The sequence below is a fragment of the Psychrobacter sp. TB20-MNA-CIBAN-0197 genome, from assembly GCF_040309765.1.
Taxonomy (GTDB): Bacteria; Pseudomonadota; Gammaproteobacteria; order Pseudomonadales; family Moraxellaceae; genus Psychrobacter; species Psychrobacter submarinus.
In genome coordinates this window covers 1-57,671 of sequence record NZ_JBEOPC010000017.1, presented here as the reverse complement: position 1 = coordinate 57,671, position 57,671 = coordinate 1, and the positions used below count along the sequence as shown (strand labels likewise).

Annotated in this window: 53 protein-coding genes and 3 tRNA genes (1 of these 56 running past the window's edge); 29 read left to right on the top strand and 27 right to left on the bottom strand. The window is 45.2% G+C overall.

Features of this window, described 5'->3' with window-relative positions; translation table 11 throughout:
- From lysA to AAEY83_RS07130, 3 genes are all read left to right on the top strand, one after another.
- Positions 1 to 352, top strand: the 3' portion of a protein-coding gene (lysA, locus tag AAEY83_RS07140) for a diaminopimelate decarboxylase (RefSeq protein ID WP_025644999.1). Its footprint begins 1,022 nt before the window's first position; 352 of the gene's 1,374 nt are visible here — the last part of the coding sequence; its start codon lies off the left edge, out of view; its stop codon occupies positions 350 to 352.
- A 239-nt stretch (positions 353 to 591) separates the two neighbouring features.
- On the top strand, positions 592 to 1,479 hold the full coding sequence (gene dapF / locus AAEY83_RS07135; RefSeq protein ID WP_025645001.1) for a diaminopimelate epimerase: 888 nt from the start codon (positions 592 to 594) through the stop codon (positions 1,477 to 1,479).
- A gap of 60 nt (positions 1,480 to 1,539) precedes the next feature.
- Positions 1,540 to 2,520 carry a tyrosine recombinase XerC gene (locus tag AAEY83_RS07130; protein ID WP_025645003.1) on the top strand — a complete coding sequence of 327 codons (981 nt, stop codon included), beginning with the start codon at positions 1,540 to 1,542 and terminating at the stop codon, positions 2,518 to 2,520.
- A gap of 173 nt (positions 2,521 to 2,693) precedes the next feature.
- On the opposite strand, the gene AAEY83_RS07125 is transcribed toward AAEY83_RS07130, so the two are convergent.
- Positions 2,694 to 3,569 (bottom strand): carbon-nitrogen hydrolase family protein, encoded by an 876-nt coding sequence (locus AAEY83_RS07125; RefSeq protein WP_025645005.1) that lies wholly within the window; start codon positions 3,567 to 3,569, stop codon positions 2,694 to 2,696.
- Positions 3,570 to 3,768: 199 nt separating this feature from the next.
- Here AAEY83_RS07125 and rpoN point away from each other — a divergent pair, with 199 nt between their 5' ends.
- Positions 3,769 to 5,439: an RNA polymerase factor sigma-54 gene (gene rpoN / locus AAEY83_RS07120; RefSeq protein WP_413771571.1), complete on the top strand. Its 1,671-nt coding sequence runs from the start codon at positions 3,769 to 3,771 to the stop codon at positions 5,437 to 5,439.
- Between the two features lie 471 nt (positions 5,440 to 5,910).
- Positions 5,911 to 6,291 (top strand): ribosome hibernation-promoting factor, HPF/YfiA family, encoded by a 381-nt coding sequence (gene hpf, locus AAEY83_RS07115; protein ID WP_025645009.1) that lies wholly within the window; start codon positions 5,911 to 5,913, stop codon positions 6,289 to 6,291.
- A 364-nt stretch (positions 6,292 to 6,655) separates the two neighbouring features.
- On the opposite strand, the gene thiS is transcribed toward hpf, so the two are convergent.
- The 4 genes from thiS to AAEY83_RS07095 form a co-directional block, all read right to left on the bottom strand.
- On the bottom strand, positions 6,656 to 6,856 hold the full coding sequence (gene thiS / locus AAEY83_RS07110; RefSeq protein WP_025645011.1) for a sulfur carrier protein ThiS: 201 nt from the start codon (positions 6,854 to 6,856) through the stop codon (positions 6,656 to 6,658).
- 56 nt (positions 6,857 to 6,912) lie between these two features.
- Positions 6,913 to 7,284 carry a DUF423 domain-containing protein gene (locus AAEY83_RS07105; RefSeq protein ID WP_025645013.1) on the bottom strand — a complete coding sequence of 124 codons (372 nt, stop codon included), beginning with the start codon at positions 7,282 to 7,284 and terminating at the stop codon, positions 6,913 to 6,915.
- Positions 7,285 to 7,513: 229 nt separating this feature from the next.
- A complete protein-coding gene (rpoH, locus tag AAEY83_RS07100; RefSeq protein ID WP_037058941.1) occupies positions 7,514 to 8,377 on the bottom strand; it encodes an RNA polymerase sigma factor RpoH in 864 nt (287 codons plus the stop codon).
- A gap of 274 nt (positions 8,378 to 8,651) precedes the next feature.
- Positions 8,652 to 9,152: a sulfurtransferase TusA family protein gene (locus AAEY83_RS07095; protein ID WP_025645017.1), complete on the bottom strand. Its 501-nt coding sequence runs from the start codon at positions 9,150 to 9,152 to the stop codon at positions 8,652 to 8,654.
- Positions 9,153 to 9,568: 416 nt separating this feature from the next.
- Here AAEY83_RS07095 and AAEY83_RS07090 point away from each other — a divergent pair, with 416 nt between their 5' ends.
- Positions 9,569 to 11,158, top strand: a complete 1,590-nt coding sequence (locus tag AAEY83_RS07090) for a M48 family metalloprotease (RefSeq protein ID WP_037058912.1) — start codon at positions 9,569 to 9,571, stop codon at positions 11,156 to 11,158.
- Between the two features lie 55 nt (positions 11,159 to 11,213).
- Here AAEY83_RS07090 and AAEY83_RS07085 read toward each other — a convergent pair whose 3' ends face one another.
- Together AAEY83_RS07085 and rpsU are read right to left on the bottom strand one after the other, a co-directional pair.
- On the bottom strand, positions 11,214 to 11,663 hold the full coding sequence (locus AAEY83_RS07085) for a GatB/YqeY domain-containing protein (protein ID WP_025645019.1): 450 nt from the start codon (positions 11,661 to 11,663) through the stop codon (positions 11,214 to 11,216).
- Between the two features lie 170 nt (positions 11,664 to 11,833).
- Positions 11,834 to 12,049 (bottom strand): 30S ribosomal protein S21, encoded by a 216-nt coding sequence (gene rpsU, locus AAEY83_RS07080; protein ID WP_025645021.1) that lies wholly within the window; start codon positions 12,047 to 12,049, stop codon positions 11,834 to 11,836.
- A 452-nt stretch (positions 12,050 to 12,501) separates the two neighbouring features.
- Between rpsU and AAEY83_RS07075 the strand changes: the two genes are divergently transcribed.
- The 8 genes from AAEY83_RS07075 to AAEY83_RS07040 all read left to right on the top strand — a co-directional run bounded on the left by AAEY83_RS07075 (position 12,502) and on the right by AAEY83_RS07040 (position 20,658).
- Positions 12,502 to 13,026 (top strand): c-type cytochrome, encoded by a 525-nt coding sequence (locus tag AAEY83_RS07075; protein ID WP_025645023.1) that lies wholly within the window; start codon positions 12,502 to 12,504, stop codon positions 13,024 to 13,026.
- A gap of 159 nt (positions 13,027 to 13,185) precedes the next feature.
- Positions 13,186 to 14,256, top strand: coding sequence for a tRNA (adenosine(37)-N6)-threonylcarbamoyltransferase complex transferase subunit TsaD (gene tsaD / locus AAEY83_RS07070; RefSeq protein WP_025645025.1), 1,071 nt, complete (start codon positions 13,186 to 13,188; stop codon positions 14,254 to 14,256).
- A 32-nt stretch (positions 14,257 to 14,288) separates the two neighbouring features.
- Entirely contained in the window at positions 14,289 to 14,660 is a 372-nt protein-coding gene (locus AAEY83_RS07065) for a CrcB family protein (RefSeq protein ID WP_025645034.1), read from the top strand.
- Between the two features lie 506 nt (positions 14,661 to 15,166).
- Positions 15,167 to 16,837 (top strand): phosphoethanolamine transferase, encoded by a 1,671-nt coding sequence (locus AAEY83_RS07060; RefSeq protein WP_037058915.1) that lies wholly within the window; start codon positions 15,167 to 15,169, stop codon positions 16,835 to 16,837.
- A 45-nt stretch (positions 16,838 to 16,882) separates the two neighbouring features.
- Positions 16,883 to 17,569: a response regulator transcription factor gene (locus AAEY83_RS07055; protein ID WP_025645038.1), complete on the top strand. Its 687-nt coding sequence runs from the start codon at positions 16,883 to 16,885 to the stop codon at positions 17,567 to 17,569.
- 100 nt (positions 17,570 to 17,669) lie between these two features.
- A complete protein-coding gene (locus AAEY83_RS07050) occupies positions 17,670 to 19,016 on the top strand; it encodes a sensor histidine kinase (protein WP_025645040.1) in 1,347 nt (448 codons plus the stop codon).
- Between the two features lie 364 nt (positions 19,017 to 19,380).
- On the top strand, positions 19,381 to 19,851 hold the full coding sequence (locus AAEY83_RS07045; protein ID WP_025645042.1) for a diacylglycerol kinase: 471 nt from the start codon (positions 19,381 to 19,383) through the stop codon (positions 19,849 to 19,851).
- Between the two features lie 48 nt (positions 19,852 to 19,899).
- Positions 19,900 to 20,658: a PAP2 family lipid A phosphatase gene (locus AAEY83_RS07040; RefSeq protein ID WP_037058916.1), complete on the top strand. Its 759-nt coding sequence runs from the start codon at positions 19,900 to 19,902 to the stop codon at positions 20,656 to 20,658.
- A gap of 118 nt (positions 20,659 to 20,776) precedes the next feature.
- Here the strand turns inward: AAEY83_RS07040 and AAEY83_RS07035 are convergent, their stop codons facing one another.
- The 8 genes from AAEY83_RS07035 to AAEY83_RS07000 all read right to left on the bottom strand — a co-directional run bounded on the left by AAEY83_RS07035 (position 20,777) and on the right by AAEY83_RS07000 (position 27,269).
- Positions 20,777 to 21,478 (bottom strand): VIT1/CCC1 transporter family protein, encoded by a 702-nt coding sequence (locus AAEY83_RS07035; RefSeq protein ID WP_011959977.1) that lies wholly within the window; start codon positions 21,476 to 21,478, stop codon positions 20,777 to 20,779.
- Positions 21,479 to 21,559: 81 nt separating this feature from the next.
- Complete coding sequence (locus AAEY83_RS07030) at positions 21,560 to 22,243, bottom strand: DUF8596 domain-containing protein (protein ID WP_011959976.1); 684 nt, start codon at positions 22,241 to 22,243, stop codon at positions 21,560 to 21,562.
- A gap of 63 nt (positions 22,244 to 22,306) precedes the next feature.
- Positions 22,307 to 23,377, bottom strand: coding sequence for an FAD:protein FMN transferase (locus AAEY83_RS07025; RefSeq protein WP_227501911.1), 1,071 nt, complete (start codon positions 23,375 to 23,377; stop codon positions 22,307 to 22,309).
- Positions 23,378 to 23,444: 67 nt separating this feature from the next.
- Positions 23,445 to 23,759: a hypothetical protein gene (locus AAEY83_RS07020; RefSeq protein WP_020444569.1), complete on the bottom strand. Its 315-nt coding sequence runs from the start codon at positions 23,757 to 23,759 to the stop codon at positions 23,445 to 23,447.
- Entirely contained in the window at positions 23,752 to 24,342 is a 591-nt protein-coding gene (locus AAEY83_RS07015) for a PepSY domain-containing protein (protein ID WP_011959973.1), read from the bottom strand. Before AAEY83_RS07015 ends, AAEY83_RS07020 begins: the two co-directional genes overlap by 8 nt.
- Positions 24,343 to 24,441: 99 nt before the next feature.
- Entirely contained in the window at positions 24,442 to 25,905 is a 1,464-nt protein-coding gene (locus tag AAEY83_RS07010; RefSeq protein WP_011959972.1) for an ATP-binding protein, read from the bottom strand.
- 64 nt (positions 25,906 to 25,969) lie between these two features.
- The gene (locus AAEY83_RS07005; RefSeq protein WP_020444568.1) at positions 25,970 to 26,644 is read right to left on the bottom strand and encodes a response regulator; all 675 of its coding nucleotides are present in this window, start codon (positions 26,642 to 26,644) and stop codon (positions 25,970 to 25,972) included.
- Between the two features lie 19 nt (positions 26,645 to 26,663).
- Positions 26,664 to 27,269 carry a cytochrome b/b6 domain-containing protein gene (locus AAEY83_RS07000; RefSeq protein WP_020444589.1) on the bottom strand — a complete coding sequence of 202 codons (606 nt, stop codon included), beginning with the start codon at positions 27,267 to 27,269 and terminating at the stop codon, positions 26,664 to 26,666.
- A gap of 320 nt (positions 27,270 to 27,589) precedes the next feature.
- On the opposite strand from AAEY83_RS07000, the gene AAEY83_RS06995 reads away from it, so the two are divergent.
- Positions 27,590 to 28,849 (top strand): ferredoxin reductase family protein, encoded by a 1,260-nt coding sequence (locus AAEY83_RS06995; RefSeq protein ID WP_020444588.1) that lies wholly within the window; start codon positions 27,590 to 27,592, stop codon positions 28,847 to 28,849.
- A 406-nt stretch (positions 28,850 to 29,255) separates the two neighbouring features.
- On the opposite strand, the gene AAEY83_RS06990 is transcribed toward AAEY83_RS06995, so the two are convergent.
- The 5 genes from AAEY83_RS06990 to potA all read right to left on the bottom strand — a co-directional run bounded on the left by AAEY83_RS06990 (position 29,256) and on the right by potA (position 34,285).
- The gene (locus AAEY83_RS06990) at positions 29,256 to 29,747 is read right to left on the bottom strand and encodes a hypothetical protein (protein WP_025645055.1); all 492 of its coding nucleotides are present in this window, start codon (positions 29,745 to 29,747) and stop codon (positions 29,256 to 29,258) included.
- 286 nt (positions 29,748 to 30,033) lie between these two features.
- A complete protein-coding gene (locus AAEY83_RS06985; protein WP_025645057.1) occupies positions 30,034 to 30,924 on the bottom strand; it encodes a LysR family transcriptional regulator in 891 nt (296 codons plus the stop codon).
- A gap of 306 nt (positions 30,925 to 31,230) precedes the next feature.
- Complete coding sequence (gene potC, locus AAEY83_RS06980; RefSeq protein WP_025645059.1) at positions 31,231 to 32,064, bottom strand: spermidine/putrescine ABC transporter permease PotC; 834 nt, start codon at positions 32,062 to 32,064, stop codon at positions 31,231 to 31,233.
- On the bottom strand, positions 32,064 to 32,942 hold the full coding sequence (gene potB / locus AAEY83_RS06975) for a spermidine/putrescine ABC transporter permease PotB (RefSeq protein ID WP_025645061.1): 879 nt from the start codon (positions 32,940 to 32,942) through the stop codon (positions 32,064 to 32,066). The genes potC and potB overlap by 1 nt, the downstream gene beginning before the upstream one ends.
- Entirely contained in the window at positions 32,942 to 34,285 is a 1,344-nt protein-coding gene (gene potA, locus AAEY83_RS06970; protein WP_025645063.1) for a spermidine/putrescine ABC transporter ATP-binding protein PotA, read from the bottom strand. The genes potB and potA overlap by 1 nt, the downstream gene beginning before the upstream one ends.
- A gap of 336 nt (positions 34,286 to 34,621) precedes the next feature.
- On the opposite strand from potA, the gene AAEY83_RS06965 reads away from it, so the two are divergent.
- The 3 genes from AAEY83_RS06965 (at position 34,622) to AAEY83_RS06955 (ending at position 37,030) form a co-directional block, all read left to right on the top strand.
- On the top strand, positions 34,622 to 35,260 hold the full coding sequence (locus tag AAEY83_RS06965; protein WP_025645065.1) for a carbonic anhydrase: 639 nt from the start codon (positions 34,622 to 34,624) through the stop codon (positions 35,258 to 35,260).
- 154 nt (positions 35,261 to 35,414) lie between these two features.
- Complete coding sequence (gene gloA, locus AAEY83_RS06960; protein ID WP_025645067.1) at positions 35,415 to 35,978, top strand: lactoylglutathione lyase; 564 nt, start codon at positions 35,415 to 35,417, stop codon at positions 35,976 to 35,978.
- A gap of 77 nt (positions 35,979 to 36,055) precedes the next feature.
- A complete protein-coding gene (locus AAEY83_RS06955) occupies positions 36,056 to 37,030 on the top strand; it encodes a mechanosensitive ion channel family protein (RefSeq protein ID WP_025645069.1) in 975 nt (324 codons plus the stop codon).
- 129 nt (positions 37,031 to 37,159) lie between these two features.
- Here the strand turns inward: AAEY83_RS06955 and AAEY83_RS06950 are convergent, their stop codons facing one another.
- From AAEY83_RS06950 to ribA, 3 genes are all read right to left on the bottom strand, one after another.
- Positions 37,160 to 37,630: a c-type cytochrome gene (locus AAEY83_RS06950; RefSeq protein WP_025645071.1), complete on the bottom strand. Its 471-nt coding sequence runs from the start codon at positions 37,628 to 37,630 to the stop codon at positions 37,160 to 37,162.
- Positions 37,631 to 38,038: 408 nt separating this feature from the next.
- On the bottom strand, positions 38,039 to 39,028 hold the full coding sequence (hemF, locus tag AAEY83_RS06945) for an oxygen-dependent coproporphyrinogen oxidase (RefSeq protein WP_025645073.1): 990 nt from the start codon (positions 39,026 to 39,028) through the stop codon (positions 38,039 to 38,041).
- Positions 39,029 to 39,090: 62 nt separating this feature from the next.
- Positions 39,091 to 39,738, bottom strand: a complete 648-nt coding sequence (ribA, locus tag AAEY83_RS06940; protein WP_025645075.1) for a GTP cyclohydrolase II — start codon at positions 39,736 to 39,738, stop codon at positions 39,091 to 39,093.
- 675 nt (positions 39,739 to 40,413) lie between these two features.
- Here ribA and dxs point away from each other — a divergent pair.
- Positions 40,414 to 42,531 (top strand): 1-deoxy-D-xylulose-5-phosphate synthase, encoded by a 2,118-nt coding sequence (gene dxs / locus AAEY83_RS06935; protein WP_025645077.1) that lies wholly within the window; start codon positions 40,414 to 40,416, stop codon positions 42,529 to 42,531.
- A gap of 82 nt (positions 42,532 to 42,613) precedes the next feature.
- Positions 42,614 to 43,444, top strand: a complete 831-nt coding sequence (locus AAEY83_RS06930) for an inositol monophosphatase family protein (RefSeq protein WP_025645079.1) — start codon at positions 42,614 to 42,616, stop codon at positions 43,442 to 43,444.
- A gap of 164 nt (positions 43,445 to 43,608) precedes the next feature.
- Here AAEY83_RS06930 and AAEY83_RS06925 read toward each other — a convergent pair whose 3' ends face one another.
- Complete coding sequence (locus AAEY83_RS06925; protein WP_025645081.1) at positions 43,609 to 45,003, bottom strand: WS/DGAT/MGAT family O-acyltransferase; 1,395 nt, start codon at positions 45,001 to 45,003, stop codon at positions 43,609 to 43,611.
- 408 nt (positions 45,004 to 45,411) lie between these two features.
- Entirely contained in the window at positions 45,412 to 46,245 is an 834-nt protein-coding gene (locus AAEY83_RS06920; RefSeq protein WP_025645083.1) for a thiazole synthase, read from the bottom strand.
- 353 nt (positions 46,246 to 46,598) lie between these two features.
- Here AAEY83_RS06920 and gspE point away from each other — a divergent pair, with 353 nt between their 5' ends.
- A complete protein-coding gene (gspE, locus tag AAEY83_RS06915) occupies positions 46,599 to 48,113 on the top strand; it encodes a type II secretion system ATPase GspE (protein WP_037058926.1) in 1,515 nt (504 codons plus the stop codon).
- Positions 48,114 to 48,142: 29 nt separating this feature from the next.
- Here the strand turns inward: gspE and AAEY83_RS06910 are convergent, their stop codons facing one another.
- Positions 48,143 to 48,628, bottom strand: a complete 486-nt coding sequence (locus AAEY83_RS06910) for a RidA family protein (RefSeq protein WP_025645087.1) — start codon at positions 48,626 to 48,628, stop codon at positions 48,143 to 48,145.
- A 131-nt stretch (positions 48,629 to 48,759) separates the two neighbouring features.
- Positions 48,760 to 49,551 carry a DUF4442 domain-containing protein gene (locus AAEY83_RS06905; RefSeq protein WP_025645089.1) on the bottom strand — a complete coding sequence of 264 codons (792 nt, stop codon included), beginning with the start codon at positions 49,549 to 49,551 and terminating at the stop codon, positions 48,760 to 48,762.
- Between the two features lie 150 nt (positions 49,552 to 49,701).
- On the opposite strand from AAEY83_RS06905, the gene AAEY83_RS06900 reads away from it, so the two are divergent.
- The 8 genes from AAEY83_RS06900 (at position 49,702) to gspF (ending at position 57,383) form a co-directional block, all read left to right on the top strand.
- Positions 49,702 to 51,120 (top strand): McrB family protein, encoded by a 1,419-nt coding sequence (locus AAEY83_RS06900; RefSeq protein WP_025645091.1) that lies wholly within the window; start codon positions 49,702 to 49,704, stop codon positions 51,118 to 51,120.
- A gap of 33 nt (positions 51,121 to 51,153) precedes the next feature.
- On the top strand, positions 51,154 to 52,710 hold the full coding sequence (locus AAEY83_RS06895) for an McrC family protein (RefSeq protein WP_025645093.1): 1,557 nt from the start codon (positions 51,154 to 51,156) through the stop codon (positions 52,708 to 52,710).
- A 195-nt stretch (positions 52,711 to 52,905) separates the two neighbouring features.
- Positions 52,906 to 52,982: transfer RNA gene (locus AAEY83_RS06890), tRNA-Pro, on the top strand.
- Positions 52,983 to 53,080: 98 nt separating this feature from the next.
- Positions 53,081 to 53,157: transfer RNA gene (locus AAEY83_RS06885), tRNA-Arg, on the top strand.
- Positions 53,158 to 53,196: 39 nt separating this feature from the next.
- A tRNA-His gene (locus tag AAEY83_RS06880) sits at positions 53,197 to 53,272 on the top strand.
- Positions 53,273 to 53,693: 421 nt separating this feature from the next.
- Positions 53,694 to 54,629, top strand: coding sequence for an AraC family transcriptional regulator (locus tag AAEY83_RS06875; protein ID WP_025645094.1), 936 nt, complete (start codon positions 53,694 to 53,696; stop codon positions 54,627 to 54,629).
- 370 nt (positions 54,630 to 54,999) lie between these two features.
- A complete protein-coding gene (locus AAEY83_RS06870) occupies positions 55,000 to 56,019 on the top strand; it encodes a hypothetical protein (protein ID WP_025645096.1) in 1,020 nt (339 codons plus the stop codon).
- A 161-nt stretch (positions 56,020 to 56,180) separates the two neighbouring features.
- On the top strand, positions 56,181 to 57,383 hold the full coding sequence (gene gspF, locus AAEY83_RS06865) for a type II secretion system inner membrane protein GspF (RefSeq protein ID WP_025645099.1): 1,203 nt from the start codon (positions 56,181 to 56,183) through the stop codon (positions 57,381 to 57,383).
- Positions 57,384 to 57,671 lie beyond the last annotated feature (288 nt).

Here is a 57,671-nt window from a genome sequence, read left to right as displayed (position 1 = left end):
GGCGATGAATGATTTGATCCGCCCAGCGCTGTATCAAGCAGAGATGGCAGTGATTCCTCAGCAGTTACCTAACGGTGGTATGCAAGCTGACGATACAAAGGCTTGGGATATTGTTGGCGCTATTTGTGAGACAGGTGATTTTTTGGCTAAGGATCGTGTATTGGCGCTTGCCGAAGGCGATATCTTGGCTATCACTGGTGCTGGCGCTTACGGCTTTACTATGAGTAGTAATTACAATTCGCGTCCGCGTGCTAGCGAGGTTATGGTGGCACAGAGTCAGCAGCAGTTGATTCGTAAGCGTGAGACGATCGAAGACTTATACCGCGATGAGATGCGTTGGCAAGATCAATAGCGAAATGACTAGCCGGCCCCTATGTCCATGGTAAAAGTCTGAGCTAAAAAGCTCCTAGTGATTTAGTAAATTTATTTTAAAAGCCCATTGTCATGATGACAGTGGGTTTTTTATGGTGACTATTTTATGACGAGTATTTCATGACGGTCTCTACCATTCATCACGCGCTGATAGTTATCATTGTGCAGGGTAGCGTGCTAATATAACCGACATATAAAAACAGAATAGGACACAAGGATATGTTGATAGAGTTTACAAAGATGCATGGGCTAGGTAACGATTTTATGGTTATCGATTTGGTGACTCAGCGCTTAGATTTGACCAAAGAGTTGGTAGAGTTATTGGGCGATCGGCACTTAGGTATAGGCTTTGATCAGCTGCTAGTCGTTGAGCCGCCAATGCGCCCGGATGTTGATTTTAGCTATCGCATCTTCAATACCGATGGCACTGAAGTTGAGCAATGCGGCAATGGCGCGCGCTGTTTCGCGCGTTTTGTGCAAGCACGTAAGCTGTCATTTAAGCAGCGCTTGCGGGTTGAGACGGCGAGCGGCGTCATCTCTTTGACCACTGATCGTTATGGTTGGGTCGAGGTCGATATGGGTAAGCCTAAATTTGAGCCGGATGAGATTCCGTTTACCCCAAAAGCCACCACCAAAATCCAAAACGCCTATCATCTCGATGTCGCCGGTACACCAGTACAGCTTTATGTTGCTAATATGGGCAATCCGCATGCAGTTATCAAGGTCGACGATGTGCTAGATGCGGAAGTGGCCACTTTAGGCAAAGCCATTGAGTCGCACCGAGCGTTTCCGGATCGGGTCAATGTCGGCTTTATGCAAGTGATGAATCAGCGTCATATCCGTCTGCGGGTGTATGAGCGCGGAGTGGGCGAGACGCAAGCTTGCGGCACTGGCGCTTGTGCGGCAGTCGCTATCGGTATCCGTGAAGGCTGGCTCGATGAAGGCGAGGATATCCGCGCGCAGCTCTACGGCGGTAGTATGATTGTCAAATGGCAGCCAGGCTATTCGGTAATGATGACCGGTCCTACTGCCTTTGTATATGAAGGGGTATTCAGTCCCGATGGTATTATGGCGCAAGCGGGTCTCAAGCCTAATTCGCCAAGCTAAATACGGCTAGCTAAGAGAGTATTTAAGATACCAACTAAGAGAGCAATCAAGAGAAAAGCTATGAGCGTCAAAGATTATGTCAATCCGGCAACGGATATAGAGACCGATGCGGTGTTACGTGAGCTATTGACGCCAGTGCATCGTTGGCTAAATACCTTGTCAGTACGCAATCACTCTGAGCATACTTTGACAGCTTATCTCGCTGGCGTTCAGCAGTTAGCGTTGTATCTGCGCGGTAAGCGTCTGAGTTGGACGCGCTGTGATAAGCGCCAATTAGCTCAGCATATCTCTCAGCGTCTTGATGAAGATAAGCTTGCGCTAGCCAGCGTGCAGCAAGAGCTCTCGGCGATCCGTCATTTTTATAGTTGGCTTATCGAAGAGGACATAGCGCGTATCAACCCGACGACTGGCTATCAGCTCAAGCGCAGTCCGCGGCCGTTGCCTTCGATTGCTGATGTTGATCTGCTCACTCAGCTTTTAGAGCAAGAACTGCCTGATACGCCAGAGCAGGCGAGATTGTGGCTGCGAGATAAAGCAATGTTTGAGCTGCTCTACAGCAGTGGCTTACGGGTAGGCGAGCTGGTGGCGCTCGATATGATAGATATCGATTTGTCTGATTTGCGCGTTCGAGTGACCGGTAAAGGCAACAAAACGCGTTTAGTGCCAATTGGTAATAAGGCAGCTGAAGCGATTAAGCGCTACTTACCGCATCGTAACCTTTGGGTAGAGGGGCAAGACAGCGCTTTATTTATTAGTGAAAAGCTCGGTACGCGGCTCTCTACTCGCGCCGTACAGCAGCGTTTAAAAGTAGCAGCCAAACGCGCCGGTATCGCACAAAACCTCTACCCGCACCTGCTGCGTCACTGCTTTGCCTCGCATATGCTCTCCGGCAGTGGTGATTTGCGCGCGGTACAAGAGATGCTCGGTCATAGCGATATTAGCACCACTCAGATCTATACCCATGTAGACTTTGCTAAGCTTACCCAAGTCTATGATCGCGCCCATCCGCGCGCCTCTCTTACTCAAAACGATAGTGAGTGATAGTCAGATTAAAAATGAACTGCGTTTAATATATAAGTTATGATCGTGGGACTAGTATAAATTTTACTGGCGTGCTGTTATCGTTCGATGCTGCATAAAATTCATCCCAGTTTCACGTGATAATATGACGTTTTTATTTCAATTAAATTTACACCCAATTCTTATAAATACTATTAAGCCAAGCGATGACACTGAAAAATAGGCATCTTCTCGCGCCCTTGCTGCTGCGTTGACTTATCAAAACTAGCGAAAACTAAAGCGTAATCCTTGTGCTTATCCTCAGTTTTCATCTCGCTGCTCTCGTAGCTGTCGACTATCGTGCCATCAAAGGCGGTAATGGCACTATGTCCCCAAGTCTGGCGCGCCTGCCCGTCCTTATAATGATGCTCGCCGCCTTGTGCCGCGCCTATGACTAAGCACTGACTATCTAGCGCTCGCGCGCGTAGCAGTAGCTCCCAATGCGCTTGTCCGGTCAGATAAGTAAAGGCAGACGGCGCGCTTAGCAGCTCAGCACCGGCTTGACGCAAACGTTGAGCAAGCGCGGGGAAGCGCAAATCAAAGCACACCATCATTCCTAGCTGATAGCTCTCACCTGCGACTTCGATAGGGGTGACGACAGTTTGCGTGCCCGGCTCAAACGTTGCCGCTTCGTTATAGCTGCCTTGCTTATCGGCGACTGTGGCGGTGAATAGATGAATTTTGTCATAGCGAGCAAGCCGGCTACCATCGGGCGCAAACAGTTGACTGACTTGACGTAGACGACCATCAGGAACTAGCGCGCCATCCGGACGAAACGGGCAAGGTAGCGAGCCGGCTAACAGGTGCACGTTGTGCTCGCGCGCGTAGCTAGCAAGCGTCGCTGATAGCGACTCGAAACGCTCGGCAGTGGCAAACTGACGACCCATGCTACAACAGTTCTCAGGCAAAACGATCAGCTGCGCGCCTTGAGTGCTCGCTTCCTCAATACCAGCCTTAATAGTGCTAAGATTGGCTTCGATATCTTGCTGACTGTTCATTTGTAGCGCCGCGACGTTTAATACTTTATTCATAGAGCTTCTCGTTTAATAGTAATAGATATTATTTTTAGCGATAAAAAGGACTATAACGCTATATATGTTATAAATTATCATAGCAATAGGACTATGAAAAATGCTATCGTCATGACCCATTAGAGTGATAAGTCGCTATCAACCGTGATTATGAATCAAAACCACATCAGTACTGGAGTGCAATAAACTGCTCATGAGTATGTCATTTGGCTTAGGCGCTACGCTAAATACCTCACAAAAGCTTACCCCGCAGATGCAGCAAGCTATCAAGCTCTTGCAGCTCTCAAGCCTTGAGTTAGCACAAGAGGTGCAAGCCAAGCTTGAGAGTAACCCACTACTTGAGCGTATTGAGGATGAAGAAGAGCGCTATGACGAAGATAGCAGCGATCTAGAAATGGCTGAAGATCCGTTAACGCTTGAGATGTGGAACAGTGGCACTAACGATAATGATGATAGCTATGACGGTTATGACAGTTACGATAGTCAAGACAGTGTAGACAGCTTCGATAAATTGCAGCAAGCCCATATCGACGGTAGCGCGATGGATATCGATAATGAGACGATGGCTGACCCTACTTATGATAGCGCCTACGCTGACCAGCATACTGTTGAGACGACGAGTTTTACGGCAACGCCCTCAGATCAAGCTGCCTCTAGCCCTATCGATTTTGATGATTTAGAGCGCTATCAAGGCACAACCAACGCCAGTATTCAAGACTATATACGTTGGCAGCTCAATTTTAAACGCTTATCAGACACCGACACTATGATCGCCGATTATCTCATCGATGCGATGGATGAGATGGGCTTTATCCGCTTAGATATCGATGACTTGCTGCAGAGTTTTGCCACTATGGCAAGCTTTTATCAGTGGCCAGAGCCAATAGAGTACGATGAAATAACCGTCATGCTTAGAGTCATTCAGTCTTGTGACCCCTTAGGGGTAGGGGCGCGTAATCTGAGTGAATGCTTGGCCATTCAGCTTAGCAAACTTGATCGCAATACAGAGCATTTGGCCGAAGCGCAAGCTCTGCTATCTGCCAGCGAGCATTTAGTGAGCAACAATATTAAAGCGCTAACTCAGGCGACTGGCCTAAAAGCCGCACAGATCACCCCAGCGCTAAGTTTACTGCGTCAGCTCAATCCTGCGCCGGGTCTGGCCTTTCAAAGTAGCCAGTCCAGTTATGAGCAGGCTCCTGAGAGTTATGATATTCCAGATGTCTTAGTTACTCCCATTCGTCGTCATCGTTCAGCGGCGCTCGAAGCAGATAGAGCAGTCAGCGATGAGCGCTGGCAGGTCAGTCTTAATCCAGAGACACTACCGAAACTGCGTATAAATGAAGACTACGCCAATCTAGTCAAACGCGGTGATGATAGCTCAGACAATCAATATCTACGTGAAAACCTCAGCGATGCCAAGCTGTTTATTCGCAGTATTGAGGAGCGTAACCAAAACCTGTTAAAGGTGGCGACGAGTATTGTCAGACGTCAGCAAGAGTTTTTACGTCATGGCGCTTCTGCTATGCAGCCTTTGATCTTAAAGGATATCGCTGAAGAGGTAGAACTACATGAGTCTACAGTCTCCCGTTTAACCACCAGTAAATCCATCTTGACCCCGCAAGGTCTATTTTCACTCAAGTACTTTTTCTCATCGCATGTGAGTAGCCGTGAAGGCGATGTCTCATCGACCGCTATTAGCGCTATGATCAAACAGCTCATCGCCAATGAAGCACCAAAAAAACCGCTCTCCGATAGTCGCCTGCAGCAGCACTTGCATGCAGAAGGTATCGACATCGCTAGACGTACGGTAGCTAAGTATCGCGAAGCTATGGGGATCGGTTCTTCCACTCAGCGCAAACAAAAATACTGATTTCAGTGGTGCTAGGCGCGTCAATGAATAGTCGCTTAAAAGGTATGATAGTTGCTAGGAATAAAAATAAAATTTTTTGATTATATAGATTTTAGCAATATATAGCAGTTAACTTTACATTTTATTACAGTATAGCGTCTTGCTACTCTTAGGTATTCGTGACAAATTAGAAGGGCATCAACAGCAAAAACTGAAGGACATTTAGCTTTTAAAGATCGAAGATTTGGAGCTGTTTAAAAGACGAATTCAAAGGCATTCTAAGGTGTCAGTAGATACCGATAATGAGTTTTGACAAAAGGAGATTTGAAAAAGCGACACTTTATATAGAATGCACTATTGGTTATATCGTCATTGCTCTTTAAGATTAGCTTTTAACATCAGTTTTTGACAGTTCGATGGCTCCAGCTGATACCGGTTAGTTTACCGTACTATCAGTTCACTATAAGTGGTAATAAATATAAGGACAAGTATATGAACGTATCTATTAGTGGTCACCATATCAGTGTTACCGATGCCATGAATACCGCAGTCCGCGAAAAATTAGAAAAAATTGAGCGTCATTTCGATCAGATTCAGAGCATTCAGGTGATTTTGTCTTTAGACAATAGCGGCGCTAGTGATGGCGGCAAAAAGAGCCACAAAGCCGAAGCTATCATGCGAGTCTCAGGTCAAGAGATGTTCGTACAGGCGCAAGATGACGACATGTATAAAGCCATCAACGAGATGTCAGATAAGCTTGAGCGGCAAGTACGTAAATATAAGACCCGCCAACAAGACAAAAAGACTCGCGCGACTGGACGTGACAACAGCTATAACAATAGCGAAGCTGCTGATGCTGCCTCAGCGATGTAGCCATGAGCTTACCTATTGAGATAGGTTTATAGTACAAGCATAAACGCTTTGACTGGTTTGGTGGTACGCATAGCTGATAATAAACATAATACCAAAACTTAGCTATGCCTATACCGAGCCAGTCAATCAGCTGTATTTAGCGTGACAACATTCACAATGTTAACAATATTGACAATAAGGAAAGCCAATAAGAAGAATAGAGAGAAGATGATAATTCACTAAATTTGTAGCGCAAAATCAGTAGCGCTAATCAACGTAAAACCCAAAAAAGACCTCAACCGATGAAACGATTGAGGTCTTTTAGGTTTAAAAATTACCAGTTTGATTTATAGGCATTTAGCTCTATCTATGGACATAAAGAATTTTAGCCACCACCGACCGCTTGTACCACTTCGATAGTCATTCCTTCCACCACGCGCATTTGTGCCAACTCGCTTTTAGGCACTAGGTCTCCATCGACTTCTACCGCATAGCGCCCTTGACTTAAGCCAAGCTCATTCACTACTAACTGCACGGTTTGATGCGTAGTCTGTAAGGTCTTACCGTTGACAGTGATGGTACTCATAAAGTGGGCTCCCTAGTTATCTAACGTATCCATTTTATTTAATATCGAATCTATGATTAAAGTGGTTTGCCGAGACGAAAAGCTGTTATGGCAAGCCACAACCAACCTGCTATCATCAGCACTCCGCCGATCGGGGTAATAGCGCCAAACCAACGCGGTGCGCCTAAGGTCATAGCGTAGAGACTACCAGCAAATACTATTACTCCGAGCTGTAACAACCACGCCGTCGCTTGAGTGGCATAATTAAGGCGCAGTAATATGCCAACCAATAGCAGTCCGAGCGCATGAATAAACAAATAAAGTGTCGCGGTATGCCACCAAGCAAGCTGCTGCTCATCAACCAAGTTTTTGAGTCCATGAGCGCCAAACGCGCCTAGAGCAACCGCGATAGCCATATTAACGGCAGCAATACCTATCCAATTGATCATTTATAAACTCTTAATTTTTATAAAAATAGCTGTACCTATAGTCAGTTCTAAATAAAACCGATACGCTAATATATTCGTGCAGTTGATATAAATTTTCCTGACGTGCTGTGTCGTTGCGGACAGAGGCTGCAAAAAATTCATCCCAACCGCACTGTATCGTTTTTAACGTGGATTAACTATATAATAAAATCAAGCCACTCGTACAATCATCACTGTATAAACACAATCATTATTGAATATCGTCAGGCAAAATCACACTCTCAATAGTCATGGCCTCACGGATTTTGTCCATCGCGTTCTTTTCGATCTGACGCACACGCTCAGCCGATATAGAGTAGACCGCCGCCAATTCGTGCAAGGTGGATTTTTGCTCAGTAAGCCAGCGCTGCTCAACGATATCACGAGAGCGATCATCTAGCGTCCCCATTGCTTCAATCAACGCGGATGAATTATTGGCTTCCCAATCAGACTCTTCTACCATCTCAGCTGGATCTATACCGTCCTCTAAGAACAGCTGCGGCGCGTAACGCCCGTCGTCATCATCGCTCGATTGGGTCTCAAAAGAGGCGTCATAAGAGGTCAGGCGCGACTCCATCTCTAGCACTTGCTTGCGAGTGACGTTGAGATCGTTCGCAATCGCATCTGCCTCTTCTAAAGTCAGCTGATTGTTGGTCTTTTTTAGGCTACGTAGGTTAAAAAATAACTTACGATGCGCTTTGGTGGTCGCCACTTTGACAATGCGCCAGTTACGAATCACAAACTCGTGAATCTCAGCTTTGATCCAATGCACGGCAAAAGAGACTAAGCGCACGCCCTTATTCGGATCGAAGCGCTTGACCGCTTTCATCAAGCCCAGATTGCCTTCTTGAATCAGATCCGCTTGCGGCAAACCATAGCCTGAGTAGCTACGCGCGATATGTATCACAAAGCGCAGATGCGACATCACGAGTAACCGCGCGGCTTCGACATCACCTTCATCATAGTAGCGGTGTGCAAGCTCTTGTTCTTGCGTTGGGGTCAAAATAGGAATTTGGTGCACAGTATTAATATAAGCGCCTAGGTTTACCCCAGGAGCCGTCAAGTGAGTCGGCATGGCCGGTACTAAATCGCGAGTGCTGGTTTTTTCTAAGGCACTAGCGTCGTACGGCGGTCGTTTTGCTGCCGCTTCTAACGCTGCTGTGCGAGCAGCATTTTGCTCAGTAGTCACTTTATCATTACTGCGAGGTTTTTTTGGTGGTGACGATTTTTTTGTCGCAGAATCAGTGGAAGAAGTAGTCATATCTTTGACCTTAATCAAGTAAATAGGCAAATAAATAAACAAGTATGCAAAGTAGAATAATTATAGTAATTGTAAAGGATAGCTGTCGTTAGTTGCTATCGGTTTTGGTAATGATGAAGTGAAATATTGTATCGGCTTGCTGCGCGGCTTTGTTATGCCTAGCTTCATCAGTAGCAGTAACCGCTTCATCATTGCGGCTATCGGTTACCGTATTAACTAACAGCTGGAGCGTCTCTGTATTAGCCGTTTGCGATTGCCGACAAAAGGCAGTGATGTCTGCTTGCGAGTTGGGATCAGTGGCAACAACATATAAAGACTCACCGATAGCGACATCACGCAAAGCCACTTTTGTCTTTAATAATGGCATCGGACAAGCCAAACCGCGACCATCAACGTAACCTTTTATGAGAAGGGCAGAGTCCGCTTCTATTCTCGTTTTATTATCCAAGTGTGACCTTATCTCGCTGATATAAGAAGCCGGTAATAGCGCTAACAAATCAGCGATAACTTGCTGCTCATTGGCAGACAAGCTCGATGAGAGCGTTATAAAATAAGGGGCAGATACCGTAGTTTTAGACGCAGCTGACATAAATCAAACCTTGAACGATAAATGCTTATTATAACAAACTGCTAGGCTAGAAGAGCAGTTGAATATTATCATCACAGTGTTTGATGTTTTAGCATGGCACAATAATGTTACTTAACCGTGACGCTTGCTGAGATATTAGTAGTCAGTCTGAGCCAACAATTGACGTTATACCCTCAAGCTTATATAGTCAAAACAGCCAAGAACCCTACTATAGTCAGTGCGAAATAAAGTCGATACGCTAAATATTAACGTGCAACTGGTATTCATTTTCCTTGCGTGCTGTGTCTACGCTGTTTCGATGTTGCGCAGCTCTCATTGACAAGATGAATCCCAGCTGCACTGCATCGGTTTTAAAGTGATTCAACTATATCAGCGTTCGGTATTTGCCTGTGTTGCTTAAATAATAGGATACTCATTTGAAGTTTATTTATCGACCATCAACGCCAAGTGTACTCGTGCTGGCACTGCTGCTCAGTAGTGTCAGTTATGGGGCGAGCGTAACGCTAAGTCGCCTTGAGCCGCTTGCCACGCCAACAGTGTCCACCTCAGCTTTTAGCCCTTGGCAGCAGCCGTCCGATGAGCTTGATTTGCCCAATTTGCAAGGGCAGGCGCTGAGCTTTGCTGATCAATATCAAAATAAGCGCATTGGTGAATGGTCGCTACAAAACATCAATGGCCAGGCCAAGATGGAGCACGACCCTTGGATTCAAGAGACGATGAAGGCGATGACTTGGCGACTCAACGCTCAAGCTCGTCAGCAAGCGCCGTTGGCTTTAGTGATTATTGATAACCCAAGTATCAATGCCTTTGCCGCACCCGGCGGGGTTATCGGTATTAATACCGGTACTATACTCGCGGCGGATAGTATGGACGAATTGGCAAGCGTCGTTGCTCACGAAGTGGCGCATATCAGTCAGCGCCATTATGAGAGCGGTGCAGACGCGCGCAAAAAAGCGCTACTGATGCAAATCGGCGGTATGCTCGCGGCGATAGCTGCCTCCGCAGTCGATGGCGATGCGGCAGCAGCAGTGATGATGGGCTCGCAGACGGCGACTATGAATAGCAGCATGGCCTTTAGCCGTAGTAATGAGCGCGAAGCGGACCGGGTGGGCATGCAGATCATGACGCAGGCAGGCTACGATCCACGCGCTATGCCGAGATTTTTTGCGACGATGAACCAAAAGAGTCAGCTCAATCAAGTCGAAAACCGCTATTTACCAAGCTTTGTGCGCTCACATCCTTTGAGTAATGAGCGCTTAAGCGAGTCGCAAGCCCGTGCTCAGCAGTATGCGCCTTTATCTTTGACGCAGCAGCAGCGCCATCAAGCGTTGTTTGATTTGTTATATTGGCGCGTGCAAGTCATGGGCCAGCATACCTCAGAAACGGCGCTGACTACCGCCGTGGTCAGCAGTCCTGGCGCTAAGCTTGCCTTGATGTACTGGTACAGTCAGCAGCAACGTTTCGATGATGCCGAGCAGCTAATGAAGGAGCTGTCAGCGCTACCAGCAAGTCAGCTGCAGATACTAGAGCCATTATTATCTATCACCTATAGCCAAGTGCTCAGTGAACAAAACAAATGGCAGCGAGCCGTAGAAGTTTTAAGCGCGCAGCAGCGCCTTTATCCGGAGCGCCGTGATTTGCGGCTATACTTAGCAGAAGCCCTCACCAGTAATAATCAGCCACTACAAGCGCAAGCTCTACTTAAGCCGTTAACCCAAGAGCAAGCCAGTGACCGCTATGCTTGGCAAAGCTTGCAATTGGCTAACGAAAAACTCGCTAAAACCTCAAGCTCAGCGGCTATCAAAGCGATTGCGACGATTAATGCTCTGCGCTACCGCAGTCATGATCAGCTCTGGAATGGACGTTATGATTCGGCATTGACGTCTTTGACGCAAGCTAAGCAACTGGCTGAGAAAATGCCAAACTCTTCTGGTCGTAGTCCGTTATTAGCCAGTATCAAAAAAGAAATCAGCGAAGTAAAAACCGCCCAAGACTTTAAGCCTTAGGCGGTTAGGAGGGACGAAGTTCGCTATAAACCGAGCGCGTGCAATCGGTGCAGGTCTAGCCTTGCAGCGCTTCTTTGACCAGTCTTGAGATAACCGCGGGATCGGCGCGGCCTGCGGTTTTGGTTTTCATAGCGCCCATGACGCTCCCCATATCGCGCATGGAGGTAGCGCCTTGATCGCTAATCTCTTGGTTGACTAAGGCGGCAAGCTCGTCATCATCCATCTGTTTTGGCATAAACTCATTGATAATGTCAATCTCGAACTGCTCTTTACTCGCCAAGTCATCACGGCCATTCGCGGTAAAAATAGCCAATGACTCTTGACGCTGTTTGAGCTGCTTTTGTAGTATCTCTAGAACGCCCGCATCATCTAGCTCCACTTTACGGTCGATTTCGATTTGCTTGACGACAGATTGTACATTGCGCATGACTTTGACGCGCTCAAGCTCGCGGGCTTTCATAGAGGTGACAATAGTATCTGCTAGCTTTTGCTTAATAGAGCTCATAATGGTGGCTAATCCTTGTTTATAGGGTGCTTTTTGGTGTTGTAATATAAATTTCGATAGGTAATAAGATGAATAATAAAAAGTGTAGCACAAAAAACGCCACTGATATCTATTGATAACAGTGGCGCTGATGTACGACTACTGATGTACGGCTAACTGATAGCTAGCAATTAGTACATACGCGTGGTACGAATAGTGTCGCGTTGCAGCTTTTTCTTATAACGCTTTACCGCAGCGGCTTTTTTGCGCTTGCGCTCTTGCGTTGGCTTTTCATAAAACTCACGCTTACGTACATCTGACAATACGCCAGCTTTTTCGCAAGCACGTTTAAAACGACGGATAGCGATATCAACGGGTTCGTTTTCTTTGACCTTAACTGCAGGCATGAAGACTCCTTATAGGGATGAGATACAAAGGCATTAGTTTGGCTGTGTATTAGTATTTAGCGCTAATATCTCAAAATTCGCGCATCAGCTCAAACTAGGATAAGTTTGCACAGAAGTACAAGGGCGGTAATTCTACCTAAAATCATCAATAAAGTCAAGGCTTTTGGTGTGCTTATCGTCACTCAGCGACTGATTATAAAAAGACAAATTCTGCGTTATTAGAGCACCTAGAGTTACGTTACCTGAAGTATTTACAGATCAATACCGTCTAATTTGGTTATTTATCTTATAAAGTTTCTTATTTGCCTTATAAAGTAATACTCACTAAGTCACAAAAATGCCGATAAAAAACCTTATGACGATAACGGCTTTAACCGAATTTATGCTATGATAATTGCAACAATTCAGTAAGCTTTATCGGTTTTTATATCAATTTTAGTGAGGATGTTGGAATGAGAAAAACGGCACTAAACACAGCATTGTGGACGACTCTAGTGGTCAGCTTGGGCGTTAGTCTTAGCGCTTGTAGCGATGGTCATGAAGCAGTAACAGCGCCAGAGCGAGCCGAGCAGGCTGCTGAGATTGCTCGTGCCAATGCTCCTGAAGCAGAAGATATGGAGTTTGCAGAAACTGAGCCTATGGTTGTCGAGACGACTGAGACGGCAGAAGTTGATGCTGGTGATGCTGAAGCTGAGGTGGCAGCGGTAGAAGAGCCTGCAGCCTCTGAGGATTTAGCCGTCAACGTTGGCGCTGAGCTCTATAACAAGCAATGCATGGCCTGTCACGCTACCGGCTTGCTCAATGCACCAAAATTCGGTGACGCTGAGGCTTGGGCACCGCGTATCGAAAAAGGCGTAGAGACTCTGACCACTCATTCAGCGGAAGGCTTTAATCAAATGCCAGCGCAGGCTTATAATGGCGTGACCGAAGATCAAATCAAAGCTGCTGTTGAATATATGATTGCCGAAGCCAGCTGATAGTCGTTATTCGCTCTTGAAATTTGTTAAACGAGCCGTCATTGTGTGCTAACAATGGCGGCTTTTTGGCTTTAGGGTTAGGGTCTGTTATTAGCACATACAGGGTAATAACGCAGCGACCCCATAGTAAGATAAAGATAGTAAGATAAAGGCGATAGCATGAAAGTATTAGGGTTAGAGACTTCTTGTGACGAGACGGGTCTGGCGATCTTTGATAGCGAGCAGATTAACAGCGCTAATAAGGGCCTAGTTGGGCAAGTATTGTACTCACAAATTGAGCTGCATGCTGTCTATGGCGGCGTGGTGCCTGAGCTGGCGAGTCGCGACCATATTCGCAAATTAGTGCCACTACTCGATGAGCTGCTAGCGCAGTGTGATATGAGTAAAAACGACATTGATGCTATCGCCTATACCAAAGGCCCAGGCCTTATCGGTGCGCTGATGACGGGCGCGCTGTTTGGTCGTAGCTTGGCGTTTGGCTTAGGTATTCCGGCTATCGGCGTGCACCATATGGAAGGTCATCTGCTTGCGCCTTTGATGGGCGCTAATCCGCCGCCGTTTCCGTTTGTCTCTTTGCTCGTCTCAGGTGGCCATACCCAGCTGATCGCGGCTAAAGGCATCGGCGAGTATGAGATACTAGGCGAGTCCATCGATGATGCGGCAGGGGAGTGCTTTGATAAAGCCGCTAAGATGTTAGGCTTGCCTTATCCTGGTGGTCCAAATATTGCCAAGCTTGCCGAAATGGGTAACCCAAACGCCTATGAGCTACCACGGCCAATGCTGCATCGCGGTCTTGATTTTTCGTTTAGTGGTATGAAAACAGCAGTGCATAATCTGATTAAAGATACCCCGCAGTCCGGTGGCTCAGGCAATAGCGCTGATAGCGATCCGCAAGTACGCGCCGATATTGCCGCAAGCTTCCAACACGCGATGGTCGATACGCTAGTAAAAAAATGCGTCAAAGCGCTTAAACAAGCGAATATGACCAGACTCGTTATCGCGGGCGGCGTCAGTGCCAACACACATCTGCGCGAGACGCTAGAGACTGAGCTGACGAAAATTAATGCGACTGTACATTACGCACCGCCAGCACTTTGTACAGATAATGGCGCAATGATTGCTTATGCTGGATTTGAGCGCCTAAACGCTGGACAAACGGATGATCTGGCAGTGAGCTGTATCCCGCGTTGGCCGTTGACAGAATTACCAGCACTGTTGCCTGCAGTATAACGTTCAAAAGCCATATAAATTAAGGATAATCTATGCAGTGGCTAGCAATAGGCTTAGGAGCAGCATTAGGCGCGTGTTTACGTGGCTATTTAGCGCGCTTTAATCCACTGCATCACTGGATACCGCTTGGTACGCTTGGCGCAAATGTCTTGGGCGGCCTGCTGATTGGCCTTGCGCTCGTCTGGTTTGAGCGTATGGGTAGCGATTTATCGCCTAATATCAGACTGTTTGTGATTACTGGGTTTTTGGGTGGATTGACGACCTTTAGTACCTTTAGTGCTGAGGTATTTACTTTTATTAGTGCGGGTAAAGTATTGGCAGGGCTAGGATTGATCGGTCTGCACGTTGGATTGACACTGCTGGCAACCGCGCTTGGGTTTTATTTCTTTAAGCTAGTTTTGTAGGTGTTGATAGATATTAATCGTTCAATGGTCTGTTATAAGTGGTTCCATTGTACCAGTCTGTTTTAAGTAGTATGTTAATAGGTTTTTGGGGTGAAATAGCTGGTTCTGTTGGGGTATACCCATAAGGAACCAATTAGGTACTTTCACTGATTCGGTACCCTAGTGAGGACTTGAATCTTAGGGTGTAGGCTAGTGATAACAATAGCCTACATTATTTATAGCAGGTCAGTGTACATGGCAGTAAAACGCCCCGACTATATCGAAGGTTGATTTACTTGAGTCAGGCATCGCTGCCTGACAGGGTTAAAAGATCATAATAACGTTTTTCAAACTCACTCTTCTTAGGTGATGTGGTTAATAATGGGGTTTTGATCCTACATACCTGAAAAATTTCAATAGTAGCACTAAAACACAAACTCCTATTCAATCCCCTTAACGTCTTCTTAACAGGCTACTTGCTATCGTAAGGAATCATATTCCTTACGATCCTGTTGAGAATCCCGTTTATGTTACCCTCTCAAGCACTTAGCACTATTAGTAATCAAGCTAATACGAAAAAAAGCTTTGCAAGCAAAATTTTTGATCGCAAGATTAATCTTAGCTTTCTGATTATCATTGTCGTGCTTTATTTAATAGCTACTGCCAATATTGGCTTTTTTACGCAAGTGTTAAGTGTTTATCCACTTAGCACAAACATTGGCTTTATAGTGTCTCTCTCAGGCTTATTATTTAGCTTGATGTGGCTAATCGTTCAGTTGCTATGCTATCGACCCATTGCCAAACCAGTGCTGATTGCTTTAGTGCTGATAGCAGCTGTGTGCGGGTATTTTACCGATGCTTACGGCACCATATTTGATACTAATATGCTAATTAATAGCTTACAGACTGATCAAGCAGAAGCGATGGAACTGATGTCGCTAAGCTTTTTTATTCGGCTGCTAATATTAGGTGTTGTACCTGCTGTTATTATTAGCAAATTAAAAATAAAACCTACTTCCTTACGACGCTCGATACTACAAAAGACAGCTACTTTGATAGCGGCTATTGCCTTAGTAGGCGTTTGCTTATTGCCCTTTGGTGATCAATACGCCACCTTTTTTCGTCAGCATAAAATGGTGCGTAGTTATACCAATCCTATTACTCCTATTTATTCAGTCATCAAACTCGGTACTGATTATATTGATGAGCTACGCCGTCCTGATACGATGATACTGCACGCAACTGATGCCAAACGTAACGCTGCTAATGGTAGTACAGCAAAACCAAAACTCATGGTATTTGTCGTTGGTGAAACAGTGCGCGCTGACCATATTAGCTTAAATGGTTATAAGCGCGATACGATGCCACTACTTGCCAAGCAATCTAATATTTATAGCTTCAAAAATGCCACCTCTTGCGGTACTTCTACAGCTTACTCAGTGCCTTGTATGTTCAGTTATGCTAATCGTTCAGACTATAATCCGGATGAAGCAGACTATAATGAAAACGTGCTAGATACGCTCAATAAACAAGGCGTAAACGTTATTTGGCGCGATAATAATTCAAGCTCTAAAGGCGTGGCGGATCGAGTGACTTTTGAAGACTACAAAACGAGCGATATCAATCCAAATTGCGATGATGAATGTCGCGATATCGGTATGCTTGATGGTTTTGATAAGCTTGTAAAAACAGGCGCTTCTGCTAAAGATACACTGATTTTATTACATCAAATGGGCAATCATGGTCCCGCTTACTACAAGCGTTATCCTAAGGCTTTTGAAGAATATAAACCCGTCTGTATGACCAATGAGCTATCCAAGTGCGATGACCAATCAGTTATTAACGGCTATGACAATGCGATTCGTTATACCGATTACTTCTTGAATAACGTGATTGATACGCTAAAAACTTACGAGCCCGATTATGATGTGGTAATGGTATATATTAGCGATCATGGTGAGAGTTTAGGTGAGAATAATATCTACTTGCACGGCCTGCCTTACTCTATAGCACCCGCTGCGCAAAAGCAGGTGCCTGTCATTATTTGGTCGCCTACTAATAATAGTATTGATAAAAACAGCCTTATGCTTGATAAGCCAGTATCACACGATTTTATTACCCCAACTTTACTTCAATTTTTCGGTATTACCACCGACGAGATGCTATCAAAACCTACTTTTTTCCAGTATACCCATTAAATTATTTTTTATCCGCCTCACGCTTTTTATAGAGTAGTAGCCATTATGTATAAAATACTTATTATTGAAGACAATCCCGATATCGTCGCCAACATTTACGCTTTTTTTGAGACTAAAGGCTTTGAGTTAGACAATGCTCATAATGGCATTAGTGGCTTAACGCTAGCTTCAAATAATCGTTATGACGTTATCTTACTAGATGTGATGTTGCCTGGCATGGATGGCACCAAATTGTGCAAGGCGCTTCGAGAGGAATTGCATAATAAAACACCTGTGCTCATGCTGACGGCACGTGATACGATTCTGGATAAAGTCACAGGTTTTGATAGTGGCGCTGATGATTATTTGGTCAAGCCTTTTTCGCTCGTCGAATTAGAATCCCGTATTAAAGCTTTGATTCGTCGGCATCAAGACGATCATTTTCAACATAATATTACCGTTGGCAAACTGTCTTTAAATACCGATGAGCACACGGTTACTCGTGAGGGTAAATCACTCAAGCTCACGCCAACAGGGTTTAAAATACTGAATACCCTGATGAGCGCCGCACCTCGAGTCGTCAATAAGAATGAGCTTGAGGAAAAATTATGGGGTGAAGATATACCTCACAGCGATGCTTTACGTACGCATATGCATAGTGTGCGCGCTCAAGTTGATAAACCGTTTATTGAGCCGATGATCATGACCATAGCGGGCGTTGGCTATCAGATTATCAACCCTGATAAAGTCTAAAATTTCACAATACGATTTACAGATTAGAGTCTATTATAAGCAGTCATATCTATATTTTTTCTTACGCTATCTATTGCCTTACACTAAATAAGCGTCTGCCATGTTCACTATAGACTCAATCGCCAATAAGTTTCGAATCTCCTATTTTGTATTCGCTTTATTGCTTTGCACGGCTTTCGTCAGCATTTTTATGTATGCTGAGATGCGAATTGAACAGGACTTAGTGAAAGGGCGACTTTTACAGCAGCTACAAATCAGTCAAGAAAAATATGGTGAACAGGCTGTTTATACAGCAAATCCGGGTATTAAAATTTATCGTTATGATAGTGCGCCTGAGAATTTAAAAACAATAGCCAACGGAACCGTTCAAGAAATGCGAGTAACCGTAAATAATAAAGCGGGTAAAACTGAAACTAATCTGCATTTTTTTGCTTATCCACAAAATGAGCAAAACTATATTTTGACCTACTTAGAAGGGTCTGAAATGGCGATGGAGAATTATCCTGTTTTAGCAATCTTTGAGAATCTAGAAGATATATTTGCTGATGCACTAAAAATTGCGGTCCTTTTGAGCTTACTAATCGCTGCGCTATTCTCTTATTTATCCTCTAAGCAAATCATCAAGCCTTTATTAGATCTAAAAAAAGCGGTAGAGACCGATAATCAAAATTTAACCGAATTAACCCACCTACCCTCAGAAGTTGGGGTGTTAGCACAAGCGATTGATGAGAAAAATAATAACCTTGAGCAGTATCTAAAGCGTGAGCAATTATTCACAGGCGATGTCAGCCATGAATTGCGTACCCCTTTAACCATAATAATGGGCGCATCCGAGGTATTAGCCTCCCAATTAGCGCACGACAGCTATTTAAGCGAATTTACTAACCGTATCAACACGACTGCAAAGGAGACCACTGAGATTATCAGCGCCTTATTACTACTCTCTCGTGCCCCTGAAAAACTGGATGCCCCGCAAACCTCTATTAATAGTATTGCTATAAATGAGGCGCAGCGCTTAAACTATCTACTCAAATATAAGTCAGTCACTTGTACAATAATCGCTGAACAAGTGTATTTTACAAACGTGCGTCCTGAACTGCTAAAAATGGCGCTAGGTAACCTCATTAAAAATGCCTTTCAATACACAGATGATGGCGAAGTCATCATAACTATCGATAGTGACAAAATAGTCGTTACTGATACGGGTCTTGGTATTCCTGAGAGTATGATGCCGCTGCTGTATGAGCGCTTTGAGCGTTTAGAGCATAGCAATACGGATGGCAAAACGGATGACAATTCGAGCACAGATAAGGCATTTAGTAATAAGGTTGAAGGGTCGGGCTTAGGACTTAGTATCGTGCAGCGTATTATGACGCATATGGATTGGGAATTAACCCATCAAGCCAATAAAACTGGGGGCAGCAGCTTTAGTATTTATTATCGTTAAGGCTATCGAACGATAAGCCCAATTATATAGCTTTAGTCAAAGCAGTAGCCGACACCTCAATAGCACAGGTGTTAGTTACTGCTTTTTGGTTTGTCCAGTATTTAGGTATTAAGCTTAGTAAAGACGCTATATCAAAAGTCTAAAACCCGCAATTGCCCTACTTAAGCAACGGTATAAATTTAATTTCAGGGTTTTATCTTAACGCTTTCTTAACGATACCAATCTTATAATGATACCTAAGTGCTAACCAGTGCCCTCCTACACTGGGATCATTACAACAAGAATTATATCGGTGATTGCACTTTTTATTTTATTCCCAAAGCTTGCCATACCCTCTAACTTTAATGACTATTAAGCAATCAACATGAGTACTCGCAAACCTACTATTCTCGATAATGAAGCCGCAGATTTTGATTATAAACTTAAAGAAACAACTGGCTCTCTACTGGTAGCTGATAGCTTTGCGAGTGAAGTTAAAGGTAAAAAGGGGCTGTCTCGTATTTTAAAAGCGACGGGCTACTCGATAGATGGTTTTAAAGCGGCTTATAAATATGAAGCGGCCTTTAGGCAAGTTATTTGGCTTAACTTTTTACTACTTATCGTTTTAATATTTATGCCTTTTGCTATCTATATAAAAATGCTGCTGTTAATAGTTTCGTTTCTATCGCTTATCGTCGAGCTATTCAATACAGGTATCGAAGCCTGCGTTGACCATACTTCTACAGAACAACATCCGCTCGCTAAAATAGCTAAAGATGTCGGTTCTGCTGCTCAGTTTTTGGCGTTATTGCTATTGTTTGTTTTATGGCTGATGGCATTATTTAACGTCTTATAGCGAATAGCACTTGAGGTTTTGCAAATTAATATATTGAAAGGTATTTCAATGGCATTGGAAAATAACTCATCTGATTGGATGTGGCTTAAGCTGCTTTGCTTAACGATCATTACAGCGTTAATCTTTGAACATAGCCAGTTTGATATTCACATCAGCGAGCTTTTTTATACTAATGGGCAATGGCTTATACAAAAGGGCGCACAGCCTTATGCTTTCATCTTTTATGATGCTCCTAAAGCATTATTGATTTTGCTAGCCCTCTACTTAATCACTGTGTTAATTATTAAATACAGACAGCCTTCGAATAATGTTTCTATCATCAAGAATAGAAGTATCAATCAATTTATGGTTCCCTTTTCAGTACGTGAAATAAGCTACCTACTGATTATTCTTATCGTCGTACCTTCTACTGTTGCCCTATTAAAGAGTGTCACTCATGTCAGTTGCCCCAATCATTTAACGCTGTTTGGTGGGGACTTACCTTATCTGAATATTTGGCAAAACATAACCGCTAAAACCGATTCCAAATGCTTCCCAGCCGCCCATGCCAGTGCAGGGTTCTCTTTATATGGCCTGGCTTTTTTACCTAGTCTACACAAATATCGCTATAGGATATTTACAGTAGTGACTGTTTTAGGCTGGACGATGGGGCTGTATAAAATGAGTTTTGGCGATCACTTTTTTAGCCATACGCTGGTATCAATGCTGCTGTCACTGACAACAACTTGTACATTTGCCAGCTTCTTATTCAAAAAAGCAACCATTTATGAAGGCAGAAACATTGAGTCTAATACTTTGATAAGTTGATAACTACATTTATTATTAACACCTATAATCACACGTCATAATACTTAAGCTATGCATAAAATATTAGATGGTTCTATTTAGGGTATACCCTTATTTACTGACCAGTTTTATGAGGCCCCTATAATGCTGCCACCCCAAACAACCGACCAATCAATGATGTTGCGACCATAGCGAGCACACCCCATATCACAACTCTAGACGTAGCAGGAATAACAGGGGCACCGCCCAAGCGCGCTGATATTATGCCAAGTAGCGCTAAGCCTACTATCGTTAAAGTCGCGAGTGACCAAACCAGTGTTTGTGCTGGCAAAAGTAAAATACCAATAATCGGTAATATGGCGCCCGCAATGAATGACAATCCAGAAGCAACTGACGCATGAATCGGCTTAGCTTGACTCAGATCTGTCAAACCAATCTCATCTCGGGCATGCGCCTCTAGTGCATCATGCTCAGTCAAAGCTATGGCAACTTGATGCGCTAAGACATGATCCAGTCCACGTTTCTCATAAATTTTGGTGAGCTCAAATAGCTCGCGCTCAGCATTATGAGTCAGTTCATGCAACTCTTTATCCAGATCCGCTTTTTCGGTATCAGCTTGAGACGATACTGAAATATACTCACCAGCTGCCATCGATAGAGCACCTGCGGTTAACGCGGCCATCCCTGTCAATAGCAGTGTTTGACTATTTGCACTTGCTGCAGCGACACCGACTAATAGACTCGCGGTTGAAATCAGTCCATCATTGGCACCAAGTACTGCTGCCCTAAGCCAATGATTGCGATTGCTTAGATGAGCTTCGTCGTGAATAGAATGATGCATAGCATAGATACCCTCAAACGATTTAGACATAAATTAGAATATGTCAGTGTAGCCTATAATGACACACCAATTTCCACATAGTTACCTTGCTTGCTTTAAAGCGATTATTCGATAGGTTATTAGTAAAAAGACTATTGTTTGACTGCCGGCATAAAATAATAACAAAGGCAGCGCGCGACTGTCTGAGCCCACCATAAACACATGAATACTGATGAACATATACGCCATAAAGGTCAAAAAGTGTAGCCAGCGCCATGCTGATTGACCAATATACTGCTTAATATAAAAACTAAACGCACAGATAAATAAGAACCAAAACCCCAACTGCCCCAAGGCCACGCCCACACGCTCAGTCTGAAAACCAAAAGGCATTAGCACCTGCCATAAGTTCAGATTTAAGAAATTATCTGCTAATAAGATACCAGCATGAAACGCGGCAAAGCCTACGGCAATCAGGCTTAGATACTGATGTAAGACAAATACCCGCGCTGCATTAAAGCGCTTGCCTAAACGAGTGCTTAACAACAAGCCAAAAATGACTGCCAACCAAAATAACGTATAAGCGATAACACCGCTTGCCCGTGATAAATACCAAAAGTGTTTATCTGTGCTGGTCAGTAGCTGAGATACCGTCTCTCCCCAAGTTAACGACGCATAACCACCAACTCCGATAGCAATGCTTAACGTTAAGCCAACCCATAGAGCCTGAGTGAGAACATTAGTATTGGAAGCAGTATGACTGCTGGTAGGATGGTCTGTATGCATGACTATGCTCCTATGAATGGCTTTACTTAATGTATTGATATCTAGCGCATGTCGCGTGATAAATTAACTAGCAAGCAGGTTTGGACGCATGGCAGAAGTCACCATCACTTTGTTATCCCTATCTATTAACAACGCCGCAATATGGTGTTTGTTGAGCCACGCCACGGCTGCTTTAACACCAAGAAGCACGCAGTATTTGGCGTATACCTCCGCCGTCATCGCATCTTTCGCCAGTACCGTTGCAGTTAGGACGTCACTTGTTACTGGACGCAAGTCATGCGGATGGATCAAATGATGTTGCCAGCGGCCGTCGTGCAACCAGCGACGATAATCTTGCCCAGATGTGGCGACAGCCCCAGAGCTGAGCTTGAGGATCGCCACATCTTCATCATTGTGAACGTGCTCACTATTGGCAAAATACGGCTTGGCAACAGCCACTCCCCAAGACACCGGTTTATCTGTTGGGTTTTTTGGAACACCAATCGCGATATCCCCACCCATATCGACTAAGCAGGGAATATGCCAGTCATGAACTCGGCTAATATTTTCCGCCAACTGCATGGCGCACCACCCTTTGACATATCCATTCAAATCCAGTGCCATGCCAGCTGGCAGATATACTTGATGTTGTCTGTCAGCTAACTGGCGAAGCTGAATACCTTCTATCTGCTGATTGGCATGGTTAGCACTTGTCGTGTCTTGCACGTTTGTAGGGGTGCTTACGCTAGTAACAGGTAATGATGGCACAGACATTTTGGGCAAGGTCTCAAATGAATGCTTATAGCCTGCGTCCCATAGAGGGTGCAATAACGTTGGTGTTACTAAGCCTTGAGTCTTTGAGACAAAGTGAATGGCACGCTGCAACACCTCAAATAATTCTGAACTCACCTCAGACCATTGGTCGCCACGGTTATTCAGTCTCATAAGCTCACTGCTGTCATCAAAACGACTGAAGATATGTTCCCAGTCAGCTAAGCGCTGCTGAATATCGTTTGTCAAAAAAGCGACTTGTTGGTCTATTCTCATTTGTGAAGGTTGCGCGCTCAGTCTTGTGGTATTTAAGCTAATTTGAATGTGACAACCCATGGCAAACAGTTTAATCGTTGCCAGTTGCGGTGTTGTTTGATTGGACATATTTGTGTGCATTCAAAGCCCTCCCTTGACTAAACATTCAAACTAAATAATCTGTGGTTTTTCTTATTTATTGAGAAGATCGCGTACGAGCGACAACCCTTATTACCTCAACAGGTGCGACTGCATTGACCTGTCGCAATTGATTGATATCAGCGATGGGCGTTGGCGTGACTGCCCTTTCATCAGACTCAGCAACAGCAGTGCTTATAATGGCAGTGCTCACAGGGGCAGTTTTTTGTTCTTGATTGAGTAGTACCAGCCATCCTGCCATAGTACCTGCAATCGAGACCATCATAATGCTGCTTTTAAGAGCGGCAAAAGGATCTGCTTTTTTAGCCGTTTTTTTGACGGCTGGTGTCGAATGTGATTTGGTATTAGTCATCGTATTCCTCCTCATCATGTTGCTGATAGCTCATGGCGATTAGGCGATCATTCTCTTTATAGTATTTTTTATCGTGTGCTTTGCGATGTTTATCCTCTTTACGTTTATCATCATCGTGGTGCTTATCTTCATAATCGTCATCGTCAAATCTCTCAGCACGATAGTCATTGGTCGCAACCGGATTCAGTACAGTGCCGACACTGGCATCAATATAAGTAGCGCCGCTGTCTAATAGCACCTCATAAGCGACGGTGCCGTTATAATTGACGAGCTCGGGTGAAGCCTGCAATACTGAATTGGGCGCGTCTTGCTGCGCAAGCGCAGTTGCTTGCGTGGCTGTGAGTGCCGCCAGAGGTGATGGATTGGCAAATGGGGATTGCGTGAGAGGGTTTGCCACGGCTTTAAAGGACGATAAATCAGAGGATATAGAGGTAATGTCAGTATTTTGACTCATGGCATTCGCAGCTGATAGTGCGTCATCAGCGCTGGGCGACTGGACAGATAAGGCGATAACGCCACCAAAAAACACTAATGAGGTTGCACCAACAGTCAATAATAAGGGTTTTAATAGAGGTAGGCTCATAAGATTGTACTCCGTCTATATTATTAGGGAATACAACTAGCATACGGGGTAAATATTAACTCAACCTTAAGCCCACGCCGATTAATTTTTATCGTTTTATCAGATGCTTGATATCGCTTTTTTATGTCTTATCGTGACGATAAAGCCAGTTTCTGGTTGAGAGCGGTTAGCAAACTCTAACGTCAGACCGTGCAGCTCTGCTATTCGATTGGCAATGGATAGCCCAAGACCGCTACCTAATTGGCTTTGACCTGCTGGGCGATAAAAGCGCTCGCTTAAGCGCGTCAGTTGTTCTGGCTCGACGCCACTGCCATTATCGACCACTCTAATAGCATTGGTGTCGAGCTGAAGTTCAATCAAAGCGCCCTCGGGACAATAGCGAATGGCATTGTCCAACAGGTTACGGATGAGCAGTTTGAATAAAATTGGATTGATAAGGATGGGTAGAATATCAGCAGGATTGTCACAGTTCACAGTGCGTTTTAATTGCATGTGCTTTTCACGAGCCAGCCGATTGACATCACTGAGTACAATATCCGTTAGCATCAACCAATCCGGACTTTCTAATTGCTCAGGAGGTAATTGTTGTTGCGGTTCTATTTTGGCTAAAATCAGCAGTTGATCGACCAAATGAGTGGCCCGCTCAATGCCATTGCTAATGTTTTGGGCATGATAGAACAGCTGATTATCGTCTTCTACGCCAGATAACTGCAATATCTGCTGCTGTAACAAATCAGCTTGTAGCTTTAACGCCGCAAGCGGGCTTCTAAGCTCATGTGAGGCATCGGCGGTAAAGCGCTGCTCACGTGCTAGGGTATCCGCGACTTTTACAAACAAGACATTTAAGGCGCTCACTAACGGTTGGATCTCTTTGGGCACGTCCGCTGTGATGGGGCTATCATCTTGCGGTTGACGCTGTTCAAGCGCACTACTAATCTGAGTTAACGGCATAAACCCCCGCCGGATCAGCCACACCACCAAACCCATAAATGCAAATAGCCCAATCAACATCGGCAGCACTTGCACGGACATGGCATCAGTAATCATCTCTCGGCGAGATTTGAGGTTCTGTCCGACGGCAATGACCCGACCTTCATAGTCATGATCATCATGGACGTAAAATAAACGCCAGCGCTTACTAAAAGGGTTGAGGCGCTGATAGGCAGAATCATGCTCTTCTAAAAACCCATGCTGGTCTGGCAAAAAAGCAAATGATTGACCATTTTCATCAGCCATTAATAGACGGCCTTTTTTATCCCAAATGGCAAAGCCCATATAGTCATCCTCAGCCTCACCAAGATCACCTGATAGCTGCTTACTTTTTAACGCATAGATTTTGGGCGTGTGCTTTTTGTTATCATCCCTTTGCCTATGATGGTCTTTATCGTCCTCTTCTTTGGGGGCGACCCCTATTAAATAACGGGCAACTTGAGTGATTTGGGTGTCATTCATCTCATTGATTTCGTGCCAAAGCTTCCACGCAATAAAGCTTGAGGTAAGCACCCACAGCAAAGGTAAACCAATCAGTAGCGATGTTAATAGCCGTTGCTGAATACTTTTCATAGGCTCACCAAGTAGCAGACAAAGTGGAGGCACCAAAAACAGACCGTTGAATGCCTAACGGTGGTTAATGGTGGTTATGGACTGGATTGAGATAGTAGCCAATACCGCGTTTGGTCAAGATAAAATCATTGCCCAGTTTTTTACGTAAATGATGAATGTGTACTTCAATGGCATTGCTTTCGATATCTTGTTGCCACCCATATAGCTTGTCTTCTAAGCTTGCGCGGCTGTGGATTTGCTTAGGGTGGGTCAGCATTTGCTCTAAGATTGCCACTTCTTTGATGGTTAATTCTACCATTTTGCCTTGATAAGAGACTTGCTGATTCTGAGGCTGATAGGCCACTTCGCCATAACGGACTTCAGGTTGACACCGACCTTGGCTGCGTCTCATCAATGCTTGTAGACGGGCAATCACCTCATCTAATGCAAATGGCTTCACCAAATAATCATCAGCGCCGGCATTGAGTCCTGCCACACGATTGGCAATCGCATCGCGAGCGGTGATAATCAATACTGGCGTATCTATGTGTTTTTCCCGCCAGTTTTTTAGGACGGTCATGCCATCACCTTTTGGCAAGGTCAAATCCAGCAGTACCGCATCAAACATGCCATCTTGCAGCGCCATCTCACCTTGCTTGGCATCACCAAACCAATCCACCATCATGCCATGACTTTTTAAGCCAAGGACAATTCCATCAGCGATGGTGCTGTCGTCTTCTATCAATAATATGCGTGCCATAAGTGCTCCATCGCTTGACTTATTTCATAGTAGTCGGCTTGTCTGTCACCGTTTTTTTGCCCGTTATCATTGATTTAATGAGGTTTTGGCGTTGCCAGTAACTCATGGCAATCGCTGCGATGATATGTAGAGGAACCAGTAGATATAAGCTGTTTGCTAATAACTCATGAATCTCTTCAAGCACCTCTTTATCACCAAACAGCCCTGCTTCCATCAGATAACCGGTTAGTCCTAACCCTATAGTCACAGCCCATAACGATAACATCATCAGTGCGGCCAAGGGGTTATGACCAAGATTCTGCTCATCAACGCGTCGAACGCTTAAATCTGATACATGCCGTTTGAGTCGTTTTGGTGTGGGGAAAAAGCCAGTAAAGCGTGCATAGCGCGTGCCAACCAGACCCCAAAGTAAACGTATGACCACCAGTCCCAAAACGGTATAGCCGACATACTCATGCCACTCACCACCATCTTCGGTAAAAAACAGATTAGCAATAATACCAGCTGCGACTGTCCAATGAGTCACTCTTACTAATAGGTCCCAAACTTTTACTTGCCTCGCTTTAGGCATGTTCGGTACATGTGCAGAAGAGTCGTCCCAATTAATGATGTCTTTTTGGCTCATGGTTGTCACTCCTTAATCATTTGTTTGTTTATTGACAACACCCGCTGCTAAACACTGAAAATCAGCAAGATATCGTAAGCAGACGAGATATCACATCATCTGCCTTATCGCTATTACAACAAACAAATCTTAAGGTGAGCTTAGGACGTTAAAACAGGTAAATCATTGTGCAGCGAACCGGTAGCCTACGTCGTGCCATATACACCACTTAAGAATTATTTAAGAATCAGGCTGTATTATTAGCCATACTTCTCAATAAATACCTACTTGTTAAATCAAGCTTTCTTAACGGCAATAAAATAATTTTTCGGGAGATTCTTATGGCTTTAAAGTCATGGCAAGTGATCGGTAGTGTCGTACTGATCACTTCAATCACTGTACTCATGCAAATTTCCTCTGAAACGTGGATCACATCAGCAACAGTCAGTTTGATAATGGGTGCTTCGGCTTTAGCGTGCATGGCAAGCTCATGCATACTCGCTAGCCGTTGGCACGGTATTGAAAGGCTCTTTGGCGGTCTGGACAGGGTTTATGAAGCGCATAAGTGGATTGCTATATGGGCACTTATTTTCGCTGTCTATCATTTTGTCTTCAAAGCCAAGCTAGACGCTTGGGATCTTGCGCCCATTTTGGAGTTGTCCAAATATTGGACGCGTTTGATGCGTCAACTCAGCCTTGTCGCGTTAGGTCTGATTATACTACTGGCGCTGAATCGCAAAATCCCGTATGGCAACTGGCGTTGGTTGCATAAGTTCTCAGGCCCACTTTTTTTAATCGTTATACTACATTGGCTGAGCTTTGAGTCTCCCATCACACTGACTAGTCCAGCAGGTATTTGGTTAGCACTACTTTGTTCTGTAGGCGTGATTGCAGCATTGTACAAGATGATATTGTACCCATTCATTGCCAAAGCCGGAGAGTATAAGTTAGTCGCTATATCCCAGGGCAAAGCGGCGGTACACTTGGAGTTTGAGCCAGTCCGTAAAGGGTTTCAATTTAAGGCTGGTCAATTTGCCTTTATCTCTCTTAAAGAACCAGGTTTGCACGAGCCGCATCCTTTTACCATAGCTAACGCACCTTCTGATACTGGACACATCCATTTTGTGATTCGAGCATTGGGTGATTATACAAAAAAGCTAAATGAACAAGCCAAAGTGGGTATGTTGGCTGATATTTATGCGCCTCATGGTAATTTTAAACGTATATCAAATGCAGAGCGTGAAATCTGGATTGGTGCCGGAGTAGGAATCTCTCCCTTTATTTCTTGGCAAGAGGATAAAACTATCGGTCATTTTGAACGTGCCACTCTGATATATTGCTTCGATCCTGCGCGTGTTTTTCCAAGTGTTGAGCGTATGCAGGAGATGACAGAACAGTCTGGAGTAGATTTCGTAGCCAACCCAAGTGGCAGTAATGCCATGGCTGAAACCATTCGGCAAGTCGCCAGTGAAGTTAATCCAAAGCAGATTCAGATTAGTTTTTGCGGTCCAAAAGGGCTTTTAGGAAAAGTACAAGAGTTAATGAAAGAAAATGGTATTCCTGCCAAAAATATTCATTATGAGTTTTTTGATTTTCGCTAGAACACGTACAATTTGCCGTGCTTAACACAAACCCAATAAGACAAATGGCACGCTGGCTCAAGTCATAAAGTCATCGGTGCTAGTGCTAAGTAGGCGAACGACAATGGTATACAGATTAATTTAAGTCATCGAACGTTGATCAGGAGCCTGGTGGTTTAAAGGCCGTCTTATACTTAATGGTCTACAGTGACTTAACATGAAATGGATATACCGCCATTTCATGTTAAAAAGGACACTACTGTGTACACGGAGCTACTATAAATAACTAGGAGTGATGATAACAATAGCGTACAACCGAATATTCAAGTCCTCACTAGGGAACCGTATTCTTAGCTTGAGCTAAACATATATTTTTGGGTGTACCGGATTTTTGTCTTACCACCTCACTCTATAAAAAATTCAAATTTCATACTGTATGTCGATCGAATATTAGTTCGATTAGATTAAAAACTTCCTTCTCGTCTAAAATTGATCCATTGTATAGCATAGGTTTTAATGGTTTTCCTATAGAGCTACCTGCTTTTAGATAGATAGTCAATATCCAGTGATTAGTATGACCGCGAGTTAAAGGGTGTAAATCTAACCTTTCGATATCTCGCCATAATATTAAGTGTTGCTGATTTGACTTAAACACATGAAAAAAAGAAATTCCAGCTTGTTCAATCGTTACTATTGGCTTTTTACCTAACCAAATATAAGATAAAAGTAAAAGACCAAAGCTACCACCTCCTATGAGCAACCATCCAATACTAACTATAATCCAATCTCCTTCTTGCTTAGCGATCGGAGCAACAAAGCAACCCAGAATAAATATAAATATCGAGCCAATTATATTTATGAAGTGCTGTTTGAGGGTATAAGTCAGTTTGATTGGATAAGGAACTAAATTGTTACTCATTTTTATCCCTTTTTTTGAAATGATTCATAATTTATTTTAGTATCAACTCTACGTTCAAGTCCTTTTACTAAGTCTATCATCAAATCCTTATCCCCCTGTCTGCTCAAAAAATCCAACAAATTATCAGCTGTGTATTTCTTTAAATGTATACGTGTTCTAAGCCTTTAGTAAAAATCATACTATGAAAGACGTAATATTTAGTTAGAGTATGGACTAGTCTGCAACTCGCAACTATCTTCAAAAACTAAATATTGTTCTCATAACGGGCGTTATGACAAATAAAGCTCTAAACCGGCTTAACAATCCCATCAAGTAAACTCGCAAACCCCTGCATATACGCCATATCTTGGTTCGCCGTGCGCGTTGCTGCATAAAGCTGACAATACACGCCGTCCCCCAATGGCCGAGAGACCACCCAACCTTTTTTTTCATACTCGCTTACTACCCAATCAGGCAATGCTGCCACGCCGCGCTCGCTGGCGACCAGCTGGATGAGCATTGCGGTCAGCTCCGTGGTGCGAATATCGGCAAAGCTCACATCGCTTGGCGTCATAAAATTAGCAATAATATCGAGGCGTTTGGCTTCGACTGGATAGGCGATCAAAGTCTCATCGATCAGGTCTGTAGACGTTACAAAGTCTCGCTCAGCCAAATCATGAGTGGGTGAGAGCACCAATCGGCTCTCATACTCAAATAACGGCTGATAGCTGATACCCTCAAGCGGTAAGTTACTGGTAGTAATCAATAAATCAATATCACCTTCCATCAGTAAATGATGCGGCTCAGGCTCAAAGCCAGTGGCAAAATCAAGCTCGACATCCGACCACTCGCGGCGATAGTGATTGAGTATCGGCATCAACCAATCAAAACAGCTATGGCACTCAGAGGCCAGACGCAGGCGACCGGCTTGCCCATGCGCTAAGCGCTTTAGATCGTTTTTGGTACGCGTGACTTGCGGCATGATATTATCCGCTAAGGCTAGCACGACTTTACCTGCTGGCGTGAAAGTGAGCGGGCGCGTGCGGCGATTAACGAGGCTGATATCATAATAGTTTTCCAGCTCTTTTAGCTGATGCGAGACGGCAGAGGCGGTGACATGCAGCTCATCGGCGGCCGCAGCCAGCGAGCCATGGGCTCTAAGCGCGGTTAAGGTATTGAGATGACGAAGCTCTAGCATAAATAGCTCGGTAGTGAGGATGAAGTGCATTCATTATAATCGATAAAGTGCTGAAGTTCACTCATAGCTAATAACTGCTCTAGCGACGACGTAATAATAGCTGTGAGATAATCACTAATACCAAGGACGCGGCTAACAATAGCGTTCCGACAGCGTTGACCTCAGGTTTTAGTCCTGAGAAGCGTTAAAAAATTGCACTGCAATTTTAGCTTTGCAAGGGAAATTCTTTAAATAGAATTTCCAAGAAGCTTTTGTAAGGTTTTAAAGCTAGTCTAAAGGCGCCAGCCTACAACAGACCCTACTAACTTAACGCTTACGCAATAAGAGCTGCGACATAATCACTAATACTAATGAAGCAGCTAACAACAGCGTGCCGACGGCATTAACCTCAGGCTTAAGACCGACACGCACCATAGAATATATTCGCAGCGGCAGGATTTCATAGCTAGGGCCAGTCACAAAGGTCGAGACCACCATATCATCGAGTGATAAGGTAAAAGCCAATAACCAACCCGCCATTACCGCAGGCATAATCACCGGAATCAGTACCGTACGGATCATCGTCGACTCAGATGCACCCAAGTCACGCGCCGCCTCCATTAGCCGCTCATCTAAGCTGCTCAAACGCGCAAAGACAGTAATGACCACGAACGGCAGGCAAAAAGTAATATGCGCTATTAGTAAAGACACAAAGCCTAGCTGTAAGCCTATCAATAAAAACAGTGCCAGTAGTGAGATAGCTAGGACAATCTCAGGCGACATCATTAGTACAAACAATAGGCCATTTAATAGCCCTTTACCGCGAAAATCATAGCGATGTAGCGCCATAGCGGTCAAAGTACCGATCAAAGTAGAGACAGTCGCTGCGATGAGTCCTAAGACGATAGAGTGCCAAAAAGCATCGAGCATCGCTTGATTATTAAACAGCGACTCGTACCACTTTAGGCTAAAGCCGCCCCAGTTGTAGCCCGTCTTAGACTCATTAAAAGACATGACTACTAGGACAATAATGGGTAAATACAGCAGTAGATAGATTAAGCTTAGATAGCCCTTGGCAAACAAATTTCCTAGTTTTAGCGGTTTATTGGTTTTTGTCGAGGGTTGGTTTTTACTCATTGAGTTAGCAGAATTAGCAGACATCAGGCCACCTCATTGAAGTCAGTTTTGCCAATGCGTTTACTACTAGCGCGATAAGCTAAGAGTAATACCGCCATCGCAAGCGTCAATAGCACACTAGCCGCCGCACCAAATGGCCAGTCGCGGGCATCTAAAAATTGATTTTTGATGATGTTACCAACGAGTAGGTTGCGCGATCCGCCCAAGATATCAGCGACATAGAACATACCCATCGCCGGTAGCAGCACGAGTAAGACTCCGGAGATGATACCGGGCGTTGTAAGTGGCAATACTATGTGCCAAAAAGTCTGCCGCCTGCTTGCACCCAAATCTTGTGACGCCAAGAGCATGTCATCACGCAAGTCCGTAAATACCGCGTACAACGGCAGCACCATAAAGGGGAAGAGGAGATAAGTTAGGCCAACGATCACTGCGCCTTGGGTGTAGAGCATATTGATAGGCGTCTCGATGATACCGATGGCAAGTAGTGCCTTATTAATAAGGCCATTCGTCGCTAGTAGCAGCTTGAGCGCATAGACCCGCACTAAGGAGTTGGTCCAAAACGGTAATATCAGCAGCAGCATGAGTAACGGCTGCCAGCGCAGATGAACACGAGAGACCAGCCAAGCAAACGGATAACCGAGTAATAAGCACAGCACAGTAGTAATACCCGCCATCCATAACGAATGGGCAAACACCTCAAAATACAGCGGGTCAAGCAAGCGTAGATAGCTGTCAATAGTGACAGGTAAGCTGATAAAATCGCTCGTATCGCGTGTCAAAAAACTGACCGCAATGACTAAGATATTGGGCAGTAGCGCAAATATCAGCAGCCAGCCCCATATCAGCCATAAGGTAACCGTGCGAAAAGCGCCTTTACTAGTCAAGCTACTACCCGCCATTAGTCCATATCCTTTTGCATAGCGTTAGGGCCTCTCATAGTATCGGCGGTCACCGCTTCAGCGGCTGCATGATTGAAAGCCGCGTCATCAGCCGTACCATCGCTAGTAAAGGTGTCATTTGGTAATAGCCACTCCCAACCATCGACCCAAGAGACTTTTACCGCCTCATGCATTTTGTAATCAAAGCTTGGATCTTCTTCATCGAAGAACTCTGAGGCTTTAATGATATGACCGTTTTCAAGCTCAATGATCGAATCAAGCGTGCTGCCTTTATAGTTACTTTCAATCACGCGCCCCAATAATCCAGAGTGAGTCTCATCTTTAGGATCATAAATCCGCAGATCCTCAGGTCGTAGTAGGAGGTTGACCTTGTCACCGACTTGCACGGCATTGGCAAAATCAGGACGGCGCAGATTTCGTAGATGAGGGGCATCAGTTGTATGATCCTGCGCTTCACAAACCTCAACTTCGATACGGCCATTGGTGATCTGGCCATTGCGATCAGGCTGATCAGGATAGACGCCGTGTACTTTTGCTTCAAAGAGATTGGCCTCGCCGATGAATTTGGCGGTGAATAAATTGGCCGGAGTTTCATAGATTTGGATAGGGGTGCCAATTTGTTGGAATCTACCGTCTTTCATCACCGCAATACGATCCGACATAGACAGCGCCTCTTCTTGATCGTGAGTCACAAACACAAAGGTGATGCCAAGCTCGCGCTGCAGGCGTTTGAGCTCTGATTGCATCTGCAAGCGTAGCTTATGATCGAGGGCTGAGAGTGGTTCATCAAGTAATAATAGTTTAGGGCGATTGATAACGGCGCGGGCAATAGCGACGCGCTGCTGCTGGCCACCAGACAGATCTTGCGGACGGCGATTGGCTAGATGCTCCATCTGCACCATAGCTAACATCTCACGCACGCGGGTTTGTATCTCCGCCTTAGGCACTTTTTTAATCTTTAGGCCATAAGCGACGTTTTGCGCAACTGTCATATGTGGAAATAAAGCGTACTGCTGAAATACAGTATTGACCGGACGTTTATCAGCGGGCAAACCTGCCATTTGCATACCATCGAGTTGAATCTTACCAACGCTTGGTTGCTCAAACCCTGCAATCAGACGCAGCAAGGTAGTTTTACCACAACCAGACGGCCCAAGCAGCGTCAAAAACTCGCCATGCTTGATGTCGAGCGTGATGTCCTTGAGAACTTCGGTCTGATCGTAAGACTTTTTGATACCTGTCAGTTGCAGTAGCGTCTTACCAGTAGCATCTGTGCTATTAGTCTGAGTGCTATCAGTCTGAGCATTATTGGTTTGAGCAGTGGGCGCGGGCGAGTCAGTCATGAACGAAAGTCCTGATTATCCAAATCAATCGCATATATAGCGAGAGTCAAGTGCGGGTTATTATAACAAACCCGCTGCGCAAATAAGTGCAAGTTCAGTATCGATTGCAAGAGCTTGCTGGTTAGTCATTGTAATAAAAGAGCAAACCGCTCGTAACCATAAAAAGCAAATTTTCATTATTAATCGCTTTTTTATTGCTATACAATTATTACGATTACTGGTTGAATAAAGTCTTTACCAGTGACTACTTTATGATCTAAGTGAGCGGGTTTTGAAGCCTGTGCTCGTAGCCAATTATCTACCCATATCTACCCAAAAGTTATTTAAGGATATCTTATGACAGCCGAGAACCGCCTAGCAACAGGCGCTGAAGCATTAGAGATGTTGAAGCAAGGTAACGCCCGCTACGTTGACAGTCTCACCAGTACCGATGAATATATGCAGCGTCGTCCAGAGTTGGTCAAAGATCAAAATCCATTAGCCATTATTTTGGGCTGCTCGGATGCACGAGTACCTGTTGAGATTGTCTTTGATCAAGGCTTGGGGGATTTGTTTGTCATACGTGTGGCCGGCAATGTAGTGGCGCCATCACAGATTGGCTCAATTGAGTTTGCCGCCGAAGCTTTCGGTACGCAGTTGGTGGTGGTCCTTGGACACTCAAAATGCGGTGCTGTCACAGCTTGCGTCGAGACACTGATCAATCCTGAGCAGAACTATTCACCTAATTTGCAATCGATCGTTGATCGCATTCGCCCAAGTGTCTATAACTTGCATGAGCTGGCGACCGCCAATGGTCAAGACGTCGATGCCGATGAGCTGGTTGATCGCTCTATCCGTGCCAACGTGCGCATGTCAGTGAGTCAGCTCAGACATGGATCGCGTGCACTAGAGGACTTGACTAACAGTGGTCAGCTACTTGTTGTCGGTGCTGAGTATGACCTAGAGACAGGTAAGGTGAGGTTCTTAGACAGCTAATATATATCTAAACATGAACATACTTTGTTCATATTCTTACAAAACCCTATCAATTATTTTGCCATTTTTTATTATGATGAAAGAGCCAAGCGAATTGCGATCATCGTGATTCGCTTATTTATAACTGCATTTTCTAAATTATATTGGGATAATTATGTCTACTCCATCTAGTAATAATAACGCAACCATCGCACAGCCTGCGAGCAGTATCAGTACAGATGGCGTCCAGTCAATCTCTACGCAAACGACAGGATTTACTTTCAATCACACTATGCTACGCGTCAAAGATCCTGCCAAGTCATTGGCGTTTTATACTGGCGTGTTGGGTATGACACTGCTTGCGGTCAAAAAATTCCCTGATATGGAATTTGATCTGTATTTCTTGGCAAAGCTAACTGAGAGCGAGCGTGAGAACCTGCCTGCTGGTGATGATTTAGAAATCTTTGCTTTCCGTCAGCGCGGTATCTTAGAGCTGACCCATAATTATGGCACTGAGACAAAAGCTGACTTTAGCTATCATGATGGCAACCAAGACCCTCAAGGCTTTGGACACATTTGTTTTAGTGTACCGAACTTGGATGAAGCCATCGCTTGGTTTGATAAGAACGATGTTGAGTTCAAAAAACGCCCCGAAGATGGCAGCATGAAGAACATTGCCTTTATCAAAGATGTTGATGGCTACTGGATTGAAATCGTACAAGCTGATTTGATGTCATAACTGGCAAAACAGCAGTGAGATGTTTATTTATTTATCCCCTTAAACGCGCGCTAAAACAGCAATAGGAGCAACCCTTTATGCCCACCCCCGACGTGAGTCGCCTATCGAACACGCTAACCGATGGTGTGACCGTCTATCAACAAGTGGTCTATACCACGCAAGACTTGGCAAGTGGCTTTATTGAGCGCATTCCATATTTTGTAGCGGCGCTCATTGTGTTGGGGATTTTTTGGCTATTGTCGATTATTTTCAAAAAAGTCGTGCATAAAACCTTAGGCGCGCGCGTGCGTCATCAAAATTTGGTGAAGGTATTTCAGCGGATAGGCGGGGCACTTATTCTGTTTATTGGCTTTATGATCGCCATGGTTGTCGCTATTCCAGGATTTACACCAGCCAAATTAATCGGCGCGCTGGGTATTGGTTCGGTGGCGATTGGTTTTGCCTTCAAAGACATCTTCCAAAACTTATTATCTGGTATTTTGTTACTTATCTCAGAGCCGTTTCGTATCGGTGATCAAATCGTCTCAGGGGACTACGAAGGCACCGTTGAAGACATTAAGATTCGTGCAACGACGATTAGAACCTATGATGGTAGGCAAGTGGTTATTCCAAACTCGGAGCTATATACCTCGGCATTGACGGTCAATACCGCTTATAAGCAGCGCCGCTTACAAGTGGCGGTGGGCATTGGTTATGAAGACGATATCGAAACAGCAAAGGCTGAGATTCTACAAGCTTTGGATAAAGTTGAAAGCGTATCGAAAAAAGCGACACCAAGCGTGATTGCTACAGGGTTTGGCGGCTCTTCTATGGATCTGACAGTACGTTGGTTTATTGATAACGGCACTCAGGCTAATAAAGTCGCTTCTATTCATCAAGTCATCGTAGAAGTCAAAAAAGCGCTGGATGCAGCCGGTATCAATATTCCATTCCCTATACGTACGATAGATTTGAGCGATCCTTCAGTGAAATCTATTGTTAAGCAGATAAATAAGGAGCAAGATGACAATGTTAATGATGATGATAATGCCAAAAAAGCGGAGACAGAGTAATTTGCTTAGAGCGTTATTTCAAAGAGCTGCGTTAGCGTGAGATTTTTTGGCAATAAAAAACCGCTATATCAGCTGATATAGCGGTTTTATTTTCTGCTCTTAGCAGTAACGGATCGTCAGTCTTTAATCTTAGTCAGTTTTGACTTTAAAGTCGGTATGACATGACTTACAGCTAGCGCCTACTTCTTTAAAGGCAGGTGCAAAGTCATCGACGCTAGTGGCGCTCTGAGCGGCGTTATTCAATTCAGCGGTCACTTGTTGAAATTTCTCTGACTCAGCGACAAAGCTTGCATTATCGCTCCAAACGGCTTCGGTCGCATTACCAATAGCTTCTTGGTTTTCAAAATGTGCCCAAGGGTTTTGTGACGCTTCTGCCAAAAATGAGGTTTGGTCTTTTAAAAGCTCTGCATCAAAGGTATCTGGCGCTTTTACCATATCGCCTATAATACCCATCGCATCACCATAATCTTTCATAATATCTTGACGGGCTTTGACATCAGGGTCTAAAGGTGCGCTACAAGCAGTTAGGCCTAGAGCAGCAGACATCAAAGCGATGCCAAAGATAGATTTTATTGGGGTTTTGCGGTGAAGGGATAGCATATGCAAACTTCCTTATTTAATGGCTATTAAGTTAGGCGCATTATCTCATGCTTTGCCTAAATAGTGGCTGTTGTTAAAGGGTGATTCTCAACTAAAAAAAAGTAGTGCAAACTAAAAGTATGATAAAAGCACCCTTATTTTTTATACTTATTGCCCTAAATATATAGGGTGCAGCGATGAGTTGTGTAGAGTATTTGTGTAATTGATCCGTTATAAAGGCTCTGTAACGATAAAGGTCAGCTATAAAAGCTGACCTATAAAAGCTGACCTAAAAGTGAGTCTTCACGTATAGCGGACTATATTGCTGATTACCATATTCACTGTCAATAGCATCGCGCTATAAACTGTACCATGAGTAGTTTATAAAACACTTGTCGGTAAAAGCAGCGTTCATTGTATCGTCAAAAGCTATAAATTCAACCAATCACGCGGCTTCAAATAATAATCAGTCAGCTCAAACTCAGCCGTGCCGGGGCTTGGCTCAAAACGATAGTGCCAACTGGCAAGCGGCGGCATACTCACTAAGATAGACTCAATACGGCCGTTGCTCTGTAGGCCAAATAGCGTACCACGATCATAGACTAAGTTATACTCGACGTAGCGACCGCGGCGATAGAGCTGAAATTGGCGCTGCTCATCGGTAAAGGACGTGTCTTGACGCCGCTCAAAAATAGGCAAGATACCATCGAGATAGCCGTTGCCGACGGCTTTCATAAAGTCAAAGCATCTCTCAAAATCCCAGCCGCGACTCTCAAAGTTGACATCGTCATAGAACAGCCCGCCAATACCGCGCTGCTCATCACGATGACGCAGATGGAAGTACTCATCACACCACTGCTTAAAGTCAGGGTAGACAGTATCGCCAAAAGGCGCGCACAGATCGTGACAGACCTGATGCCAGTGTACGCAGTCAGCAAGCACCGGATAAAACGGCGTCAGATCAAAGCCGCCACCGAACCACCAAATCGGATCTTCGCCTTCGGCCTCAGCGACAAACAGACGCACATTTGCGTGGCTAGTAGGTACATTAGGGTTTTTGGGATGAACCACTAAGGAGACGCCCATCGCTTGCGCACGGCGACCAGCAATATTAGGATGGCGCGCGGTCGCTGAGGCTGGCAGATTATGCACATGGATATGGCTGAACATCACGCCTGCTTTTTCGATAACCTCACCATCTGCCAAAATACAAGAGCGGCCGCCGCCACCTTCAGGACGCTCCCAATCATCTGGAACAAAAGTAGCAGTGCCGCCACCCTTACGCTCTTGCGCTTCTAACGCTTGACAGATATTCGCTTGTAGCTCAACTAAAAACGCTCGTACTCGCGCAATATCATCGTGAGTAGGGGTGACAGGCTCAGGGTGAGAATGACTGCTAGTGTTATCTGAATGACTCATAAGAATATCTATAGTATCTAGTGTGTTTAGACGCTCAAGGTCTGTGTGTGCCAACTCAGCGCTTATTTATTAAGATGAATGGCAGTATTGAACTCTTTATCGAATAGATGCCCCATGCGATCGCGTTTGGTTGCCAAATAGTCAGCGTTAGCGTCATTGATACCAACGACTAGCGGAATGCGCTTGGCGACTTTGACACCGTTTTCGCTTAGATAAGCAACTTTATCGGGGTTGTTAGTAATGAGATGAACCTCATCCACACCGACGTGCGCAAGCATCGGCTGACACATATCATAAATGCGCGCATCTGCGGGCAAGCCTAACATTAAATTGGCATCTAAAGTATCATGGCCCTGATCTTGTAGCGCGTAAGCACGTATCTTATTGGTCAAACCGATACCGCGGCCTTCTTGACGTAGATATAAGATAGCGCCGCAGCCATTGTCTTGAATGGCCTGCATTGCGGTATTAAGCTGCGGACCACAATCACATTTCAAAGAGCCAAAAGCATCGCCGGTTAAGCACTCAGAATGAATACGAACCAGAGGTATCGGCTGATCGTCTGTATTATCTTGCTTATTTTTCTTATCTATGGGCAAGCCTATGGTCAGCATCACATGCTCTTGACCATCTTCATTCTCAAAGACATGAATATCAAAATCGCCATGATGAGTAGGTAGGGCTGCGCTAGTAATAAATTGGTATGACATTTAGGTCCTGCAAAGGCCGATCATCGGATAATCAAATTCGTCACATTCAAGAACGGCTTTATTATCAATGAGGGTTTATAATTAAGGTTCGTTTATCTGTTTATGATGCTGTACACAAATGATAAGTAGAGATATGTCAGCACCCATAATTATTTGCTATAAGATAAACACCGACTATAAAAATACATAGGGTCTAATATTATAGAGTCTAATATTTTAATATATAGAGTTCAAAAGTGGTTGCGTCTATAGGACTATATTGTTGCTTTTATCCAAAATACTAGGGTCTGTTTAATATTTGCAAATGAATATAGGGTAGATGCCGATTGAGCAGAAAAACACACAAAGTTCACAGACGATGCACGATGATTGAAGCGACAGATTAAAAAAAATGCTATTATGCCATACTATTTTAACAGATACAGTGACAAGTCTTTGTGCTCAGGCTACTGCATCGTCAACATTGCTTGCGATAAATGCAAAGTAATGGGGTATGCTATCAGCGCGTGGCGAGACGGTAATGAGTCTATTAGGTCAATGTCGATAGCCGCTGAGATAGCGCCTTCATCGCTTAATTATGTTTTATACCGCTCGTAGAGTCACTTGTAACATATATAATATAACAGTATGGTAAGGCGATGCCTTGTCAGCAGATTGGTAGGTATCGTACGGTTTATGCAGCAGTCACCTTATTCCCCACAGTCTCAGTCCGTATCTGCGTCAGCCACTACGTCTGCGGTTCAGCTGCCCAGTCTGCAGCAGACTTATACGGCGATCCCACGTGTGCGCCCGCAGACGCCGCTGCTCGATAGTATCGATACGCCTGCTGATTTAAATGCCTTTAGTAGCGCTCAGCTGATTGCGTTAGCCGATGAGCTGCGCCTTTTTTTGTTGTATTCGGCCGGTCAAAGTGGCGGACACTTTGGTGCCAACCTAGGCGTGGTCGAGCTGACCATTGTCCTGCATTACTTGCTAGATGCGCCGCACGATCAAATCGTTTGGGATGTGGGGCATCAAGCTTATGCTCATAAAGTCCTGACTGGCCGCCGTGAGCAGCTACATAGTATTCGGTCAAAAGATGGGCTAACTGCGTTTCCTGAGCGCGTAGAGTCCGTATATGACACCTTTGGCGTTGGACATTCCTCTACATCGATTTCGGCCGGTTTAGGTATGAGCTTGGCGCTGCGTTACCAAGGCCTTGAGCAGACCGTCGCTTGTGTGATTGGTGATGGGGCGATGACGGGCGGTATGGCGTTTGAAGCCATGAACGACGCGGTGCAGCAAGATGCCGATTTGTTGGTGATTTTAAATGACAATGACATGTCGATATCTTGTTCGATTGGCGGGTTTTCGCGGCATTTGGCCATGCTATGGGAGTCGGGGTATCAAGTAGATATCTCTGATACCGGCCAGCCTATCGTCTGCCAGCGCCCTGACATGCAGGGGTTTGATCGCCGTAAACGCCACAAAGAGCATCGTGACGTGCCGGTGATAGAAGACAATTTATTTAAAGCGATAGGCTTTACTTATTTTGGCCCTTTTGATGGTCATAATATCCCTGAACTGGTGCGTGTGTTATCACTGGCCAAGCAAGTGTCAGGTCCAGTACTGGTGCATATCTATACCACTAAAGGCAAAGGCTTTGCGCCAGCGGAAGCGGATCCTGTGGGTTATCACGCTATTAGCAAACTGCCTGTTGAAACCAGTGCTAAGACTGATGCTACGCAAAATAATAGCACCAATAGCCAACAAACTCATAACGAAGAAAAAAGTGCTGAACAAGCGCCTATTGTTAATTGTGCCGCTACTTCTGCCTTAAAGTATTCGCAAGTTTTTGGGCAGTTTTTGTGCGATAAAGCCGCTACCGATGAGCGTCTGCTGGCTATCACGCCGGCGATGGAGGAAGGTTCAGGCATGACTGACTTTGCGCGTCAGTTCCCAGAGCGCTTTTTTGATGTGGCTATTGCCGAGCAGCATGCCGTCACTTTGGCTGCGGGTATGGCAACGCAAGACGTCAAACCGATCGTCGCTATCTATTCAACTTTTTTGCAGCGCGGCTATGATCAACTGATACACGACGTGGCACTACAAGATCTCGATGTTACCTTTGCTATCGATAGAGCTGGACTTGTCGGTGAAGATGGCGCGACTCATGCTGGAGTCTTTGATTTTGCGTTTTTACGCTGCGTACCCAACATGATAATCGCCGCGCCAAAAGACGAAAACGAGTGTTATCAGTTATTGAACACTTGTTATGAGTATAAAGGTGCCGCTGCAGTCCGTTATCCACGAGGAAAGGGCATTGGTGCGGTCATCGAGTACCCGCTGCAGCAATACAAAGTCGGGCAGGCGGTGGTAGAGTCTGTACTCGGAGATGATAATGCGCCCACTAAGCTTGCGATTTTGGCTTTTGGTACTATGGTCGCGACAGCGCAAGAGGCCGCAGTCCGTATCATTGATCAAAGCCGTAGCAGCGATGATACGTTGCAAGTACAAGTGGTCAATATGCGCTGGGTCAAACCTTTAGATAGCGAGCTGATTGAGTCAATACTTGCGCAAGGAGTGACTCATATCGCAACTTTAGAAGAACATATGCTTATGGGCGGCGCCGGCAGTGCGGTTAATGAGTATCTCCTTAACGACTCTGCCGCTTTTAGACAGCAGCGGCCTTTACTGCGCAACATTGGGATTACCGATCGGTTTATCGCTCATGGCTCGCAAGCTGAGCAGTGGGCTGATAGTGGTCTAGATGTCATGGGAGTCGTCGAGCAGCTCCAGCAGCTTTTATCATAGAGTTTTTATCTCTAAGTTTTTTTCAGTATTTTTTTCTTTAATTTTTACATATTATTTTATCACTCAAGTAAATAGGTTATTTATGGAACCCATGGTCGTTATCGCAGCGCGTGCTGCCGAAAAAGTCGGTAAAGAGATACTATACGCGCATCAAAACCGTCACAAAGTCGAGCTAGACACTGAGTCAAAAGGGCTCGATGGTTTAGTGACTCGTATCGACCGCTATAGCGAAGAGTTAACGATTGCCACGCTCAAAGCCAGCTATCCTGACCACTCGTTTTTAGGAGAAGAGTTTGGTAGACAAGACGGCCGCGGCGAAGATGCGGACTGGTGCTGGATCATCGATCCGTTAGATGGCACTAAGAACTTTGTCCACGGTGTACCGCAGTTTTGCGTGTCTATCGCTGTGCAGTACAAAGGCGTCACTGAGCATGGCGTCGTTTACGACCCAGTACGTGATGAGATGTTTTCAGCCAGCCGCGGCAAAGGCGCGCGTTTGAACAACCGCCGCATGCAAGTCACCGATCGCAAAACTTTAGAGGGCGGTCTATTCACTACCGGCCATCCTTTAGAGCGTCATCGTAACGGCGAAGTCGTCTCTTATGCCAAACAGCACTTTGAGAGCTTACAAAAAATCTCTGAGGCGGGCGGGCAAGTACGCCGTCTAGGCTCAGCGGCGCTAGATTTGTGCTACGTAGCTGCCGGTCGTTTTGATGGCTATTTTGAGATGTCTATCAAGCCTTGGGATATCGCTGCAGGCGAGCTGATTGTCACTGAAGCTCGCGGCACAGTAGTCGATCACACTGGCGCTCATAACTCTATGACTTCAGGCTCCATCTTTGCCTGTAACGTTAAACTGTTAAAACCACTCATGCAAACGGTCGTCCCTTGCTGGGGTGACGCGCTACAGTAGTTAACTAACATCAGTTAAACAGCGCTAGGTTTAAATAACTGATGCAAAGCGGTAAAACCAATAGTAAAAACTATTAGCAAAAAGCTGACCTCATAGAGATCAGCTTTTTTATTGATTCAAGATAAAGCATTAGCCTCAATGACTAACGAATTGATGGCGTCAAATTAGTAGCGAACGCCTAAGCGCTTCTCTTCGCAGATATTCTCAAGCAAGCTCAGCTCCTCTTCCATAAGCAGTAAAATATCCTGTACGCGGGGTAGCAGCTTACTGCACGCGGTGATACAAAACTCAATCTTATCTAAGTAAGTCGCCAAAGTAATATTCATCGCTTGGCCATCGACCAAAATGGAGGCTGGATATAGTGCTTTTAGCGGCGCGCCATTCCAGTATAGCGGCTCTTTTGAGCCGGGTACGTTAGAGATAATCAGGTTAAACGCTTGTTTTTTGGGGAATATTCCCGTTAGAACGTTGAGACCCTCCCAAGCGTAAGCGATGGCGCTATAGTTAATAACTTGCGCCTTGTTCATGCGGCGAAAGCGGCGCTTACCACTATTCATACTGTCATGAATCAATTGCATCCGCTTAATGGGGTCTTCAAGATGTGTCCCCAAATTAGCCATCAAAAAGGAGACTTGATTACCAGAGGCGCTCTCATCTTTACGTAGAGACATAGGAACAAACGCAATCAAAGGCTTGTTCGGTAGCGCCTCCATAGTGAGTAGATAGCGACGGATAGCGCCGGCACAAACCGCGAGTACCACATCGTTTTGATTGACACCAAAGGCATCGGCAATAGTATGAAAACGCTGTAAATCATAGGACTGCGCAGCGATACGACGTGAGGCTGAGATACGCTGATTGAGCACACTCATCGGCGCATCAAAGGTACCGACATAATCGGGCTTGCCGTTGTGTTTAAAGTTATCGATAAGTTCTGTAAATACCGGCTTGATAGTCGATAGCTGCTCTTTAATGATACGCGAAGCGGAGCGGGCAGTGGGAAGTAGGTTTTCAGCTTTTTTGCCATGACGGGTGATGAGTGACCAGATAGGTAGCGTCACCGGCTCATTGGGTGATTGTGACAAAGCCTTTTGTACCAAGCGCATAGCGGCAATACCATCGACTAAAGAGTGGTGGATTTTGAAATATAAAGCGAAACGCTCAGGCATCCCTTCAGCTTCTGGCAAAATACCTTCGATGACGTGACACTCCCATAGCGGCATCGCTCGATCTAATAGGCGGCTATGCTCTTTAGAGATGTACATCAACAGCTCACGTACGCGGCCAGGATTAGGCAGCGCTACATGGCGAAAATGATGCTCAACATCGAACTGATCATCTGTCTTCCAAAATAGCAAGTTTTCTAATACTTGATTAAATGGAAAGCTTGGCGGCACTTCAGAGTTTTGCAATTGTTGGACGAGCTGATAAACAAATTCGCTATCTTTTCCTTGTTCTTCTTCTGGCAATTCAAATAAAAATAAGCCGCCCACATGCATGGGCTGCTTACGAGACTCAAGGAGTAAAAAAAGCTGATCAACGGCTGTCATTAGTCGCATGCTAAATCCTTTTATGGCAGTAGGGCAATAGAGAGGTAGTATAACTAATTCAATTAGGGCGTGTTGAACATTCACAAATGCGCACTGCTGATAGCTACTAGTTTATCAAAGCTGTGTTCTAGTCGTCGTTAAAATTGCAGGTAATGCTTATTGCATTGGCTAGCTGATTTTATTTAAACAGTCGCAACGACTAGGGCGATTTTAGCATCAGCCCTTACGACAACAACAGGGACAGGACTATTTTTTGCCGCTTTATTGATAAAAATAGACGCTTAGAACAACTAAACTTACTATTGTTATCTGCAAATCGCCTAAAAAATAGTCTCTGTCAGTGCCATGGTCGAATGTTCAACACGCCCTAATATTCACTAAAAATAATATAAAGCAAAGCTTAGCTGATTCTAATGACTACTGAAAGAAATAACCAGTTTGCGGCGAGCTAGCAGTCGCCACTTTGCGCATTGGCATACGCCCCGCTAAGAAGGCGGCGCGGCCAGCACGAACCGCTTGCTTCATAGCCTCAGCCATCAAGACTGGGTTTTGTGCATGAGCAATCGCTGAGTTCATCAGCACCCCATCACAGCCAAGCTCCATCGCTATAGCGGCATCGGAGGCAGTACCTACGCCTGCATCAACTAAGACTGGCACGTTGGCATTTTCAATAATTAAGCTCAGAGTGTGGCGATTGAGCAGGCCAAGACCTGAGCCGATAAGGCTTCCTAAAGGCATAATAGCAACGCAGCCCATACTCTCTAATTCCTGAGCGACGATAGGATCATCTGAGGTGTAGACCATGACCTCAAACCCATCATCGATGAGCACTTTAGCCGCCTTTAGAGTCTCAGTGACATTAGGATAGAGGCTTTTTTCATCACCGAGTACTTCCAGCTTGACAAGGTTGTGACCGCCTAATAGCTCACGGGCCAACTTACAAGTGCGTACCGCGCTATCGGCATCGAAACAACCAGCAGTATTGGGTAGTATGGTATATTTATCTGGCGAGATGACTTCTAGTAGATTAGGCTCATCGCTATTTTGGCCGATATTGGTGCGGCGAATAGCGACAGTGACAATCTCAGCCTCAGAGGCAGTAATTGCTTTACCTGTTTGGGTTAGATCTTTATATTTGCCCGTACCGACCAGCAGCCTCGATGAAAATGTCCGACTACCTACGGTGAAAGTATCTAGCTGGTCTACAGTTGCAGCGCTGTGGTCATTAGCTGTCGTTATCGCTTGTGACATATCATAAGTCCTGATAGCTTATTCATGAGGATGGTGTGAAGGATACAGATGCTGAAACAACGATTAAAAAAGAGCTATTTCAGTATTGAATTGAGCCAAATAAGCTAAACATTATCAACATAACATAGTGAATCAGTAGTACAGTCTAGCTATTATCTAAGCGCTCAAAAGTAGCAAAAGTGTTATTATAACAACAAAATCATAGAAGCTTACTAAAAAACTTTCGACGCTATCTTTAGCGCTATAAAATAACGGTTGACGTGCATGACGCGTAAGCTTTTTTTGATGTATCAGCTATGCTTAAGCTAATTTATTATCCCGTTTTTGGACTCTCTCGTTATTAGGTCAACATTATGATGCCATTGCCGTACAGCTTTGCTAAGCGCCATCAGTTATTAGCGATACCTGCCATTGATTCTGATATGCCGCCGACGCTGTTGCTGACTAAAGCGACGCCGTTATCGGCTATCAATGAAGCAGTGCGGTTTTTGCAGCAGCAAGGGCTACGCGCGGCGCCTGAGTACAGCAGCGTTAGTGCTGATGAGTTCGAAAAACGCATGAACGCCGCTTATGCAGGCAATACTGGTGAGTCGCAGCACATTGCCGCCGGCCTTGAGGATCACCCCGATCTCGATAGTTTGGCAGATAGTGTGCCTGAGACTGAAGACTTGATGGATAGCCAAGATGATGCGCCTATTATTCGGCTCATCAATGCGCTGTTATCTGAAGCAATCCGCTTGAATGCTTCAGATATCCATATCGAGACTTTTGAGAAGCGCTTAGTGGTGCGTTTTCGCGTTGATGGCGAGCTCAAAGAGATTATCACCCCCAAGCGGCAACTGGCGCCCTTATTAGTCTCGCGTATTAAAGTAATGGCCAAGCTTGATATCGCTGAAAAGCGCGTACCGCAGGATGGGCGTATTAGTTTGAGACTAGCAGGCCGCGAGGTGGATGTCAGGGTATCGACGCTGCCCTCAAGCTTTGGCGAGCGGGTGGTGATGCGTCTGCTCGATAAGCAAGCGGGGCGTCTTAACATGACTTACTTAGGGCTCGCTGATAACGACTACCATCAGCTTGCACATCTGATTCATCGGCCGCACGGTATTATCTTAGTGACTGGCCCGACAGGTTCGGGTAAAACCACCACCCTTTATGCCGCGTTGACTGATCTTAACGATCAGACGCGCAATATCTTGACCGCTGAGGATCCGATTGAGTTTCAGCTCGATGGTATCGGGCAGACGCAGGTCAATAATAAGGTCGATATGACCTTTGCCAAAAGCCTGCGCGCGATGCTACGTCAAGATCCAGATGTGGTAATGGTAGGGGAGATTCGAGATCTTGAGACTGCTGAGATTGCGGTGCAAGCTTCTTTGACGGGTCACTTAGTGCTATCGACTTTGCATACTAACACGGCCATTGGTGCGGTTACGCGTCTGCAAGATATGGGCGTGGAGCCGTTTTTATTATCATCCTCACTGATCGGCGTGGTGGCGCAGCGCTTGGTGCGTACGCTATGTAGTCACTGTCATCGTTGGCAAGTTGCTGATACCGAGGAGGCCAAGCTATTTAGCGAGATCGCTATCGACAATCAAAGCCAGATTAAGCTGCCAAAACCTGTCGGCTGTGATAAGTGCAATCAATCCGGCTTTAAAGGACGTACCGCTATTTATGAGGTTGTGCCTATCGACGAGACCTTGCGGCGGATGATTCATAGTAATAGCGCCGAGTTTGAGCTTGAAAGCTACGCGCGCGCGCAGACGCCATCGATTCGCGCTGATGGCTTGCATAAAGTCATCGCGGGACGCACCACTTTGGAGGAGGTACTGCGGGTGACCAAAGAAAGCGCCCTGCTAGAGGACGCTTAAACTTAAATCAAGCATGAGACTGCGTTATATTATTTAGCAGCCATACATTCGATCTCAACACTTGCTCCAGCCGCTAAGTCTGCTACGCCAAAAGCAGAGCGTACTGGATAAGGCTTAGCCAGCTCGGTTTTGTAGACGTCATTAAAGTCATTAAAGTCGCCCATGTCCGTGAGCATGACCATACATTTGACCAAGTCCGACTTTTGATAGCCGTACTGCAGTAGCGTGCCATTGATATTATCTAGCGCTTGCTTGGCTTCTGCTTTGACACCGCCTTCGACCAACTTACCGTCTTTAAAGCCAATCTGTCCTGACATATATAAAGTGTCGCCGACGCGAACGGCACTTGAGAACGGATACTCACCGCCGCCGCCCAAAAATATCGGTTTGGATTGGGTTAAGGTCGGGTTAGTTGTAGTAGCCGCCTGCGCACTAAAAGCTAAGCCTAGAGCTAGTGCTGCGGTAGGTAAGGTTTTGCCAAGTTTTGCGGCAAGTGATTTATGATAAGTCATCATTATTTTATCCTTATTATTGCAGGTTTAGTTTTAGATATTCTTAGTTTTAGGCAATGCTAACTAACGTTATCAATGATTATTGTGATTGCTCATTAATGTATTGACCAACAACTCTAATGCTAGCTTTTGAGCTAAGTATCCGTCTGTTCTTTATCTATAGAGTTTTGCTCAGCGTTATCAGTATTGTCGGAGTTATTAGTGTTATCAGTGTTATTGGCGTTATTGGTTTCTGACTCTTGCGCGGATGATTCGCGGCCTTGACGACGCGCTTCTAGCTCAGATTTGGGTATCCAAGCCCAAGTCATCTCAACGGTGATAGGGTCGCGGGTGCTTTCAGATTCTCGATCATTGATGACGCAAGGGATGACCATCTCACCTTTTGGCGTATTTAGAATCTTCAGACGCTGCTCGTCAGATAAAGTCGCGACTGCCGCGACTTGGCCTTTTTTGAGCGGGCGATAAAAATTGACCGAGTAGGATTTTATCAGTAGCATCCGATCTGTTGGCAAGTTAAGACCCAAAATAAATCCTGTGGCCGTTTCAGCCAGTAACGTCACGGCGACCGCATGGATAGAGCCGATATGGTTCTGCACGCCTTTGTCGTTTTTTAAGCTGACGATGACTTGGTTGGGCTCAACAGTTTCGTAATAAACGCCAGTCGTTCCAACATAAGGCACCACTTTACCAAAGGCTTTGGATAAAATCGTAGAGCGCGCGCCACTAGGCAGATATTTAGTGACTGATAATAGCTTGGAGAATTGATTATTCACAGGCTTTAAGGTACTGGTTGGTGCGTTGGTTTGCTCTTCTTTGTCCGTGACCGTATTGATAGCTTCGGCGACCTTTTCAGGCAACTGACTGGGAACCTTTTCGGTGACTTTTTTGGTTAATTTACGGGGTAAGTTATTGAATAATCCTGACATATAATATTCCTAGGGTGACACCATTTAAAAGTCATATTGCAATGAGCGATAAGCGGCATATGATAGCATTGAGCGACTTATCGTTTTGTCTATTAGCATAAACTACCACGCCCTCAAAATACAGTAATATACAGTGACGTTATGAGATCTATGAGCCCCACCGAAACTTTATCTGCTAATCAAAACCCCGTCAACGTCATCTATAGCGGCGTTGCTGGTACGGGCAAAACGTATCGACTGCTACAAATCGCCAAGCAGTACAGCGACTGTTTGCCTACCATTGACCACCAGATGTGGCTAACGCAGCTGGTCAGTGAATTGAGCTGGCGCGAAGTGGTCTGCCTAATTTTATTAGACAAAAAAACGCGGCAAAAAGACTTAGTGAAAGTACCAGAAATCGTGGCGCATGAGTTTTTTGTTACCAAAGCGGCGCAAAATGAGCGCCTAAAAAACCTTAATAACACCGTCTGGTCGGTACTGCAGACGCATAGTCCAGTCGATTCACAAACGGTCAGCTGTGATAAGCGCGCCAGCCAAGCTTATTTTGATAAAGATGAGAGCGGTGCTTGGTATCTATTAGCCGATAGTCTGACACTGCTAGAGGGCTTACAGCAGCAGCTAACGGAGTATCGTCAAGCTAAGCAAACTAGCAGCGCTCAACCCATACGTAACGAGCGTTTTAGTATGGTGAGCTTTCATCAGGCTTATGGTTATGAGGAGTTTGTTGAAGGCATTCGTCCGGTGCTCGGCGCTCATCGCTCAGGACAAGTCAGCTACGAGGTGCAAGACGGCGCGTTCTTACAGCTGTGTCAGCGCGCAGCTCATGATCCTGAGCAGCGTTACGCTATGCTGATTGATGAGATCAATCGCGCCAATGTCGCTCGCGTGTTCGGTGAGCTGTTAAGTTTGATTGAGCCGGACAAACGTGTGGGCACGCCTAATGCCATGTCTGTGACGCTTGCGTATTCTGGGCGCTCCTTTAGCGTTCCGGCCAATGTCGATATCTATGCCACGATGAATACCCAAGACCATTCGTTAGCTCCGCTCGACATGGCACTACGCCGACGTTTTCGCTTTATTGATTGTCCGCCGCAGCCTGAACTGCTCGCGACGATTTGCGTTGATGAGGAGGCGGTGGATTTAGGGCAGTTATTGGCTGGAATCAACAGCCGAATCACACAGACGCTTGGGCAAGAAGCCCAGTTAGGTCATGCGTTTTTATTCACTGTTAATACGCTAGCGCAGCTGCAAGCGGCGCTAGTAGAGCAGATCATTCCGCAATTAGTGCAAGCTACTGGCGGACAGCTAAAGATGCTACAGTTTTTATTTTGTGATGAGGGGCAGCCTGTGGCCGCGCAGTTTATTCAAGATGCGCAGATGAGTAGTCAGCACGCAGTCGCTCAGGATGCAAAGGCTGACAACGATGTCGCCGCTCATTCTCATGTCTTAGCGTCTAACGGTATTTTTGCCTCATCCAATATGGGCCATAGCGGTTATGTTATCAATGCTGATTTGCTAGCTGGTACGGGTAAGTTTGTTCAAGCGGCAGCATATCAGCGCTTATATTGAAGCTACATGGCAATCCTATTTAAAGAATAAACGATGGCATCCAAAACAAACACAGATGGCGCAGCACAAGTCGTGATGAGCGTGCACGAGCATCAACGCTTAACCGTACATGATTTTACTCATGCCAGTGACTTTAACTGGCTGATGGCGCAAGAGCTGCCAGTATTTAGTATTAAGCGTCAGCGTGGTCAATGGCAGCTTAAAGTCGGCCATTATATAGGCGTTATCCTGCTGCCCAGTCATATCACTTTAGAGATACTACCAAAAACGCTCGCTCATACCGTTAGCGAGAAGTCCAAAACCTCACCCTTGGAGAGTGATTCGCATTTTGAGCACGCGCATTTTGACAATATAGTACAAACTCGCCAGTGGGTTGAGCAGATGCTAAGTACTTTAATTAATGCCAACGATGATCAGCTACCAGCGCTCAAAAACTTCGGTCAAGCTAGCGCCAATTTGACGCCACTACCCATAGCAGGTGTTCCTATATCGCAGTGGCTACTAGAGCAGTTTTTGCAGCTACTCAGCCGTCATCAGCCAAGTCAGCACTATCAAACGACGGTTGAGAACCAAGCGTCTTTGCAAGGCAAACTGCGTATCAAAGAGCAGCTACGAGACAATAGCCATCAGCCGCATAAGTTTGTCAACGAGGTCAGTACGCTCAGCACGCAAATGCTTAGTAATCGGCTGATCAAAAGCGCCTTGCAGCTTGTTGAGCCCCTCTTGACAGCTCCGCTACTGCCCAAGTACTGGCTAGCGTGGCGCAGTATCATGGCTCTTAGTCCGCACGAGTATCAGCAGCTCGACTCACTATATATCAGTGCCATGCAGCAGCTCAGCCAGCAACCCGTTGGTAGGCAGCAACGCCAAGCATCTCAGCAGCTGCTAGCTTTTGCTTATTGGCTACTTAAGACTCAAGCGGCAACGATGCCTACGGGTAATATTATCAGCAGTCATCAAAAAAGTGGTCACCAGTCAGACCTTAGTCATTCAGCACCAATACGCCTGTGTCTATTACTCAACATGAACCTAGCCTTCGAGCAGTGGGCGAGCCTAAGGATTGCTAATCATTTCGCTCAACGCCAAGATCATTATCTGCCTCTTTATCAAGCTCAGCACGTCTGGCTCAAAGATCATTTAGGACAAGCGCAGCTGTCTATGCGTCCTGATTTATTGATTTATCGGCAGGCACCAGAGCAAGGTAGCAGTAGCAATGAGAGGGGCGCTACTCGTTATTGTAGTCATGTCATAGATATCAAATGGAAGCTGTTAGCTAAAGCGGGTGACATCAGCGCAAGTGATGCTTATCAGCTCAGTAGCTACGCGCAGGCCTATCAAGCCGAGCAAGTTTGGCTGGTCTATCCTGTGACTGATGGCCGATCGCGGCCGATCGCGCTACATCGTCAGCGGGACGCACGTTTTGGCCCTACTACTAACGCAGATAACAGTATGGCAAACCGCGCTCAAAACAGCACTTGTAGCACTAAGCCTACAGAGGGAACGCTTTGGCTCATGCCATTTAACGTCTTGACGGGTCAAATACTAGAGCCTGTATACAGCGGTGAAGATAGTAAAGAGCGGGCTGGATAAAACGCTTAAGAGATCCTGATTTTGTCTCTAAAGTGGTGCCAAATAAAATTATTTAAAAATAGGTGTTGACAGTATCGTGTTTACCCCTTAATATGTGCACCTCGATAGCGAGGAACGCGACGTAATTAAAAGCGCAGTTTATCTGATAGCTAATAATTATTTAATCGTTTACGCTAGCGAGACAATAGAGAATTTCGGAGTGTGGCGCAGTTTGGTAGCGCATCTGGTTTGGGACCAGAGGGTCGTAGGTTCGAATCCTATCACTCCGACCATCTATTTTAAGAGCCTTACAGGCTTTTTTTTATGTATAATGGTTTAGTTGTTAATATTTAAATAATAGCTTAGCCAAATAGATAAAGAGCCCTTAAGAGCGCCTGTAGCTCAGCTGGATAGAGCATCTCCCTTCTAAGGAGGTGGTCGCAGGTTCGAATCCTGCCAGGCGCGCCATTTAGCCTGCAAACCTTGCCTTCCTTGGCAGTAGTTATGGCGGTTGTAGCTCAGTTGGTAGAGCCCCGGGTTGTGATCTCGGTTGTCGTGGGTTCGAGTCCCATCAGTCGCCCCATATTTTTTCTATATATCTCCTTCTTACTACTTTTAGTAAACCTTATCGCGCACTACTGTGCCGCTGACAAAGCCTAATCCTGTCTTTTCTTTAGCTCAAACTTCCAAATGTTTAAACCCTAAATCGTATAAAATCTATTAATGCTCGCCTTGTTGGGCATTTTTTTGCGTCTGGGTTTTGTATTTTTGCGCTTTTTAGCTGCTCGCTAAACACTTGCGATTATAATTAGACTTTTATCACGATTTTTATATACTTCGTAGAAGCCAAAAATAATGGTATTGTTTAAGTGTAAGATGTGTTTAGCGTATGTATATTCTTATTTAGAGTCCAAGTTGAACGATTTGACTTGTTTGCTAATAGATAGGTGGTTTATTTTGCTATCGCTGACTAATTAGTCATTGGATTGTTGAAGGAAAAATCGATGGATACCCTAAGCGTGTTATTACAAAACGTGAATTTGTTTGAAACCAAATATCATCGCATAAATGGCGCTGGTAACTGGTCTTATGCAATCGATAAAAAAGATACCATCTTGTTTTATTTGGTCCTATCTGGCGGATTTTGTCTGGATGTTGGTAGCGAAGTGCGCCAAGCTCACGCTGGTGATATTATTATGATATCTAATGCGGCTCAGCATATTAGCTATGCTCTAAACTATCATGGTAATGAAGCAAAATCTTTGGATGCTAGATTGGTTAATGAGGCAGATAGTATTATCGAGCTTAATTCAGCTGATGATAACAATGTGTCTTTGATTTTAATCGAGTGCCAATATGATAAAGAGATGACTCGGCCTTTATTATCGGTGTTGCCCTCGATTTTACCTGAGCTTAGTGATGCCTCAGATGCTAGGTTTGGGGTGTTAGATATCGAGGTCAAACTACTCACTTTAGAGTCTGAAAAAGAGCGCATGGGTAAGATGGCCGTTATTAATCACTGGGCCGGTATTATGATGATTGAGTGTCTGCGCACTTATATAGAGAGCTTGCCTGAGACCACTGATAATTGGCTAAGAGCGCTAAAAGACCCCTATTTAGCTAAAGCGATAGCCGCTATGCATTATAAGCCCAATGAAAACTGGACGATTCATAAGCTTGCTGAAGTGGCCGGCATGTCGCGCTCGAGTTTCGCGCAGCGCTTCAAAGAGGTAGTCGGTATGCCGCCTTTGACTTACTTAATTGACTATCGTCTACGCTTAGCATCACGCTACTTACGCTTACAGCAAAACAGTATTAGCCGTATCAGTGAGCTGGTCGGTTATGCGTCAGACTCTACGTTTAGCCAAGCTTTCAAACGCGTTTATGGCATGTCACCTAAAGCCTATCGCCAGCAGTATCAAAGAAGGATAGCGGTGTAAGCAAAGCAAGCCTTGATGTTTTAGTGACGCAATGTCATAGTGCTCTGACATTATAAATTTAGTCATTTAAACCTGATAAGCTCTAGGATTAACTTTATAATCTTAGGGTTTTTTTTGGTTCATAGGTCGCCCTAAAGACAACCAATACTTAGGTGCAACCTAGCGCTACTGATATAAATTCCTTTAGCGTAATGTCCTATACTACGAGTAGCGCTGTTGTCTTACGATATATAAACAGCGCGCTATCTGCTGTTAGGGCAGCTGACAATGGCAGTGGGATCAGGTACTATAGACAGTGACTCGTTTTAGAGTATCAATCCCAAAACGATATTGCCGAAACGATATTTATTTTTGTTAGCGAAGATATGTTATGACCCAACCAAATTCTGAGCAACACTTTGTCACGCTTGCACCTGCCGCTCATGATAGTAGTGACCACGCTATAAGTAATGACAAGGCTACAACGAGTGATGAGCAGACAAACAAAGATAGCGTGTATCGCAAGCCATCATCCTCTACGGCAGCGCCTAATAAAGCTGAGCTAGTACAGCGGTTTTTAGTTCCGGTAGCTATAGATCAAAATGTTGCCGCGCCTGATACACAAGGCAGTGTGGCAGAGCAGCGCCTAGCACTTTACCGTGACCAACATGAGCTTACGCGCCTGCTTTATCTAGCGCCGGCGAACGTGCGTCCCACTTATTTAGTACAAACCCTAAAGACGCAGTTCGCTGAATATCAGCAGTTTACGCTCGCCAAGCAGCTCGATAAGCGCGGTTTGCTTGAGGTGGAGTCTATAGAGCGTCTTTGGCAACAGCTACATGTGGTTGATGATATTATCGCTGATATCGTCAGCAACATGCCCGCGCAGCAGCCGGCAGGTTGGCAGCTCACCGCGCAGGACGGACACAATCCACTGCGCCTGCCTACTATCGGCAAGCTCAAACATGGCAAGCCCATCGTTGATCAAGGTAGCCTTAATAGCTATGTCTTAGGTCATTTTGGCGTCAGTAGCTTCACCTATGATCGTGGCTATTATATCGGTCACGTCATTGGTTATTTATTCAGCTGCTATTTTTGCGCGCACCTATCGATAAGCTATGGTGTCGCTCCGCTTGGCGAGCAAGTGGTTGAGGGCTATGACTATGCCAGTCTCGAGACGCCTTATATGGTACGTTTGCTACAAGGTCTAGACGGCTACTGCAAAAAGCGCGTTTATCAATTGGCGGTGATTTGTGCACGTTTAAGCGTTTATGCCAGCGACAAACGCATCGAAAAGATGCTGATTGCTGAGGTCAATGACTTCGATAAAAAGCTACAACAGCAGCACTTAGAGGTATTATTGCTACAAGGAATGATGCCTGAGAGCCAAGATTCGACGCCTTTGTTCTAGCCGTTCCTCTTTTTCATTGCTCTTATTCTTAACCGAGACTCTAGCGCTTTAGTAGGTTTAAAAGCGAAAGCCGCTTTATAAGCTGCATCTTTAAAGCTGTTTGGTTTGCGCTATTATCGTGCTACTTCTCCCTTATTCGCTCATTTAGGATCCTTGCTGTTATGGCCGCTTATCATTACAAAGCTTTTGATGATCAAGGAGCGATGCAAAAAGGCCTGTTAGAGGGTGATTCTGCGCGGCAGATACGCCAGCAGCTGCGTGATAAGCGCTGGACGCCGGTAGAGGTCAGCGCAGTCAATAACAGACAAGATAAACACAAAAACCGCTATAAAAAACCGTCTGCTTATGAGCTTGCGCTACTGACACGTCAGCTGTCGGTGCTATTAGCGGCCGGTATTCCGCTAGAAGAAACACTAGCGGCTGTCGCCAAACAATCTCCTAAAACCCATATCAAGTCCTTAATGCTAGCAGTGCGCTCGCATGTGTTAGAAGGCTTGAGCCTTGCACGTGCTTTGCAGCAAGCGGCCAGCTTTCCGCCACTGTATATCGCCACCATCGCTGCCGGCGAAAAATCCGGTCATCTGGATATCATCCTCAATCAGCTCGCCGACTACACCGAAAACCGCTTTGCGCTACAAAAGAAGATTCAAGGCGCTATGGTCTATCCCATTATATTGATGGTCATGGCAGCGGCGGTCATCATGGGGCTGATGAGCTTTGTGGTACCCAAAATTGTCAAAGTGTTTGAGCAATCCGAGCAAGCGCTGCCTTGGATTACGCAAGTGGTGCTGACGCTATCGAATATCATTACCGACTGGTGGTGGCTGATATTACTTGTCTTAGTGGCGGCTGGGTTTGTCCTGTACCGCTTCGCGCAGACGCAGGCCGGTAAGCTGGCTATCGATAGTTTGGTACTCAAGCTACCGATATTGGCAAGACTATCTAAGGGCCTGAATGCCGCTCGTTTTGCAAGCACCCTTGCAATATTGGTACGCTCTGGCGTGCCTTTGATTGAGGCGCTGCACATCGGCGCGGCGGTGGCGACGAACTTGCATATTCAGCAAACTATTATGACCGCGGCCGACCGAGTCACCGAAGGCGCGAGTCTCTCAAGTCAGCTTGAGCGCTCCTCGTACTTTCCGCCAATGATGGTACAGATGATTAAGAGCGGGGAGAACTCAGGCGAGCTTGAAAATATGCTGAGCCGCGCCGCCAACATGCAAGAAGCGGAAGCCACAAATTTTATCAGCACTTTATTATCGCTACTTGAGCCGCTGATGCTGGTGTTTATGGGCATTATCGTAATGATCATCGTTATGGCAGTGATGCTACCTATCGTCAATATGAATGACTTGGCAGGATAGGCTAGCTTTCTTAAGTTTTGCGCACTGTTGTATATTATTGACTGACACCTATTTGCGCTTATCCCCGCCAGCACATTACGCTATAGTAGCGAGCATCTATCATGCAATATAAAGAAAAAAGCGTTTTAAAGCGCCTAATGAAGCATCCAAAGTGTCGTCTGTCTGCTGACGCTGGTGGAAAAATAGTAGCTCATAGTCTATAGTGATTATTATTAGGGCGTGTTGAACATTCACAAATGCGCACTGCTGATCGCTAAAATAGTTCTAGTCTAAGTGAAAATTGCAGAT

Coding starts and splice junctions, on each gene's coding strand:
- AAEY83_RS07060 (WP_037058915.1), top strand. CDS start 15,167: ATGTTACCCTCTCAAGCACTTAGCACTATTAGTAATCAAGCTAATACG.
- AAEY83_RS06990 (WP_025645055.1), bottom strand. CDS start 29,747: ATGAGTAACAATTTAGTTCCTTATCCAATCAAACTGACTTATACCCTC.
- AAEY83_RS06955 (WP_025645069.1), top strand. CDS start 36,056: ATGCCCACCCCCGACGTGAGTCGCCTATCGAACACGCTAACCGATGGT.
- dapF (WP_025645001.1), top strand. CDS start 592: ATGTTGATAGAGTTTACAAAGATGCATGGGCTAGGTAACGATTTTATG.
- AAEY83_RS07030 (WP_011959976.1), bottom strand. CDS start 22,243: ATGCATACAGACCATCCTACCAGCAGTCATACTGCTTCCAATACTAAT.
- AAEY83_RS07130 (WP_025645003.1), top strand. CDS start 1,540: ATGAGCGTCAAAGATTATGTCAATCCGGCAACGGATATAGAGACCGAT.
- gspE (WP_037058926.1), top strand. CDS start 46,599: ATGATGCCATTGCCGTACAGCTTTGCTAAGCGCCATCAGTTATTAGCG.
- AAEY83_RS06905 (WP_025645089.1), bottom strand. CDS start 49,551: ATGTCAGGATTATTCAATAACTTACCCCGTAAATTAACCAAAAAAGTC.
- AAEY83_RS06900 (WP_025645091.1), top strand. CDS start 49,702: ATGAGCCCCACCGAAACTTTATCTGCTAATCAAAACCCCGTCAACGTC.
- AAEY83_RS06965 (WP_025645065.1), top strand. CDS start 34,622: ATGACAGCCGAGAACCGCCTAGCAACAGGCGCTGAAGCATTAGAGATG.
- rpoH (WP_037058941.1), bottom strand. CDS start 8,377: ATGCCGACTCACTTGACGGCTCCTGGGGTAAACCTAGGCGCTTATATT.
- AAEY83_RS07020 (WP_020444569.1), bottom strand. CDS start 23,759: ATGACTAATACCAAATCACATTCGACACCAGCCGTCAAAAAAACGGCT.
- AAEY83_RS06875 (WP_025645094.1), top strand. CDS start 53,694: ATGGATACCCTAAGCGTGTTATTACAAAACGTGAATTTGTTTGAAACC.
- rpoN (WP_413771571.1), top strand. CDS start 3,769: ATGTCATTTGGCTTAGGCGCTACGCTAAATACCTCACAAAAGCTTACC.
- AAEY83_RS06895 (WP_025645093.1), top strand. CDS start 51,154: ATGGCATCCAAAACAAACACAGATGGCGCAGCACAAGTCGTGATGAGC.
- AAEY83_RS07125 (WP_025645005.1), bottom strand. CDS start 3,569: ATGAATAAAGTATTAAACGTCGCGGCGCTACAAATGAACAGTCAGCAA.
- AAEY83_RS07050 (WP_025645040.1), top strand. CDS start 17,670: ATGTTCACTATAGACTCAATCGCCAATAAGTTTCGAATCTCCTATTTT.
- AAEY83_RS07040 (WP_037058916.1), top strand. CDS start 19,900: ATGGCATTGGAAAATAACTCATCTGATTGGATGTGGCTTAAGCTGCTT.
- dxs (WP_025645077.1), top strand. CDS start 40,414: ATGCAGCAGTCACCTTATTCCCCACAGTCTCAGTCCGTATCTGCGTCA.
- AAEY83_RS06995 (WP_020444588.1), top strand. CDS start 27,590: ATGGCTTTAAAGTCATGGCAAGTGATCGGTAGTGTCGTACTGATCACT.
- AAEY83_RS06985 (WP_025645057.1), bottom strand. CDS start 30,924: ATGCTAGAGCTTCGTCATCTCAATACCTTAACCGCGCTTAGAGCCCAT.
- AAEY83_RS07085 (WP_025645019.1), bottom strand. CDS start 11,663: ATGAGCTCTATTAAGCAAAAGCTAGCAGATACTATTGTCACCTCTATG.
- AAEY83_RS06925 (WP_025645081.1), bottom strand. CDS start 45,003: ATGCGACTAATGACAGCCGTTGATCAGCTTTTTTTACTCCTTGAGTCT.
- AAEY83_RS07075 (WP_025645023.1), top strand. CDS start 12,502: ATGAGAAAAACGGCACTAAACACAGCATTGTGGACGACTCTAGTGGTC.
- AAEY83_RS07105 (WP_025645013.1), bottom strand. CDS start 7,284: ATGATCAATTGGATAGGTATTGCTGCCGTTAATATGGCTATCGCGGTT.
- ribA (WP_025645075.1), bottom strand. CDS start 39,738: ATGTCATACCAATTTATTACTAGCGCAGCCCTACCTACTCATCATGGC.
- AAEY83_RS06950 (WP_025645071.1), bottom strand. CDS start 37,630: ATGCTATCCCTTCACCGCAAAACCCCAATAAAATCTATCTTTGGCATC.
- potB (WP_025645061.1), bottom strand. CDS start 32,942: ATGGCGGGTAGTAGCTTGACTAGTAAAGGCGCTTTTCGCACGGTTACC.
- AAEY83_RS07005 (WP_020444568.1), bottom strand. CDS start 26,644: ATGGCACGCATATTATTGATAGAAGACGACAGCACCATCGCTGATGGA.
- AAEY83_RS07095 (WP_025645017.1), bottom strand. CDS start 9,152: ATGTCAGCTGCGTCTAAAACTACGGTATCTGCCCCTTATTTTATAACG.
- AAEY83_RS06920 (WP_025645083.1), bottom strand. CDS start 46,245: ATGTCACAAGCGATAACGACAGCTAATGACCACAGCGCTGCAACTGTA.
- AAEY83_RS07055 (WP_025645038.1), top strand. CDS start 16,883: ATGTATAAAATACTTATTATTGAAGACAATCCCGATATCGTCGCCAAC.
- AAEY83_RS07025 (WP_227501911.1), bottom strand. CDS start 23,377: ATGTCCAATCAAACAACACCGCAACTGGCAACGATTAAACTGTTTGCC.
- AAEY83_RS07065 (WP_025645034.1), top strand. CDS start 14,289: ATGCAGTGGCTAGCAATAGGCTTAGGAGCAGCATTAGGCGCGTGTTTA.
- thiS (WP_025645011.1), bottom strand. CDS start 6,856: ATGAGTACCATCACTGTCAACGGTAAGACCTTACAGACTACGCATCAA.
- AAEY83_RS07045 (WP_025645042.1), top strand. CDS start 19,381: ATGAGTACTCGCAAACCTACTATTCTCGATAATGAAGCCGCAGATTTT.
- rpsU (WP_025645021.1), bottom strand. CDS start 12,049: ATGCCTGCAGTTAAGGTCAAAGAAAACGAACCCGTTGATATCGCTATC.
- AAEY83_RS06870 (WP_025645096.1), top strand. CDS start 55,000: ATGACCCAACCAAATTCTGAGCAACACTTTGTCACGCTTGCACCTGCC.
- potC (WP_025645059.1), bottom strand. CDS start 32,064: ATGTCTGCTAATTCTGCTAACTCAATGAGTAAAAACCAACCCTCGACA.
- potA (WP_025645063.1), bottom strand. CDS start 34,285: ATGACTGACTCGCCCGCGCCCACTGCTCAAACCAATAATGCTCAGACT.
- gspF (WP_025645099.1), top strand. CDS start 56,181: ATGGCCGCTTATCATTACAAAGCTTTTGATGATCAAGGAGCGATGCAA.
- AAEY83_RS06930 (WP_025645079.1), top strand. CDS start 42,614: ATGGAACCCATGGTCGTTATCGCAGCGCGTGCTGCCGAAAAAGTCGGT.
- AAEY83_RS07010 (WP_011959972.1), bottom strand. CDS start 25,905: ATGAAAAGTATTCAGCAACGGCTATTAACATCGCTACTGATTGGTTTA.
- tsaD (WP_025645025.1), top strand. CDS start 13,186: ATGAAAGTATTAGGGTTAGAGACTTCTTGTGACGAGACGGGTCTGGCG.
- AAEY83_RS07035 (WP_011959977.1), bottom strand. CDS start 21,478: ATGCATCATTCTATTCACGACGAAGCTCATCTAAGCAATCGCAATCAT.
- AAEY83_RS07000 (WP_020444589.1), bottom strand. CDS start 27,269: ATGAGCCAAAAAGACATCATTAATTGGGACGACTCTTCTGCACATGTA.
- hpf (WP_025645009.1), top strand. CDS start 5,911: ATGAACGTATCTATTAGTGGTCACCATATCAGTGTTACCGATGCCATG.
- AAEY83_RS07015 (WP_011959973.1), bottom strand. CDS start 24,342: ATGAGCCTACCTCTATTAAAACCCTTATTATTGACTGTTGGTGCAACC.
- hemF (WP_025645073.1), bottom strand. CDS start 39,028: ATGAGTCATTCAGATAACACTAGCAGTCATTCTCACCCTGAGCCTGTC.
- gloA (WP_025645067.1), top strand. CDS start 35,415: ATGTCTACTCCATCTAGTAATAATAACGCAACCATCGCACAGCCTGCG.
- AAEY83_RS06910 (WP_025645087.1), bottom strand. CDS start 48,628: ATGATGACTTATCATAAATCACTTGCCGCAAAACTTGGCAAAACCTTA.